At 63.3% G+C, this 56253-nt stretch carries 56 protein-coding genes, 2 tRNA genes and 1 other RNA gene (1 of these 59 only partly in view); 32 read left to right on the top strand and 27 right to left on the bottom strand.

Going from position 1 to position 56253, the window contains the following annotated elements; translation table 11 throughout:
* The 3 genes from BUB04_RS19840 to BUB04_RS09670 form a co-directional block, all read right to left on the bottom strand.
* Positions 1-2743, bottom strand: the 5' portion of a protein-coding gene (locus BUB04_RS19840; RefSeq protein ID WP_245795163.1) for an acyl-CoA dehydratase activase. 482 nt of this gene lie to the left of the window's left edge; only the first 2743 of its 3225 coding nucleotides appear in the window; the start codon lies at positions 2741-2743; its stop codon lies off the left edge, out of view.
* Between the two features lie 149 nt (positions 2744-2892).
* Positions 2893-3855, bottom strand: a complete 963-nt coding sequence (locus BUB04_RS09675) for a radical SAM protein (RefSeq protein ID WP_178371955.1) — start codon at positions 3853-3855, stop codon at positions 2893-2895.
* Positions 3852-4292 carry a MerR family transcriptional regulator gene (locus tag BUB04_RS09670; protein ID WP_073038793.1) on the bottom strand — a complete coding sequence of 147 codons (441 nt, stop codon included), beginning with the start codon at positions 4290-4292 and terminating at the stop codon, positions 3852-3854. Before BUB04_RS09670 ends, BUB04_RS09675 begins: the two co-directional genes overlap by 4 nt.
* A 259-nt stretch (positions 4293-4551) precedes the next feature.
* On the opposite strand from BUB04_RS09670, the gene ilvD reads away from it, so the two are divergent.
* The 8 genes from ilvD to BUB04_RS09630 all read left to right on the top strand — a co-directional run bounded on the left by ilvD (position 4552) and on the right by BUB04_RS09630 (position 11140).
* The gene (gene ilvD, locus BUB04_RS09665; protein WP_073038792.1) at positions 4552-6210 is read left to right on the top strand and encodes a dihydroxy-acid dehydratase; all 1659 of its coding nucleotides are present in this window, start codon (positions 4552-4554) and stop codon (positions 6208-6210) included.
* A gap of 84 nt (positions 6211-6294) precedes the next feature.
* A complete protein-coding gene (locus BUB04_RS09660) occupies positions 6295-7110 on the top strand; it encodes a class I SAM-dependent methyltransferase (RefSeq protein WP_073038791.1) in 816 nt (271 codons plus the stop codon).
* Between the two features lie 17 nt (positions 7111-7127).
* Complete coding sequence (gene amrS, locus BUB04_RS09655) at positions 7128-8141, top strand: AmmeMemoRadiSam system radical SAM enzyme (protein WP_073038790.1); 1014 nt, start codon at positions 7128-7130, stop codon at positions 8139-8141.
* Positions 8138-8797 (top strand): endonuclease III domain-containing protein, encoded by a 660-nt coding sequence (locus tag BUB04_RS09650; RefSeq protein ID WP_073038789.1) that lies wholly within the window; start codon positions 8138-8140, stop codon positions 8795-8797. Before amrS ends, BUB04_RS09650 begins: the two co-directional genes overlap by 4 nt.
* Positions 8798-8823: 26 nt before the next feature.
* Positions 8824-9300 (top strand): universal stress protein, encoded by a 477-nt coding sequence (locus BUB04_RS09645; RefSeq protein ID WP_073038788.1) that lies wholly within the window; start codon positions 8824-8826, stop codon positions 9298-9300.
* Positions 9301-9316: 16 nt separating this feature from the next.
* A complete protein-coding gene (locus BUB04_RS09640; RefSeq protein ID WP_073038787.1) occupies positions 9317-9847 on the top strand; it encodes a hypothetical protein in 531 nt (176 codons plus the stop codon).
* Entirely contained in the window at positions 9847-10560 is a 714-nt protein-coding gene (locus tag BUB04_RS09635) for a hypothetical protein (RefSeq protein ID WP_073038786.1), read from the top strand. Before BUB04_RS09640 ends, BUB04_RS09635 begins: the two co-directional genes overlap by 1 nt.
* Positions 10561-10588: 28 nt before the next feature.
* The gene (locus tag BUB04_RS09630) at positions 10589-11140 is read left to right on the top strand and encodes a shikimate kinase (protein WP_073038785.1); all 552 of its coding nucleotides are present in this window, start codon (positions 10589-10591) and stop codon (positions 11138-11140) included.
* A gap of 73 nt (positions 11141-11213) precedes the next feature.
* Here BUB04_RS09630 and rfaE2 read toward each other — a convergent pair whose 3' ends face one another.
* The 4 genes from rfaE2 to BUB04_RS09610 form a co-directional block, all read right to left on the bottom strand.
* Entirely contained in the window at positions 11214-11648 is a 435-nt protein-coding gene (gene rfaE2 / locus BUB04_RS09625; protein ID WP_245795162.1) for a D-glycero-beta-D-manno-heptose 1-phosphate adenylyltransferase, read from the bottom strand.
* A gap of 28 nt (positions 11649-11676) precedes the next feature.
* Positions 11677-12177 carry a hypothetical protein gene (locus BUB04_RS09620; RefSeq protein WP_073038784.1) on the bottom strand — a complete coding sequence of 167 codons (501 nt, stop codon included), beginning with the start codon at positions 12175-12177 and terminating at the stop codon, positions 11677-11679.
* A 363-nt stretch (positions 12178-12540) separates the two neighbouring features.
* On the bottom strand, positions 12541-13107 hold the full coding sequence (locus BUB04_RS09615) for a tRNA (cytidine(34)-2'-O)-methyltransferase (RefSeq protein ID WP_073038783.1): 567 nt from the start codon (positions 13105-13107) through the stop codon (positions 12541-12543).
* A 25-nt stretch (positions 13108-13132) separates the two neighbouring features.
* Positions 13133-13516 (bottom strand): Lcl C-terminal domain-containing protein, encoded by a 384-nt coding sequence (locus tag BUB04_RS09610; protein WP_178371954.1) that lies wholly within the window; start codon positions 13514-13516, stop codon positions 13133-13135.
* A 326-nt stretch (positions 13517-13842) separates the two neighbouring features.
* Between BUB04_RS09610 and BUB04_RS09605 the strand changes: the two genes are divergently transcribed.
* On the top strand, positions 13843-14670 hold the full coding sequence (locus BUB04_RS09605; protein WP_073038781.1) for an alpha/beta fold hydrolase: 828 nt from the start codon (positions 13843-13845) through the stop codon (positions 14668-14670).
* A 64-nt stretch (positions 14671-14734) separates the two neighbouring features.
* Here BUB04_RS09605 and BUB04_RS09600 read toward each other — a convergent pair whose 3' ends face one another.
* Both BUB04_RS09600 and BUB04_RS09595 read right to left on the bottom strand, forming a co-directional pair.
* On the bottom strand, positions 14735-15355 hold the full coding sequence (locus BUB04_RS09600; RefSeq protein ID WP_073038780.1) for an alpha/beta hydrolase: 621 nt from the start codon (positions 15353-15355) through the stop codon (positions 14735-14737).
* A gap of 17 nt (positions 15356-15372) precedes the next feature.
* Complete coding sequence (locus tag BUB04_RS09595) at positions 15373-16158, bottom strand: AMP nucleosidase (RefSeq protein ID WP_073038779.1); 786 nt, start codon at positions 16156-16158, stop codon at positions 15373-15375.
* A gap of 198 nt (positions 16159-16356) precedes the next feature.
* Between BUB04_RS09595 and BUB04_RS09590 the strand changes: the two genes are divergently transcribed.
* Entirely contained in the window at positions 16357-17295 is a 939-nt protein-coding gene (locus BUB04_RS09590; RefSeq protein WP_073038778.1) for a patatin-like phospholipase family protein, read from the top strand.
* Between the two features lie 491 nt (positions 17296-17786).
* Here the strand turns inward: BUB04_RS09590 and atpF are convergent, their stop codons facing one another.
* The 7 genes from atpF to BUB04_RS09555 all read right to left on the bottom strand — a co-directional run bounded on the left by atpF (position 17787) and on the right by BUB04_RS09555 (position 21525).
* Positions 17787-18374: a F0F1 ATP synthase subunit B gene (atpF, locus tag BUB04_RS09585; RefSeq protein WP_073038777.1), complete on the bottom strand. Its 588-nt coding sequence runs from the start codon at positions 18372-18374 to the stop codon at positions 17787-17789.
* A gap of 18 nt (positions 18375-18392) precedes the next feature.
* The gene (locus BUB04_RS09580; protein WP_073038776.1) at positions 18393-18818 is read right to left on the bottom strand and encodes a F0F1 ATP synthase subunit B; all 426 of its coding nucleotides are present in this window, start codon (positions 18816-18818) and stop codon (positions 18393-18395) included.
* A 24-nt stretch (positions 18819-18842) separates the two neighbouring features.
* On the bottom strand, positions 18843-19094 hold the full coding sequence (gene atpE, locus BUB04_RS09575; protein ID WP_073038775.1) for an ATP synthase F0 subunit C: 252 nt from the start codon (positions 19092-19094) through the stop codon (positions 18843-18845).
* A gap of 71 nt (positions 19095-19165) precedes the next feature.
* Positions 19166-20140, bottom strand: a complete 975-nt coding sequence (gene atpE, locus BUB04_RS09570; RefSeq protein WP_073038774.1) for an ATP synthase F0 subunit C — start codon at positions 20138-20140, stop codon at positions 19166-19168.
* 1 nt (position 20141) lies between these two features.
* Positions 20142-20816, bottom strand: a complete 675-nt coding sequence (gene atpB / locus BUB04_RS09565) for a F0F1 ATP synthase subunit A (RefSeq protein ID WP_073038773.1) — start codon at positions 20814-20816, stop codon at positions 20142-20144.
* Between the two features lie 62 nt (positions 20817-20878).
* A complete protein-coding gene (locus tag BUB04_RS09560) occupies positions 20879-21289 on the bottom strand; it encodes an ATP synthase subunit I (protein WP_073038772.1) in 411 nt (136 codons plus the stop codon).
* A gap of 11 nt (positions 21290-21300) precedes the next feature.
* A complete protein-coding gene (locus BUB04_RS09555; protein WP_073038771.1) occupies positions 21301-21525 on the bottom strand; it encodes an AtpZ/AtpI family protein in 225 nt (74 codons plus the stop codon).
* Between the two features lie 704 nt (positions 21526-22229).
* Here BUB04_RS09555 and BUB04_RS09550 point away from each other — a divergent pair.
* Positions 22230-23828: a L,D-transpeptidase family protein gene (locus BUB04_RS09550; RefSeq protein WP_084076363.1), complete on the top strand. Its 1599-nt coding sequence runs from the start codon at positions 22230-22232 to the stop codon at positions 23826-23828.
* Here the strand turns inward: BUB04_RS09550 and BUB04_RS09545 are convergent.
* Both BUB04_RS09545 and BUB04_RS09540 read right to left on the bottom strand, forming a co-directional pair.
* The gene (locus tag BUB04_RS09545) at positions 23791-24339 is read right to left on the bottom strand and encodes a YcbK family protein (RefSeq protein ID WP_073038770.1); all 549 of its coding nucleotides are present in this window, start codon (positions 24337-24339) and stop codon (positions 23791-23793) included. The two genes, BUB04_RS09550 and BUB04_RS09545, sit on opposite strands and share 38 nt — an antisense overlap.
* Positions 24340-24451: 112 nt before the next feature.
* Entirely contained in the window at positions 24452-25063 is a 612-nt protein-coding gene (locus BUB04_RS09540) for a DUF3786 domain-containing protein (protein ID WP_073038769.1), read from the bottom strand.
* Between the two features lie 1104 nt (positions 25064-26167).
* Here BUB04_RS09540 and BUB04_RS09535 point away from each other — a divergent pair.
* The 3 genes from BUB04_RS09535 to BUB04_RS09525 are packed head-to-tail and all read left to right on the top strand — an operon-like array spanning position 26168 to position 29575.
* Positions 26168-27274: an acyl-CoA dehydrogenase family protein gene (locus tag BUB04_RS09535; RefSeq protein ID WP_073038768.1), complete on the top strand. Its 1107-nt coding sequence runs from the start codon at positions 26168-26170 to the stop codon at positions 27272-27274.
* Between the two features lie 14 nt (positions 27275-27288).
* A complete protein-coding gene (locus tag BUB04_RS09530; protein ID WP_073038767.1) occupies positions 27289-28212 on the top strand; it encodes an AAA family ATPase in 924 nt (307 codons plus the stop codon).
* A gap of 19 nt (positions 28213-28231) precedes the next feature.
* Positions 28232-29575, top strand: a complete 1344-nt coding sequence (locus tag BUB04_RS09525; protein WP_073038766.1) for a VWA domain-containing protein — start codon at positions 28232-28234, stop codon at positions 29573-29575.
* 105 nt (positions 29576-29680) lie between these two features.
* Here the strand turns inward: BUB04_RS09525 and BUB04_RS09520 are convergent.
* Positions 29681-29756 (bottom strand) — tRNA-Ala (locus BUB04_RS09520).
* A gap of 408 nt (positions 29757-30164) precedes the next feature.
* Here BUB04_RS09520 and BUB04_RS09515 point away from each other — a divergent pair.
* From BUB04_RS09515 to BUB04_RS09495, 5 genes are all read left to right on the top strand, one after another.
* Positions 30165-30782 (top strand): hypothetical protein, encoded by a 618-nt coding sequence (locus BUB04_RS09515; RefSeq protein ID WP_073038765.1) that lies wholly within the window; start codon positions 30165-30167, stop codon positions 30780-30782.
* A 41-nt stretch (positions 30783-30823) separates the two neighbouring features.
* Positions 30824-31564: a hypothetical protein gene (locus BUB04_RS09510; RefSeq protein WP_073038764.1), complete on the top strand. Its 741-nt coding sequence runs from the start codon at positions 30824-30826 to the stop codon at positions 31562-31564.
* Positions 31565-31588: 24 nt separating this feature from the next.
* A complete protein-coding gene (locus tag BUB04_RS09505) occupies positions 31589-32266 on the top strand; it encodes a hypothetical protein (RefSeq protein WP_073038763.1) in 678 nt (225 codons plus the stop codon).
* Between the two features lie 77 nt (positions 32267-32343).
* Positions 32344-32431: transfer RNA gene (locus BUB04_RS09500), tRNA-Leu, on the top strand.
* A 63-nt stretch (positions 32432-32494) separates the two neighbouring features.
* On the top strand, positions 32495-33982 hold the full coding sequence (locus BUB04_RS09495) for an MDR family MFS transporter (RefSeq protein ID WP_073038762.1): 1488 nt from the start codon (positions 32495-32497) through the stop codon (positions 33980-33982).
* A 306-nt stretch (positions 33983-34288) separates the two neighbouring features.
* Here BUB04_RS09495 and BUB04_RS09490 read toward each other — a convergent pair whose 3' ends face one another.
* Both BUB04_RS09490 and BUB04_RS09485 read right to left on the bottom strand, forming a co-directional pair.
* The gene (locus BUB04_RS09490) at positions 34289-34528 is read right to left on the bottom strand and encodes a hypothetical protein (RefSeq protein WP_073038761.1); all 240 of its coding nucleotides are present in this window, start codon (positions 34526-34528) and stop codon (positions 34289-34291) included.
* A 460-nt stretch (positions 34529-34988) separates the two neighbouring features.
* Positions 34989-35795, bottom strand: coding sequence for an inositol monophosphatase family protein (locus tag BUB04_RS09485; protein ID WP_073038760.1), 807 nt, complete (start codon positions 35793-35795; stop codon positions 34989-34991).
* Positions 35796-35976: 181 nt separating this feature from the next.
* Here BUB04_RS09485 and BUB04_RS09480 point away from each other — a divergent pair, with 181 nt between their 5' ends.
* From BUB04_RS09480 to cysS, 11 genes are all read left to right on the top strand, one after another.
* Positions 35977-36573, top strand: coding sequence for an RlmE family RNA methyltransferase (locus tag BUB04_RS09480; protein WP_073038759.1), 597 nt, complete (start codon positions 35977-35979; stop codon positions 36571-36573).
* A gap of 14 nt (positions 36574-36587) precedes the next feature.
* Positions 36588-37337, top strand: a complete 750-nt coding sequence (locus BUB04_RS09475; protein WP_073038758.1) for a YebC/PmpR family DNA-binding transcriptional regulator — start codon at positions 36588-36590, stop codon at positions 37335-37337.
* Between the two features lie 51 nt (positions 37338-37388).
* Entirely contained in the window at positions 37389-37889 is a 501-nt protein-coding gene (gene ruvC / locus BUB04_RS09470; RefSeq protein WP_073038854.1) for a crossover junction endodeoxyribonuclease RuvC, read from the top strand.
* Positions 37886-38491, top strand: coding sequence for a Holliday junction branch migration protein RuvA (ruvA, locus tag BUB04_RS09465; protein ID WP_073038757.1), 606 nt, complete (start codon positions 37886-37888; stop codon positions 38489-38491). Before ruvC ends, ruvA begins: the two co-directional genes overlap by 4 nt.
* Positions 38492-38904: 413 nt before the next feature.
* Positions 38905-39924 carry a Holliday junction branch migration DNA helicase RuvB gene (gene ruvB / locus BUB04_RS09460; RefSeq protein ID WP_073038756.1) on the top strand — a complete coding sequence of 340 codons (1020 nt, stop codon included), beginning with the start codon at positions 38905-38907 and terminating at the stop codon, positions 39922-39924.
* 182 nt (positions 39925-40106) lie between these two features.
* Positions 40107-40319 carry a dodecin family protein gene (locus tag BUB04_RS09455; RefSeq protein ID WP_073038755.1) on the top strand — a complete coding sequence of 71 codons (213 nt, stop codon included), beginning with the start codon at positions 40107-40109 and terminating at the stop codon, positions 40317-40319.
* A 111-nt stretch (positions 40320-40430) separates the two neighbouring features.
* The gene (locus BUB04_RS09450) at positions 40431-40829 is read left to right on the top strand and encodes a cobalamin B12-binding domain-containing protein (protein ID WP_073038754.1); all 399 of its coding nucleotides are present in this window, start codon (positions 40431-40433) and stop codon (positions 40827-40829) included.
* Between the two features lie 73 nt (positions 40830-40902).
* Positions 40903-41289: RNase P RNA component class A (gene rnpB, locus BUB04_RS09445), an RNA gene on the top strand.
* A gap of 76 nt (positions 41290-41365) precedes the next feature.
* Entirely contained in the window at positions 41366-42109 is a 744-nt protein-coding gene (gene ispD, locus BUB04_RS09440) for a 2-C-methyl-D-erythritol 4-phosphate cytidylyltransferase (RefSeq protein ID WP_073038753.1), read from the top strand.
* Between the two features lie 274 nt (positions 42110-42383).
* On the top strand, positions 42384-42875 hold the full coding sequence (gene ispF / locus BUB04_RS09435) for a 2-C-methyl-D-erythritol 2,4-cyclodiphosphate synthase (protein WP_073038752.1): 492 nt from the start codon (positions 42384-42386) through the stop codon (positions 42873-42875).
* Complete coding sequence (gene cysS / locus BUB04_RS09430; protein ID WP_073038751.1) at positions 42872-44356, top strand: cysteine--tRNA ligase; 1485 nt, start codon at positions 42872-42874, stop codon at positions 44354-44356. The genes ispF and cysS overlap by 4 nt, the downstream gene beginning before the upstream one ends.
* A 453-nt stretch (positions 44357-44809) precedes the next feature.
* On the opposite strand, the gene BUB04_RS09425 is transcribed toward cysS, so the two are convergent.
* Together BUB04_RS09425 and BUB04_RS09420 are read right to left on the bottom strand one after the other, a co-directional pair.
* Positions 44810-45058, bottom strand: a complete 249-nt coding sequence (locus BUB04_RS09425; protein WP_073038750.1) for an FmdB family zinc ribbon protein — start codon at positions 45056-45058, stop codon at positions 44810-44812.
* 73 nt (positions 45059-45131) lie between these two features.
* Entirely contained in the window at positions 45132-45515 is a 384-nt protein-coding gene (locus BUB04_RS09420) for a NifB/NifX family molybdenum-iron cluster-binding protein (protein ID WP_073038749.1), read from the bottom strand.
* Positions 45516-45876: 361 nt separating this feature from the next.
* On the opposite strand from BUB04_RS09420, the gene BUB04_RS19325 reads away from it, so the two are divergent.
* Positions 45877-46332: a bifunctional nuclease family protein gene (locus tag BUB04_RS19325; RefSeq protein ID WP_073038748.1), complete on the top strand. Its 456-nt coding sequence runs from the start codon at positions 45877-45879 to the stop codon at positions 46330-46332.
* Positions 46333-46394: 62 nt separating this feature from the next.
* On the opposite strand, the gene BUB04_RS09410 is transcribed toward BUB04_RS19325, so the two are convergent.
* On the bottom strand, positions 46395-47687 hold the full coding sequence (locus BUB04_RS09410) for a CBS domain-containing protein (protein WP_073038852.1): 1293 nt from the start codon (positions 47685-47687) through the stop codon (positions 46395-46397).
* 377 nt (positions 47688-48064) lie between these two features.
* Here BUB04_RS09410 and BUB04_RS09405 point away from each other — a divergent pair, with 377 nt between their 5' ends.
* Positions 48065-50656, top strand: coding sequence for a hybrid sensor histidine kinase/response regulator (locus BUB04_RS09405; protein WP_073038747.1), 2592 nt, complete (start codon positions 48065-48067; stop codon positions 50654-50656).
* Between the two features lie 47 nt (positions 50657-50703).
* Here BUB04_RS09405 and BUB04_RS09400 read toward each other — a convergent pair whose 3' ends face one another.
* The 3 genes from BUB04_RS09400 to BUB04_RS09390 all read right to left on the bottom strand — a co-directional run bounded on the left by BUB04_RS09400 (position 50704) and on the right by BUB04_RS09390 (position 55635).
* Positions 50704-51675 carry a universal stress protein gene (locus tag BUB04_RS09400; RefSeq protein ID WP_073038746.1) on the bottom strand — a complete coding sequence of 324 codons (972 nt, stop codon included), beginning with the start codon at positions 51673-51675 and terminating at the stop codon, positions 50704-50706.
* A gap of 183 nt (positions 51676-51858) precedes the next feature.
* Positions 51859-52815: a universal stress protein gene (locus BUB04_RS09395; RefSeq protein WP_073038745.1), complete on the bottom strand. Its 957-nt coding sequence runs from the start codon at positions 52813-52815 to the stop codon at positions 51859-51861.
* 111 nt (positions 52816-52926) lie between these two features.
* Complete coding sequence (locus BUB04_RS09390) at positions 52927-55635, bottom strand: bifunctional acetate--CoA ligase family protein/GNAT family N-acetyltransferase (RefSeq protein WP_073038744.1); 2709 nt, start codon at positions 55633-55635, stop codon at positions 52927-52929.
* Positions 55636-56253 lie beyond the last annotated feature (618 nt).

The following is a 56253-nucleotide window of genomic DNA, read 5'->3' as shown; positions in this document are numbered from 1 at the left end:
CGGCCTCCAGGAGCCGCCGCCGGAAGGCCGTTTGGTGGTCCCAGGCCATGCGCACGGCCCGGGCCACCTGCTCCGGGCTTCGCCGCAAGGCGGAAGGAAGGCTCTTTCGCACGGCGGGAACCAGGGCGTCCGGGCCCTCACGCAGGTAGAGGGTGGGACGGATGATCCGGGCGTCGTCGATTCCCAGGGCCGCCCGAACCATGTATTGAGAACTTTCCACCAGCGGACAGAACATCCCCGCCTCGTCGGGCCGAGGTCCCGGCATGTCGATCACACTGGGAAGAAAGAGATAATCGCACTTGTCGGAAAGGAAGCGCACATGCCCGTGGAAGACCTTCACGGGAAAGCAGGTCTCGGCCGTCGTGGATTCCAGGCCCGCCAGGACCATGCGGTTGTCGGTCCGCGGACTCACCACCACACGCAGTCCCAGCTCGGCCAGGAGTCTGACCCAGAAAGGCGCCCATTCCAGGGAATGGAGCCCCAAGGGAACGCCCACCGTGGGCTGAGACGAGTGACGGGTAACGGGTGATGGGTGATGAGTGTCGCTCCCTTCGCCCCGTTCCAAGTCAGGGACGGAAGAGAAAGCTCGCCGGTCGCAATGCGCAGGGCCCGAAGCGCCCGGCGTGAGCCCTCTGGAGCGGCCCGCAGGGCCATCTCCCCCATTTTCCAAAGGGGAGGCGGGGGGGATTCCCAGGTCATCGGCTCGGACCGCCCAAGGCTCGATGGCCTCCCAGAAGAGGTCCCGGCGGATCAAAAAGGCGTTTTCCGCCTGGGGACCCCGATGGCGGCTCACTTCGTATCGGCCGCAGTCCCCTCCCCAGATGCTCTTTCGACCCGCAAAATCGTAGATCTTCAGCTTGCATTCGTTGTGACACGTGCGGTCCGCCCGGCACAGGGATTCTACGAAGCCCACCCGGGCTTGGGCCAGCGCCTCCAGGTCCCTCTCCCTGGCCGTCACCTCCCCCCGTTCGAAGGCTTCCTTCACCGCCAAGGCCGCCCCGTAGGCCCCCATGACCTCCCGATGCCGGGGGACGATGAGAGGCCGGTCCAGAACCCTTTCGAAGGCGGCCACCACGGCCTTGTTGAGCGACGGACCGCCCAGGAACATGATGCGCCGGCCGATGCGCCGCTTCCCCACCACCCGATTCAGATAGTTGTGCACCACGGCGTAGCACAGGCCCGCGATCAGATCGTCCCGGCGCGCCCCCTTCTGGTAGTATCCGAAAAGGTCCGACTCCATGAAGACCGTGCACCGTTCGGCCAGATGCACGGGGTTTTCCGCCCCCAGGGCGATCTCCTGGAATTCCCCCACGATGTTGATCTTCATCTTGTTGGCCAATTCGTGGAGAAAGCTGCCCGTCCCGGCGGCACACACCTTGTTCATGTCGAAATCCAGCGGGTGGGTGTTGTCGATCCGGATGTACTTGGAATCCTGGCCTCCGATCTCGAAAATGGTGTCCACCCGGGGATCAACGGCCACCGCACCCCGGGCGTGGGCCGTGATCTCGTCGATCACCAGATCCGCGTCCAGAAAGTCCCCCACCACGTTCCGGCCGGAACCCGTGGTGGCCACCGCCAGGATCTTCACCCGGGACCCCACCTGGTCCAGCAGAGTTCGAAGGAGTTTTTGGGTGACTTCGATGGGCTTGCCCTGGGTCTGCACGTAGCACTTGTGCCGGATCACGCCCTGGGATTCAACGAGGGCATACTTGGTGGTGGTGGACCCGATGTCCACCCCCAAGAAAACCGGCAGAGGATTCTTTTCCACCCGTCCCCAGGGTTCCAGATCGTTTCGGGGATCGAAGCGGGTCTGGCGCAACTCCAGCCGGGGGGCCCGGGGAAAGCCCTCGGCGGCGCCGCTTTCCGCATCGTCCCGGAGCCGATCCGGATCCACCCGGTTGGAAAGACCCGCCCGGCGGGCCTGAAGGGCCGCTCCCAGGGCTCCCAGGGACGTGTGGTGCGGCGGCACCCGGAGCGACGGATAATACTTTCGAAAGGCTTCCACCTGCAGGCGGTTGGACGCCATGCCGCCGATGAAGAGGATGGGCTCGCGCACCTCCCGATTGGCCACGATGGTGCTCACGTAATTGGCGGCGTTCCCAAAATGGAGCCCGGCGATGATATTGGGAAGCGGCTCCCCCTTGTTCTGCAGATGGATCATGTCCGATTTGGTGAAGACCGTGCACCGGCACGCCACGGGAGCCGGGCTGGAGTATTGCAACCCCAGTTCGATGAAGTCCTCCAGGGTCTTCTGGATCTTTTCCTGACTCATCTCGAACCGGGGGCCGTACAGGGAGGAAGCGAGCCGTTCGCCTTGCTGGTCGATGAAGGAGCCCGTTCCGGACGCACAGGGACCGTTCATGTTGAAGGCTTCCAGATGCCACTGGTCGCCGTCGTAGTCCAACTGGAAGAGACAGGCGTCCTGGCCGCCGATGCTGATGATGGTTCGCACGCCCGGGACCACGTGCACCGCCCCCAGCACCTGGGCCACCGTCTCCACTTCGTAGGGGGCGGAAAGCAGGCGGGCCAGGCGCTCGCCGTGCACGCCCGTAAAACTCACCGAACGAACGGCCTCCCGGCCGAACCGATCCAGAACGGTTTGAAGAAGGCGGCGGGTTTCGGGCACCACCAGCCCGAAATGCCTCAGGTAGGGAGCCTCCCAGACGATCCTTTCACCGTCTTCCACAACCACGCAGTTGATGCTGACCGAACCCACATCCACGCCCACATCCAAGGTCCTCACGGCATCCTCCTGAACGCGGCCACAGGCTCACCGCAGCTTGTGGGATTACAGGATCAGTGGATTAAGGATTAAGGATTAAGGATTAAGGGCCAAGAATCAAGGGCCAAGGACCACCACCAACCCGTCACTCATCACCCATCACTCGTCACTCATGACTCATCCCCGGTGCAGACGAATTCCCGCTCATGGAACCGGCGCCGCACCACCCGGCCCGTCTTTTCCAGACCGGCCACGGCTTCCGAAACCCGGCCGGGCGGAACCCCCAGGGACGCCGCCATCTCCTCCACGGTGCACGGACGGCGCCGAACCAGCTCCACGATGCGACCGGGCAGATCGTCGGGATCCGCCGCAGGGCCCGACGACGCAAAGGATCCGATCACTTCCGTGCAGCCGGCGGGGAACAAGGTCGCCGCCCGCTCCAGGGCGGCGGAGTCCAGCCCCCGGACCCCGGGATGGGCCGGCGGCCGCACCACCGTGTTCAGTTCCACCCGGTCCGGCCCGATGCCTTCCGCCAGGCGGGCGAGTGCTTCCAGATGCTCCCGGCTGTCGTTGACACCCCGCACCAGGACGATCTCCAGATGATATTGGCCCCGGCAGTCCTTTCGAAACGCCCTGAGGCCCTCCAGGACCCTCTCCCAACCCAGGCGTGGATGGGGACGGTTCACGGCGGCGAAGGTTTTCTCGTCCGCGGCGTCCAAGGACGGCACCACCCGATCGAAAAGGAGGAGATCCCGGCGAACGGCCGGATCCCACAAGAGCGTGCCGTTGGTGAGCATCACCAGGGGCAGGTCCGGAAAACGCTTCTTGATGGCATGGGCCAGCTCCCCCAGGGGCTCGTAGAGGGTGGGTTCGCCGGCCGCCGAAAAGGTGACGGCATCCACCGATCCGGGGCGGCGCCGCAGGAAATCCTCCAGTTCGGCCAACACCCGGTCGGGAGGGAAGAAGGCGCGCCTCTGGATCGTCAGATGGGTGGTGGGGCCCGATTCGCAATAGAGGCAGTCGAGGGAGCAAGTCTTGGCGGGAATGACGTCGATGCCCAAAGACCGGCCGAGGCGGCGGGATGGAACGGGGCCGAAAAGGAAACTCCGGGATTCAATCTCCCGCCGGCTCACGCCCGGTCCCCTTCCTGCTCTTCGCAGCACTTCTGCATCATCACATGGTTCTTCTTCTGGATGTAGACCTCGCATTCGGCGCAGACCTGGCCCTTTTCCTGGCACGCGCGAGGCACCAGATCCCAGCAGGGAACGGGAAAGTTGAGGATGGCCGGACAGTCCTTACGCACCTCTTCCCCGCAGCCTCGGATCTCCCAGCACGGGGCCACCGTGAGCAGCTTTTTCACCCCGGCGATGTTCAGCCCGTCTTCGGTGAGGAGCCGCCGAAGGCACTTGAGCCACTGGAGGTCGTTGTTGGAATAGTAGCGCTTGCCGCCCCGGCGCGCCGGCTTGATCAGACCTTCCTGCTCGTAGATGCGCAGCGTTCGGGGATGAATGTTGAGCAGCTCGGCCACGATGCCGATGGGATAGAGCGCCTTGCCGCTTTCAATGTCCATGGGATGTGCCTCCTTCGTATTGGGATACGACAAAGTCATCTGACCCAGCTATTGATATAGAAGTGGCAATGACATTGTCAAGGAAGGAATCCCCGGCGTTCCCACTTCAGTGACGCCCCCTTTTCCCTTGCCAAGACCGGAAGGGTTACAGTAACTTCACGGGAACAGGGCAAGTCCTGAAGATTGTGAAGGTTTTCGATCTCTGCTTTCGGCCCGCACGGACCGCCATCCATTGCCCGCAAGAGAGGGAGAGGTTTTCATGCGAAGCGATCTCATGAAGAAAGGACCGGAAAAGGCCCCCCATCGTTCCCTGTTCAAGGCCATGGGCTACACCCGGGAGGAACTGGAACGCCCCATCGTGGGCATCGTCAACTCCTTCAACGAAATCATTCCCGGCCACATCCATCTGGACAAGATCGCCCAGGCGGTCAAGGCAGGCGTGCGCATGGCGGGCGGGACGCCCGTGGAATTTTCCACCATCGGCGTGTGCGACGGCATCGCCATGAACCACGACGGCATGCGCTACAGCCTGGCCAGCCGGGAGCTCATCGCCGATTCCGTGGAGGTGATGGCCACGGCGCACCCCTTCGACGGCCTGGTTCTGATCCCCAACTGCGACAAGATCATCCCCGGTATGCTCATGGCCGCCTTCCGGCTGAACATCCCCACCATCCTGGTGAGCGGAGGGCCCATGCTGGCCGGGCGCGTGGGCAATCGCCCCGTGGATCTCATTTCGGTCTTCGAGGGCGTGGGAGCCTACAAGGCGGGGACCCTCACCGCGGAGGAACTGGAGGAGCTGGAAGACTGCGCCTGCCCCGGCTGCGGGTCCTGCGCGGGCATGTTCACGGCCAACTCCATGAACTGCTTGAGTGAAGCCCTGGGGCTGGCCCTACCGGGCAACGGAACCATTCCGGCGGTGTCGGCGGCCCGGTTCCGCCTGGCCAAGACGGCGGGCATGAAGATCATGGATCTGATTGCCGCGAATAAGCGCCCACGGGACCTGATCACCCTGAAATCCTTCGAAAACGCCATCGCCGTGGACATGGCCCTGGGCTGTTCCACCAACACGGTGCTCCACGTGCCGGCCATCGCCCATGAGGCGGGGATCACGCTGGATTTGGATCTCTTCAACGCCATGAGCGCCAGGACGCCGCATCTTTGCAGCCTCCGGCCCGGCGGCCCCCACTTCCTGGAAGACCTCAACGCCGCGGGCGGCGTCCAGGCCGTCATGAAGGAGCTGGCCAAGGGCGGCCTGATCCACCTGGACGTCCTGACCGTGACCGGCGACACGGTGGGGGCCAACCTGGAGCGGGTGAAGGCGGTGGACCACAACGTGATCCGGCCTCTGGACAACCCCTATCACCGGGAAGGGGGCATCGCCATCCTCTACGGCAACCTGGCTCCCCAGGGGGCGGTGGTCAAGCAGAGCGCCGTGGCGCCCGAGATGCTGCAGCGCACCGGCCGGGCGCGGGTCTTCGAAAGCGAAAACGAGGCGGCCTCCGCCATCCTGGACGGCAAGATCCGCCCGGGCGACGTGGTGGTCATCCGCTACGAAGGGCCCAAGGGCGGCCCGGGCATGCAGGAGATGCTCACCCCCACGGCGGCCATCATGGGGATGGGCCTAGGCAAGGACGTGGCCCTCATCACCGACGGGCGCTTCAGCGGAGGAACCCAGGGGGCCGCCATCGGACACATCAGCCCGGAAGCGGCGGCCGGAGGCCCCATCGGGCTGGTGGAAGAAGGCGACGAGATCGTGATCGACATCCCCAACAAAAAGCTGGAACTGAAGGTGGACGAGGCCACCCTGGAGGCGCGCCGCGCCAAATGGCAACCCAAGGAGCCCAAGATCCGCCACGGCTACCTGGCCCGCTACGCCAGGATGGTCACCAGCGGAGCCCGCGGCGCCGTTCTCGAGTGATGAGTGACGAGTGATGAGTGATGGGGGTCTCCCTATAATCCTTAATCCTTCAATCCTTAATCCTTTCCCCTGAAGGGTGGGCCCGTGGGATACGTCTTTCGACTGGAAGACGCCTTGAGGATGGAGCGCTGGGAGACAAGCGAGCCCGGCCGGACCGCTCTTCGCCTGGAGCGGCGGCTTCTGGAGCGCGTGTGGGCGCCCGTCCATGCCCAACGCGTCCTGGAGGTGGGCTGCGGCACGGGCTCCTTCCTCCGATGGCTCAGCGGCCGGGGCCATGCGGTCACGGGCGTGGAGCCGTCCTGGGAGCTGGTCCGGGAGGCACAGCGCCGGCTTCCGGAAAAGATCTCCGTCCGCCACGGGTTCGCGGAAGACCTGCCTTTCAGCGACAACGAATTCGATACAGTGGCCCTGATCACCACCCTGGAGTTTGTGGAAAAGCCCCGGGAGGCTCTGGCGGAAGCATGCCGGGTGGCCCGAAAACACGTGCTCCTGGGGGTTCTCAACAAGTGGTCCCTGAGCGCCTGTTACCGCCGGCTGGAGTTCCTTTGGAAGCCTTCCCTGTACCGGAAAGCCTCCTTCTATTCCGTGGCCCATCTCAAGAAAATGGCGGGCTCCGTTCTTCACGGACCCCCTCCCTGTGTGTGGCGCACCTGTTTTCTGCTCCCCCTGTGGACCCTCCCCCACGTGGATTTTCTGGAAAGCGCCCCCTGGCTCCAGGTCCATCCGTTCGGCCATTTCATCGCCATGCGCATCGATCTAAGGCCCCTGACCCGGCCTCTTCAGGAGCCGATCATGGAGAAGGTCATGAACCCCGGGCGCGCCCGTGCCCAGACGTCCTGCTTGCGACTTCCCAACAACCGTCCCTCGGTGGGCAAGGACGCCGGGGTCCATGCGCTGTGATGGAGGAACGCTCGCCCATGAAGGAAGCCCGCTTCTATGAAAAGCTGGAGGACGGTGCGGTCCGCTGCGCCCTGTGTTCCCATCGTTGCGTGATCAAGGCGGGACGAACGGGGATCTGCGGCGTCCGTCGAAACGAAAACGGCACCCTCTTTTCCCTGGTCTACGGCCGCCTGATCGCGGCCAACGTGGATCCCATCGAAAAGAAGCCGCTCTTCCACTTCCAGCCGGGCACCCGGAGCTATTCCATCGCCACCGTGGGGTGCAACTTCCGCTGCCTCTTTTGCCAAAACGCGGACATCTCCCAATCTCCCCGCGAACACGGGACCATCTACGGCCGCGAGACCCCTCCGGAAAAGGTGGTGGAAGAGGCGCTGAAGACCCACTGCGCGAGCATCAGCTACACCTACACGGAACCCACCATCTTCATGGAATACGCCCTGGACGTGGCTTCCCGTGCCAAATCGGCCGGCCTCACCAATGTCTTCGTCACCAACGGCTTCATGAGCCCCGAGGCCCTGGAGGCCCTGGCACCGGTGCTGGATGCCGCCAATGTGGACCTCAAGTCCTTCCGGGACCGTTTCTACCGGGACCAGTGCGGAGCCCGCCTGGAACCCGTCCTGGAAAGCCTGAGGACCCTCAAGCGGCTGGGGGTCTGGGTGGAGGTGACCACGCTTATCATCCCAGGACTGAACGACGATCCGGAAGAACTCAGGGAACTCGCCCGTTTCGTGGTCTCCCTGGGACCTGAAACCCCCTGGCACGTGACCCGGTTCCATCCCACGTACAAGCTCACCGACCGGCGCGCCACCCCCGTGGAGACCCTGCAGAAGGCCCGCCGGATCGGGCTGGACGCCGGACTGCATTACGTTTACACCGGCAACATTCCGGGCGACGAAGGGGAAAATACCCTGTGCCCCGGCTGCAAAGCCCCCGTCCTGCAACGCTTCGGATTTTCCATGCGAAACGTGGGACTTAGGGACGGCCATTGCACGGCCTGCGGGCGGAAGATCGCGGGGGTGGATCTGCCGTGACACCGACCGATCGAAGCCGGCTCATTTATCAAGTCTACACCGCCCTTTTCGACGCTTACGGGCCGCAGGGATGGTGGCCCGCCGACACCCCCTTTGAGGTCATCGTGGGCGCCATCCTGACCCAGAACACGGCCTGGAAGAACGTGAGACGGGCCATCGACAACCTGAAGGCCGAGGGGCTCCTCCAGCCCGAAGCGATCCTTCGGACGGACGAGGACCATCTGCGCCGGTGCATCCGACCGTCCGGCTACTACAACCAGAAAACCAAACGACTTCTCACGTTCTGCCGGTACGTGGCGGAACAATGGCACGGCGACCTGGAAGCCTTTCTGGGCCAGGAGATGGGCGCCCTGCGCCGGGAGCTCCTTTCCCTCAACGGCATCGGGCCGGAAACCGCCGACAGCATCGTCCTCTACGCCGCCCACCGGCCGTCGTTCGTGGTGGACGCCTACACCCACCGGGTCTTTTCCCGTCACGGCTGGGTGGCCGAAGAGGTGAGCTACGAGGAGCTGCGGAACTATTTTATGGACTGTCTGGAACCCGATGTGTATCTTTTCCAGGAACTTCATGCGCTCATCGTTCGGGTGGGCCACGAGCACTGCCGCCGCAAGGCGTCCTGCCCCGGATGCCCGCTCGAACCTTTTCTGGTTGAATGACGACACACACCATAGGAGCTGGAGATATGATTCGTCTGGAAAAGATTTTGGTGCCGGTGGATTTTTCCGAGTATTCCCAGAAGGCCGTCCGATACGGCGTGGAGATCGCCAAGGACAGGAAGGCCTCCCTGACCCTTCTCCACGTGATCAACCAGCGGATCATCGACGCCGTTCATGAACTGAGCGTCAAGGGCTACAAGGGCGATTTCGTGGAGGTCATGCGCAAGATGATGGCCGAACGCGAAGCGGAACTTCAGCAGATGGTTCCCCAGGACTGGAGGGAGGGACTGACGGAACTCAATTTCGAGATCCGCAAGGGCCGCCCGTCGGAGGAAGTGATCAAGTACGCCAAGGAACACGGCATGGATCTCATCGTGGTGGGGACCCACGGAAGGTCCGCCCTTGCCAGCGCGCTCCTGGGCAGCGTGGCCAACACGGTGGTGCTCCGCGCCCCCTGCCCCGTGCTGGTGGTCCGCGAACTTCAGCACGACTTCGTGGAGTAATCTTCCCCTTCGCCCCATGATTGCCGAAGAAACCAGCCTGTTCCGCCACCCCATGCCCGATGGACGGTGGCGGAATTTTTTTGACACGGCGGCCCGGATCCTGCCCCGGGACGTGCGGTCAGCCCTTCGGCCTCACGCCTCGGCCGTCCGACGGGCCGTGGAGGAACTGGACCCGTGGATGGATGCCGCCTGCGCCGACACCTGCCCCGCATGCCAGGACCCGTGCTGTACCGCCGGCGGCATCTTCTACAACTTGGCGGACATGCTTTACCTTTTCAGCCTGGAGGAGGCCCTCCCCTTGGGGCAGACCCGGACACGGTCGGGACAATCGTGCCGTTACCTGGGGCCTCGAGGATGCCGGCTCCCCAGGATTTACCGCCCCTACGTGTGTGTCTGGTTCTTATGCGAACCGCAGGCCCGGCGACTCAGCGGGGAATCCGCCCGTTTCCAAAGACGGGTGGCGGAACTTTACCGCCGGATTCGCCACCACCGACTGGCCCTGCTGGATACGGCAAGCCCCTTCCTGCCGCTCCTGGAGGATGTCTGATGGTTTTTTCCTTTCTAAGAGACCGGCGCCAGGATGCCCAGCTCAAGCTGGAACTGGAATACGAACTCCAGCAGCTGAGAAAACCTCCCAAAAAGGGCAAGACCGTGGACGCCTACTTTCGGGAGATGGTGGCCTTCGTCCAGCGCTTCTGCGACCGGAAGATCGCCTTCCTCCCCAAGTTCGAACGCAGCCACGGAGTCATCTTCAGCCCGGGCTACCGCCGACGCTACCTGGCCAAGTGCTTCGACTCCCTGGCGGAGGACCTTCAAAAGATCCTTCTGGAATACCTGGAGATCGACTTCGTCTTCTTCGTGCAGCGGGCCGCCGAGTCCCACCGGACCGGTAAAGAGACGCCATCCCTGGATGCTTTCTGGAGGGAGCTGGAAGAAGGACTTGTCAAGAAAACCCGGCGACTTCTCTTGCAATGGTACGACGAACCCCTGCGCGCCTATCTGGAGGTGATCGTCCAGGAAGGAGAAATGGACGCCAAGCGCCGAAAAGAGCTTCGCCGCCTCCACGAAAAGAACGCCCGGGGACTGCAGGAGAGAAGCGAGCGCATCATCCGCCGGTTCTGCCGTCACAAGGATCCGGAAACGGCCCGGGCCCGATTCGACAGCATTCTGGAGGATCGCCGGGAACGGCTGCCGGCCTTCCGTCAGCGGTTGAGGGAACAGGGTTTCGTGATTCCGGGATCCGTGATCAGTGATGAGTGATGAGTGATGAGTGAGGGAGAGAAGGTTTATGGAGAAGAAGACGGACAAGCGGCTGACGAAGGCCGACTCCAACCTGGTGCTCATCGGAATGCCGGGGGTGGGCAAGAGCACTCTGGGCGTTCTCATCGCCAAGGCCCTGAGCGCTCCCTTTCTGGACACCGACCTTCACATCCAGGCCGAACACGGCAAGAGGCTGCACGAAATCATCACCGAGGCGGGTCTGGACCACTTCAAGCGCGTGGAAGAAGCGGCCGTCTGCGGGCTGAACGTGACCGGCACCGTCATCGCCACCGGAGGCAGCGTGGTCTACAGCCAACGGGCCATGGCGCACCTGAAGACGCGCGGGATCGTCCTGTGGCTCGATCTTTCGTGCAGCCTCCTGGAACAGAGGCTGGGAGACCTGGACGCACGGGGAGTGGTGCGCGCCCCCGGCCAGACCCTCCAGGGCCTCTACGACGAACGGAAACCTCTCTACCAACGCTACGCCGACGCCCGGATCCCCCTGGACGGCCTGAACCACGAAAAGGCCGCGGAGGCGGTCATCGCCGCCTGGCAATCCCTATTCAGGACTAAGGATTAGAGGATTGAAGGATTAGAAGGACGGGATGACCCCATGGGCCTCCACGCCCCCACCCCGCTTAATCCTTAATCCTTTAATCCTTCTTTATTCGTTCGATGATGGATGTGGTGGAATAGCCCGCCACCACGGCGATCCGCTCCACCCGCCCCCCATGGGAGCGCACCCAGTCGGCTCCCACGATCTTGTCTTCGGGCCAGTCGGCCCCCTTGACGAGCACATGGGGGGTGAGCCGTTGGATGACAGGCAGCGGATCCGGCGTGTCGAAGACGACCACGCAATCCACACAGTGCAGGCCCGCCACCAGTTCCGAGCGGGCCGATTCCGGCAGGATGGGCCTCGTCGGGCCCTTGATGGTTCGAACGGACCGGTCCGAGTTGACCCCCACCACCAGGAAATCCCCCAGATCCCTGGCGGCCTCCAGATAGCGCAGATGCCCCACATGGAGAAGGTCGAAGCAGCCGTTGGTGAAGACGATGCACCGGCCCCTCTGCCGCAGCTCCCGGCACAAGGCCTCCGCCTCCTCAAGAGAGCGTATCTTACTTGCCGCTTTCATGGGATGCATGGGCGGGGGTACGGTCCGAACGCCTTTTTTCCAGTTCATGGAAGAGCTGGAGGGCCTTGTCCCGCGGCAAGTCCCTGGGGATCTTCAGACCTTCGCTGTCCAAAGCGTCGATCACGCCCTCGGCATACATCTTCACCCAGAAGGGCAGGCTCGTTTCGTCCGCATTGGTCACGCGGATGATCCGCCCCGGGTCCTCCACGAACACGTCCCCCTTGAAGATGGCCTTGAGGCACTGGAGCGCCGCGCGGCCCCGTCCCCGGCGCCGGGGCCCCTCCACTTCCAGATGGTAGATGGTGATTTCCTTGGTACCATCCGGCGTCAGGGAGACGCTCATCTCACCCCAGAAGGCCCCCGGCTTGCGGAACTTCAGGATCTCCATGGGACCGTAGCCCTTGAGGATGGTCAGCAGCTCTTTGATGGACAGTTCACCATAGGCAGCTTTCCAGGTGATGCCTTTCCACTCTATTTCCGCCACTCGTGCTCGCTCCAGCCATTCGATGATGGTCCGACTTCTTCGACCGCTTCCGCTTTCTCGCCATTCCTGTGAGTTTTCTTTCCGCTTCGCGCACGGCGTTTTGCAAGTCCCGCTCCCACTGGTTCCCATTGGGTGGGCCGGAGGCTCTGATAACGAAAGAACTCAGCGGTGGATCCTTCTTCGAGCAGTCCCTGCTCTCAAAGAAGACCACTCAGTACCGGTTCCCTTTGCCCATGACCACGCAGTAAAGGCCCATCTCCCGGACCTCCGGGCACAGCTCCAGGATCTTGAACTGCAAGCTTTCCTTGCTCAACGTTTCCATGGGAACCCTTTGCACGTTCGTTGTTCTCTGCGCACGAGACTTCACCGGCTCCGCACCTCCAGGCATTCCCCTCCGAGCGCTTCCGGCCGGGCGGCAAAACTTCCCGCGGGCTCTCCAAGCCGTCGGGCGGTCGACTCGCGCAACTGCCGGCGGGCTTCGAAGAGGGCCACGCCCACCGCCGTGGCCAGATTGAGGCTGCGCACCTGTTCGCAATCCATGGGAATACATAAGACTCGGTCCGGATCGCTTTCCAACAGCTCCTGCGGCAGACCGCGCGTTTCCGATCCGAAGACGAGGCAATCTCCCGGTCGGAAGAGAAAATCGTAATAAGCGCGCGTACCTTTCTTGGAAAAGAAGACCAGGCGACGTTGCCTCACGGCCCGGCGGAAGGCATCCAGGCTTGGGTGCACCTGCACCCGCACATGGGGCCAATAGTCCAGACCCGCCCTCTTCAGATGCCGGTCCGTGATGCGAAATCCCAGGGGTTCCACCAGATGCAGGGGCGTGCGCGTGGCGGCGCAGGTGCGGGCCACGTTGCCGGTGTTGGGAGGAATCTCCGGTTCCACCAAAGCCACTTCCAAAAGCGGTTCCATCGGCCGCCGTTGCATCCGAACCCCTTCGCCTTCCGGCCGCCTAAACGTTGCGTACGGCCCGAACAAAGAAGTTGGCATACTTCTGTTCCACCACGTAGAGATCGCCGTAATAGAAATCGGCGTAGACCGCCCTGTGGTGCTCCGCCTCCGTGGAGCTCCAACAGCAGCGCTGGTCCCCGAAAACCGGGTCAATGTAGAGGCCCGTCTCCCGATTCTCCTCTTCCGTCAAGAGCGTGGCCAGCTCTTCCCGGGTGGGATAGCGCCAGTCGTCGAAACCGCCCCACCTTTCCCGATTGAGCTGCTCAATGTAGGCGAAGCCTTCCGGCCACATCAAACGATCCGAGGAGGCCCCCCGCTGCCACATCAGACCCGTTTCCTTGTCCACCACCAGGATGTCCTTTCGCACGGTAAAGCGAGCGTTCATGGTCCCCTCCTTGCCTGCGGGAAGAGCCGTTGCGGGAAAAAACTTCGGCGGGGAAAAGAGCTGCATCTCCATGGTTCGGCACCTCTCTGGCATCGCGTATCCGCCCGTTGTCGGGCGCTCGGGGCACATCATGGCCGCTTCATAGCACAAGTTCCCACAGGCACAAAATGCCAACTGATCCGACGTGAGATAACAGCACCTTAGGCGTGCATGCACAGCCCACCGGGGCTCCTCATGCCGATTCTCACAATCAAAAAGCCCGCTTACACGCTTGACCCGATGCCCTGGAGGGCCCTATACAGGTGGCAACGGAAAGGAGGGGAACCATGGCGTATTGCCCAACGGATTCCGTGGAAATTTATTACGAGGTGCATGGAAGCGGCCCGCCGCTCCTCCTGGTGAGCGGGCTGGGCGGTGGCACCTGGTCCTGGTACGGCCAGATTCCCTACTTCAGCCGCCGGTACACCACCATCGTCTTCGACAACCGCGGCGCCGGGCGCTCGTCCATGCCTCCCGGCCCCTACACCATGAGCGATTTCGCTTCGGACACGCTGGCCCTGATGGATCACCTGGGCATTGAGCGCTGCTTCCTGGCCGGACTTTCCATGGGCGGCATGATCGCCCAGGAGACGGTGCTGCGGGCCCCCGGGCGCTTCCAGGCCCTAGCCCTGGGCTGCACCCATTGCGGCGGCGACGTCAGGATCTCCCCGGATCCGGAGGTCATCGCCCGGTTTACGGAAAATGAAGGGTTGAGCCAGGAAGAGATCATCGGCAAGAACCTGCCGTTCTTCTTCAGCCGTCGGGCCATGGAGGAAGATCCGGAGGCGGTGGAGGCCTACAGGAAGGCCCAGATGAGCGTCCCGCTCCAGCCTCCGGAGGCCTTTCATGCCCAACTGGCCGCCATCCAGACCTTCGACTGCTGCGACCGCCTGGGGTCCCTTTCCGTCCCGACCCTGGTGGTCACGGGCACCGAAGACGTCCTGGTGCCCCCGGGAAATGCGCACATCCTGGCCCGGCGCATCCCGGGTGCCGTCCTGGTGGAGCTGGAAGGCGCCGGCCATGCCCTCCATGCCGAATGCCGGGACGAGCTGAACCGGCTGCTGGACGATTTCTTTTCGGGCCGCCCGATCCATATGGGGGAAAACCGCGAATGAACCCAAATGGACGCCAATGGGCTTGGTTCCATGACGACCTGCAGGGGCGAAGGATCATTCGCCCCTACAGGCAGTCCGCGAGAAAGGCCTGCACCCGGGAAGCGACCTCCGCTTCCCTGCCCCAGTAGAAGTGATCGCATCCCTGGATCACCTCCAGCCGGCGAACGGCGGTTCCCGCCCGACAGCCCTCATACCAGGACCGCACCTGGTCCAGGACGGCGAAGTCGTCCCGGTCCCCCACAACCACCAAGGCCGGACGTTCGGGAAGACTCAGGCCGATGAAGTCGAGAAAGGTGACCGCGGGGGAGATGAGCACGACGCTTGCCGGATCCAGTCCCGCCGCACAGGCCTTCAGGGCCACCCAGGCGCCGAAGGAGTAGCCCGCCAGGTGCACGGGCGAACGCCCCCGGTCGACCAGGTAGCGGCAGACGGCCAGAACGTCTTCCGACTCGCCGGCCCCTTCCCCGTATGTCCCGCCGCTCCGGCCCACACCTCGAAAGTTGAAGCGGAGCGTTCCCAGGCCCACCTCCCGGTAAACGCGCTCCAGGGCCAGGATAAGCGGCACATCCATGGTGCCTCCGTAGAGTGGATGGGGATGGCACAGGACCGCCGTCTCCTTGTTGCTGCCCGTCTGCAGAACCGCTTCCAGCCGGTGGGTCCCCGCCTCGATCATGACTCTTTCCATACAATCCTCCCGCCTCTTTACCATTCGCTGGCGAGCTTTCGCGCCACCTCGTCCCAGTGGGTATCCAAGGTCTTGACCGCCTCCAGTCCCAAATCGATATGGGTCTCCATGAAGTCCTCGTAGATCTTCTCATGGAGCTCCTTGCTCTTGATGCCGCGGCGCTGCAACGGCATGTCGGAGACCAGCATGATGGATCCGATGGGCACCTCGTAGCGGTAGGACACGGCAAAAAGCGTCGCCAGCTCCATGTCGATGGCCAGAATCCGCTGGGTCCGAAGGTAGTCCACAAAGGCCTCGTCGAATTCCCACAGCCGGCGGTCCGTGGTGTAGATGATTCCGCACTTGGGTACCAGATGCGCCCGCTTGACGGCCCCGATGCAAAAGAGGTTCACGGACGAGGCGGGGATGGCCGGGAACTCCCGGGGCAGGTAGTGTCGACTGGTCCCCTCGCCGCGGATGGCCGCCGACGGCACCACGAAATCCCCCACTTCCAGGGTGTCGTCGATCCCGCCGCACATGCCCAGCATGATCACCGACTTGAGGTGATCCAGGTACGCCAGGCAGTGGATCACCAGGGCGGCCTGGGGGGAACCGATGCCGAAATCGACGAGCGTGCAATTCAAGTCCGGCACCGTCACCGCCCGGAAATTCCCCTCACTGAATTCCCCGCCGGTCTTTTCCAGAAAGCATTGGGTATAGCGCCGAAAGTTGGTGATGATCACGTGTTCGCAGAAGCGATCCAGGGAAAGATTCGTGTAGCGCTCCAGCGTCTGCCGCACATATTCATGTTCCTTCAATCTCATGACTGCCCCCTCTCTCCTCCCATCGCCGTTCAAGTCCGCTCCGTCACCGATTTCGCAGCCCAGGCTTTAGCCGTTTTTCTCTTTATGCTACGATGCCGGTCACTTCCAAACAATGATCAGCGGTGCCAACATACGACAGGCCGAACCGAAGCGCCAACCACAATCCCGCAGGCAACTTGCGCAAAGGAAGTGGGTTCCATGAAGACAGCACTGGTTCTGAGCGGAGGAGCGGCCCGCGCCCTGGCCCACCTGGGCGCCCTGCAAGCCATGGAGGAACGAAGGATCGCCATCGACGCCCTCGTGGGCACCAGCATGGGGGCCATCATCGGTGCCCTCTACGCCCACTACGGCTCGGCCCAGGTCGTGCAGGAAAAGATCCGCGGGTTCGTGGAAAGCGAACGGTTCCGGGACACCCTTTCCTTCGCGGTGGATGAATCCAGGGACGCCTCCACCCAATCCCTCTTCGATCGCTTCGGTCAGCAGATCCGCAAAGGATATTTCTACACCCGGCTCGTCACCCAACCCAGCCTGGTTCCGGAAGACGACTACTGGGAGCTGCTCCGGGAACTGGTGCCGGACGTTCGGATCGAGGAACTTCCGGTGCCCTTCGGAGCCGTGGCGCTGGACATCCTCACCGGGGACGAGGTGGTCTTCGTCAAGGGCCCTCTGCTTCGCGCCTTGGGCGCCAGCGCGTCCATTCCCGGAATGGGGCCGCCCGTTCGTCACCGCGGCCGCCTTCTGGTGGACGGCGGCTGGATCGACAACGTCCCGTGCCTCCCGGCCCGGCGCCTGGGTGCCCACTTCGTGGTGGCGGTTGAAACCTCTTCCGACGTTTCCGACATCCAGCCCCTTCCCGATTCGGCCCTGGAATACGCCCTTCGAAGCAGCGAGGCGTCCCGCATCGCCCTGAACAAGCTGCGCCTCCTGGAAGCCGATTTCGTGGTCCGCCCCGCGGTCTCCCACATCCGCTGGTCCGACTTCCATCTTTTCGACGAGCTGGTGGACGAAGGCCATCGCGCCTGGCGGGAAGCCGCCCCCGCGATCGCGCGCCGGCAGCGCCTGCGGGCCCTCAACCCCCTGACGCGCCTGAGCCGGTCCAAGACCCACGAAAACGGACTCCGCCTTGTGTTCCTCTAGGAGCCTGTCCGACAATGGCTCCTCGGCTCAAGATGCCGGAGATTTGGGTTATCTTCGTAGCCGCGGGGCTTCAGCCCCGCGGAAAGGGATCATCGTACCCCATGGAGTCATAGGGAATACCCGGAGGTCCGCCCGAAGTTCGCGGATTCCTTCGCAGCCCTAAAGGGCTGCGCTACGAAAAAAGCGGACATCCCCGGAGTTCTCGGACAGCCTCCTGGGAGCTTGCCCAACAACAGGCCTCCTTCATCCGCCTGCCCGGGCCCCACCTTCTTTTGTAGCCGCGGGGATTCAGACCCACGGCGAAGAGCCATGGTAAGCCCATGACACGACAAGCAGCACGTCAGATGGCCCGTCCAACGTCCGGGGATTCCTCGGCAGCCCTGAAGGGCTTGACTACCAGAAACGTGGTCATCCCTTGCATTTCGCAAAACAAAAGCCCTCCCGATTATCCGAGAGGGCTCTTTGGGAATCCGCCGGAAGGTGACCAACCTTCAGCTCGCCTTGGCCTTGATCCGCCCCAGTTGTCCCAGGTAGGCCTGCAGCAATTGGGTCTGATCCTTCTTGGTGATCTTCTTTTTGAGCCGTTGCTCCGCCAGGGCCACCGCCATGTCCACCACTTCCGCTCGGAACCTCTTCTTGGCCTCTTCAAACTCGCGCTCCGCGGCGATCTTGGCGTCCTCCAGGATCTGTCTGCGCGTGAGCTCCGCCTGAGCCAGGATCTTCTCCTTCTCCTCCTGCCCGATCTCGTGGTAGTAGGCGCGAATACTTTCGATCTTCTCGTCCAGCTGAGCCAGAAGAGCTTCCTGCTCTTCCTGCTGGCGTTTGAGGGCCTCTTCCTTCTCCTTGAGCCCCTCGAAGACTTGGGCGATCTGCTCGCGCCGTCCCTTGAGGAAGTTGACCAAGGGATCCTTGAGGTACTTCACCAGAAAGAACATGAGGATACCGAAGTTGATCCATCTCCAGGCCAAGTCCCACACGGCCCGCTCGATCCCGAAAACGGTCGAGGAAGCGTTCGCAGGATCGGCCACCATGAAGGCCGCTCCCAGAGCAGCCACGGCACCAACGGCAATTCTCCACATCGTCCGACTCCAGACCTCTCAAACCCTTCGGCCAACCACCTTGGTGGTGATGTCGAAAGAAAGAGCCTCCGCCTGTTTCTTCAGGTCTTTGCGGGCCCTGTTCAGCTCTGCAAGGACCTCGGCCCGCACCTTCTGCCGGAGTTCTGTGACCTCCTGCTGGGTCGTGACCAAGGTCTCGTGGGCTTCCCGACTTGCCCGCTCCCGCATGGCGACCCGCGCCGCCTGCGCGTCCGCTTCCGCCGCCTTCAGTCGGGCTTCGTAGGCTTTGGCCATCTTCTGGAGCTCTTCGCTCACGGCATCCAGAGCCCGCTCCCGCTCCCGGACGGCTTCATCCCTTTGCAGGATGAGCTTGTGAACGGGCTGGATCATCAGCCGGTTGAGAATGAAGAGCAGCACCAGAAAGCAGGTGACCTGAACAAAGATCGTGGCATTCAGGCTGATCATGGCTCACACGCCTTTTTTCGAGTCTTACTGCACGACAAACATGAGCAGGAGCGCCACCACCAGCGAGTAGATACCGGTGGACTCGGAGACCGCCTGACCCACCAGCATGGTTCGCGTGAGCAGGCCGGCCTCTTCCGGACGGCGGCCGATGGCCTCACAGGCCTTGCCCGCCGCGTAGCCTTCGCCCACGCCGGGACCGATGGCACCCAGGCCCATGGCCAGTCCGGCTCCCAACAACGCCGCAGCACGAATCAGATCAGCACCCGAAAATTCCATGGATCCTTACCTCCCCTTTTGGTCTATTCCATTGGTTCCACAAAAGACTCTTAAAGACTCTCAAGTCACGTTTATGCGTTCAGCACCAGCAGCAGCGCCACCACCAGCGAGTAGATACCCGTGGACTCGGACACGGCCTGGCCCACCAGCATGGTCCGTGTCAACAGCGTCGCCTTTTCGGGTATCCGCCCCACCTGGTCCAGGGCATAACCGCCGGTGATGCCTTCACCGATGCCCGGGCCGATCCCACCGAAGCCCATGGCGAAGCCGGCACCCAACAGGGCAAAGGACGGTACGTAACTGGTACTGGCCGGAAAGCTCTTGAAGAGCAGGATCAAGCTGATGAGAAACCCGTAAATGGCCGTGGACTGGGTGGTACCGATACCCACCAGCATGGCCGTGGTCACAGGACGCTGGGCTTCGGGATGGCGCGCCACGCTCTTACAAGCGCTGGCCCCCACCAGGCCGCCTCCGGCCCCCGGGCCGATGGCCGCCAGCCCCGTGGAAAGCCCAGCTCCCAGCAGCGCCGCCCAATAGGGGTAGTAGGGCTTGGCACTGAAATCCACGAACATCAGGAGAAAGGCGATGACCAGGCCGAAGATGCACGGCGTCTGGGTGATGGCCGAGCCGATGAGCATAATCAGGGTCACCTGTCCGCTGGCTTTGGGCTGACGCCCGATCCCCTCGCAGGCCGCCGCCGCGGGAAAACCGGAACCCACGCCCGATCCGACCGCCGAAAGCCCCGCCGCCAGGCCTGCGCCCAAGTAGGCCCAGGCCGACAGTGGCGTCGGTCCGCCCAACCCACCGAAGACCAACAGCATGGAGATCACCAGGGCGAAGATCGCCGCCGATTCGGCCACGGCCTGGCCCACCAGCATGGTCTTCAGGATGTCGCCGGACATGCGGGGCCTATAGGCCAGCACTTGGTTGGCTTTGCCCGCAGTGTAACCTTCACCGAGAGCCGCTCCGATGGCACCGAAGCCTACCGCCAATCCCGAACCCAGGTACGATGCCGCCTTGATCCAAGTCACGTGATCGAAAGCCATACTATTTTACCTGCACTGAGATGTAGACGAGCGTTAACATCGTGAACACAAACGCCTGTACGGTACCCACGAACAACCCAAAGAAGGCATACAAGAAAGGTGGTATGAGCAGTCCGTACACCAAGTGGGAAACCACCAGGATGATAATGGAACCGCCCATGATGTTGCCGTAGAGACGGAAGGAGATGGAAATGACCTTGGCCAGCTCACCGATCACATTGAGGGGCATCATGAAAAAGACCGGCTGGAAATATTCCTTGGCGTACGCGGCGAACCCCTTGGTCTTGATCCCCGCGTAGTGGGCGATGAAAAACCCCATGAGGCCCAGCCCCAACGTGGTGTTCAAGTCCTTGGTGGGCTCTTCCATGTAGGGAAAGATGCCGATCCAGTTGCAGAGCAGCAAAAACATGAAAAGGGAGCAGATGAGAGGGAAGTAGGTCTTGGCCATGTCTTCGTCGAGAGCGTCCTTGGTCAGGTTCCAGAAGGTCTCCACGAAGAGCTCGGCCACCACCTGGAAGGGATTGGGGACCAAACCCGTCTGCCGGGTTGCGAACCAGCCGAACGCAATGAGAAGTCCCATGATGGTGAGGGTCATCACGATGGTCGTCGCGTTGAACACCAAGTGGAACCCCGCGACATCCAGCGACCATGTCCATACTTTCGTCAACTCTTCCATCGTCTACCTCAAATTCCCCGACCCGTAACTGGAAAAGAAGTACGCACCCGTTAAAGATAGACTCAATGCTCCTGTATCCGGAAGCGGCTGAACCGCTGCAGGAACGCGTGATCCACGAAGATCGCCACGGGAATGGTGAAAAGCCCCGCAGCAGCCGCCCAGAAATTGAAACGGTCGGAACGCGCGGCCACGATCAAGGGCACGGCCATGAGAGCCAGACGCACCCCCAAAGACCCCAAGGCGATCCCGGTGGCCCTCGTCCGGTTGGCCCCCACGCCCAGCTGGTAGGGAAGGATCTGGGCCATGAGAACGAAATTGAGGACGCTGAAGAGGGATCCCAAAACCAGGCCCTTGGCCGCGGCGCCGTAGCCCGCCACGTAGGCCAAGAGCCCTGTCATGACAGACACCGTGAAGGCACCCCGCGCCAACCGCCGCTGGTATCCGTGGTAGCCGGAAAGATCCGCCCTCTCCAATGGGTCCCCCTTCATTCCTTGGGTAACTGGGTGATCTGCCGATAGACGGTCACGGCCCCTCCCACAACCCCCAGCACGATGAAGATCACCAGAAAAAGGCCCTTGGTGTGGAGCCACTTGTCCAGAAAGTAGCCGATGACGAAGCAGAAGAGGATGCTGCCCGCCATGGTCAGCCCCAGCTGGGTGACCAGAGCCAGATATTCCAGGGTATCCCGTTTCTTCTTGAAATCCTTCATCGGCCTCTGATCCCGCCACCCGTGGGCCGGACTCCTTCTAGCACAGGCGGCGAACATTGTGAAACATTTTTTTTAGTGTTGCACATTTCCCGTCCAGACCACCGGAATGTCTGGCAAACTCCCCACAACCCCGGGACGTTGAGCCGGAGATTCCGCCGATTCATGTGACGAAGGGCACATGCTCCGCCTCGCTCTTGTGCCGAACCGGGTGAAGGAAAAGTTTCCGCCACCCCTTGCGTTACCTTCCATTCAAAGCCCAAAATAGGAGGCGCGTCAACCGGAATCCCATGCCCCCAGAATACGCCACCGGACCACGTCAAGGAGCCGAAAACATGACCCCGCTGTCTGCCTGTTCCGGCACGAACTCCCGCCACTCCGCACCCGTCCGCTCGGAAACGGATCCGGGAGTAGGTTTGAGCTCCAAGCCGAAAAGATATCCCTTCTTTTTGCGTAAGCGCGGGGCTTCAGCCCCGGGGGGGACACCGGTTCGAAAGCCGAACCCGTGGCAAAAAAACCCGGACAGACCCCCATCCCAACGAGAACCTCTTGTCCCGTCCCCAAAGAGCAGCCCTTTCTCCGGCGGCCGGACAGGTACAGGAAGGATCCTGGCAGACTCCGCCCGCCGGCTTGCCGTCGTCCTTCTTCTGCTGTTCCTCGCCGCCCCGGCCGGAGCGCAAACGCTCCCGGAAACCGTCAGGGCCCTGTTGGGCGACGGCACGCCGCCCCGAACCCTCTTCGTGGCGTGCCAGAAAATCCACGCCGATCGGGATCTCATCGACTTCTACGCCGGACGGGACTACAGACCCGCCTGGATCACCGAAGACGGGTCGGGCCCCCTGGTGCCCGCCCTGGTACAGGTCCTGGCCGATGCCCGCGACCACGGTTTGAACCCGGAGGACTACCATTGGTCCTGCATCCGGGCGTTGCTGGAAACCGTGGAAGACGCCCGCCGGCGCGAGCGTGCCTTGAACCCCCGCCTACCTGCGAGCCTGGACGTGGTCCTCACCGACGCCTTCATGATTTTGTGCTCCCATTTGGCCACGGGCCGGGTGGACCCCGAGCAGCTCTATCCCCAGTGGCTTTCGGCCCGGCACAAGGCGGACATCGTCCAGGGCTTGAACGATCTGCTGGTGCACGGGGACGTGGCGCGGACCGTGCGGCATTTCGCGCCGCCCCATGAGGATTATTGGCGCCTCCTGGCGGCCGTCCCTTCGCAGCGCGCCCTGGTCGCCCGGGGCGGCTGGCCCTCCGTGCCGCCCGGCCCCACCCTGCACCCCGGGGACCGGGACGAGCGGGTAGCCGCCCTTCGCCGCAGGCTGGCGGCAAGCGGCGACCTGCCCCATCCGCCTTCTTCGGACCCGGCGTTTTTCGATGGGAAAGTGGAAGAAGCCGTTCGAAGGTTCCAGGGCCGTCACGGCCTGGAAGTGGACGGCGTGGTGGGGCCCCGCACCCTGGAGGCCCTCAACGTGAGCGCCGGGGAGCGCCTTCGGCAGATGCTGGCCAATCTGGAGCGCTGGCGCTGGTTGCCCCGCCGATGGGGGGACCGTTCCATTCTGGTGAACACGGCGGACTTTTCCCTCACCGCCTACGACCAGGGCCGGGTCGTCCTTTCCATGCGCGTCATCGTGGGGGAAAGCGCCACCAAAACGCCCGTTTTCAGCAAGGAAATGCGCTACCTGGAGATCAACCCCTACTGGAACGTGCCTCGGAGCATCGCCGTCAAGGAACTTCTGCCCAAGATCCGGAAGGATCCCGACTACCTCCGGCAAAATCACTTCGAACTGGTGGCGGGATGGAGCGAAGACAGCCCGGTATTGGACCCCGCGACCATCGACTGGTCCCGGGTCACCCCGTCCAATTTTCCGGGGAGACTCCGCCAGAAGCCGGGCCCGTGGAATGCCTTGGGACGCATCAAGTTCATGTTTCCCAACCGTTTCAACGTCTATCTTCACGACACGCCGAGTCGGCATCTTTTCCGGAAGCCCCACCGGGCGCTGAGCCACGGGTGCATCCGCGTGGAAAAGCCGCTGGAGCTGGCCCTTTTCGTGCTTCAGGACGACCCGTCCTGGACGAGGGAACGCATGGAAGAGCTGATCGCATCGGAGCAAAGGCACGTGGTGCCCCTTCCCCGTTCTTGCAAGGTGCACCTGGTGTATTTCACCGCCTGGGTGGATGAAGCCGGAACGCTTCACTTCCGGAAGGACATTTACGATCGGGATCGAGTACTGGAAAGGGCCCTGGGGCTGGAGGGCGCAACTGCCAATCTTACCAGTAGCGGACCGGGCCCACGTCCAGGTGGATGAAATCGGGGTAGGAGCCGATGCCGCCAGCGCGAAATCCCGCCGCGGTCTTTCGGAGGACGCCCAGCGGAACGCCGTCCATGCGAATGTCGGCGGCCATGCCTCTCAGGTGGTAGCTCTTCTTGGCCACCCCGTGCCCGCTTTTGCGCAGCAGGGCGTTGTAGGTAGGGGAGCGGTAGCCGGACACGAGCAGGAAGGGTTTGTCCCCAACGCCCAGCCGGTTGCGAACGGCGTCCAGGAGCATGTAGAGGCGCCGGTCGATGGTGCGGACCTGCCCCGTATAATGGCAGCGGAACAGGTGGTCCAGCCGGCGCAGGGCCGCCGGGTCCAGCCGCCCGGCAGAGCCCATGTAGCGCACCGAAAGGGATTCTTTGGTATGGAGATTATAGAAGCTGATCCGACCGCTGCACGCCCCCCGAAAGGGGGCGGCATCGGCGTCCTGGTCCATCAGGAGGGTCAGGGCCGCGGCGCATCCGCCCGTCAGGATCCTTTGGAAGAACTGGCGTCTCGTCATCGGTGGCCGTCGTCCGGTCTCCACGTTCTCAGCGTCTGATTTCGATCTTCATCTTAGCCGTTCCGCTTTCTCAAACGCCCCACTAACAAACTCATCCTTCCATGTCAATCACTTAGGCTGTCCGGAGCATTTCCAGGAGGCTGCGGCCCGTGTATTCGGCCACGTCCGCCAAGGCGTCCAGCGGCATGAAGGCGTGGGAGCCGCCGCCGAAGAGGCACGTCACCGCCGCCGGGAATTCCTCGTCGGGCAGATGAAAGATGTAGTAGATGGGGATCTTGGGAAGTGGGTAGAGGGTGAAGGAAAAATCGCCGGCGGGGGCGTCCGGGTTAGTGTGCCCGGAAAACGCCGCCAGCAAGGTCTCCTGCTTTTCATGGATTTTATCCACGTGGGGCACCAGGAGGTTTTCCGCGTTGGCCGCAAAGGCCGCCTGGTAGGGACCGCTGTTGGGGATTTCCTTGAAGGCCACAAGGGGCTCCAGGGGAGATTCTTCCTTGGGTGCGAAGGCGCAGTAGATGGCCGTGAGCACGCCCTTCACCCCCGTTTCGGGACGGCCGTCCAGGGTGATACGATCCGGATGCACGATGCAGTCCACCCCGAAAGCCCGAAAGCGCAACCCCCCATCGGATGGAAGCTCGGCGGGCAGTGCCCGAACCAGCTCCTCCACACCCCGCGCCCACGCCTTTTCCAGATATCCCCTGAGAATCCCTTCGTAGCCCGATTCCATGGCCCTTCCTTTCCTCACCGCCCATGAGCTTCGGTTGCCGTCTTCGCCTTTCCGATCGCCATGATCGTTAGCGGAAAGCCATGGGAAAAACAAGGCCCGCCTCATCGGCCGAAACGGCAGGGCGGTTCTCGAACCACCCGTACGGACATCGAGCGTGACCTGGCCCCTGGCTCCTCGGCGCCGACTCGTGGTAAAGGAATCAGGGCGGACCATGACAACCAAGTCCGCGACGCACACCGCGCGTCTGAGAACCGTAAGGGCCCTAGGAGCCTGTCCGAGAATGGTTTTCAGGCTCAAGAGGCCGGGAATTTCCAATCGCTTCGTAGCCGCGGGGCTTCAGCCCCGCGGAAAAGGTCATCGTAGCCCCTTGAAGTCGCAGGCCGTATGTGAGGCCTATTCGACAACCGGGGATTCTTCCGCAGCCCTAAAGGGCTGCGCTACGAGAAAAACAGTGATTTCTGGCGTTTTCAGACAGCCTCCTAGGAGCCTGTCCGACAATGGCAAATTTGCCTCGTTCAACGCCCGTTCGTCATCCCCGCGAAAGCGGGGATCCAGAATTTCCGGCAGCTTATGGACTCCCGCTTGTGCGGGAGTGACGGTTTGTGGAGTTCTCGGACAGCCTCCTAGATTGACGTTATTTCTCGTGGACAGGTCCTGAAAGGGCGGGCGTAAAGCCCGCCCCTGCAAAAAGGCACGGACCCCTTGGGTAGGGGTGGGTTTATCCCCGCCCGCTATTCACACGGTGCAAGAGACACTCGAAGGAAAAATCGCACGGTCTTATATGAAACGCGACCTCGTTCCGTTCGTGCGCTCGGCCTGTAGGGGCGAATAATCATTCGCCCCTACAGGGGTCTGCTTCCCAAAGGTGCGCTTCATCCTTCGTTGTCACGGGCCGCCCGTGATGGGGGTTAATGTGTAGGACAACCGAGAATGAACGCGAATAGACGCGAATCTTTTTGATTGTAGGAGCGGCCTTGGCCGCGATCCGGATCGCCGGCAAGCCGGATCCTACAGAAGATGTTTCCTGCTTCGCTCTTTCATCCATGCGGGGTGGCGAGCCTCGCCATGGCTGTTAGGATGGACACTCCGGGAGGAAACCTCGCCATGCCACACGTTATAGCGCCCGAAGAGCTCCTGAGCCCATTCCGGGAAATCCCCGGGGACGTCTTCTCTTCGGCCTTGTGGGATACCCTGGGTCGGTGGGGACTGCTGGGCTGGACTCTGCCCCGGGCCGCTGGAGGCCAGGGAAGGGACACGCCGTCCTTCCTCCATTACCTCGCCCGGTGCGTGGCCCTGGGGATGCCCGCTGGCATGGGGCTCGGTTGGTGCATCCACCTGGTGATTTCCCGGCACCTCCTCCTGCCTCTCGCTCCCCATCTGGGCGAGGCACTCCTTCCCCGCGCGGCTTCGGGAGAAGTCTCCGTGGCGCTGGCCGTGAGCGAGCCCGGCGTGGGGGCCCATCCGGCACGGCTCCAAAGCAGAGCCTGGGAGAAGGACGGGACCTGGACATTGGAAGGTACCAAGACACCGGTATCCAACGGCACCTTCGCCTCCCACTTTCTGGTGGTGGCCCAAACGGGCCGGGACGGTTCGAAAAAAGCCTTCACGGCCTTCCTTGTTCCACGGGATGCCCCCCGGCTCGAGGTGGAATCCGGTCCGAACTTTCCCTTCCTCAGAAGCTGCCCCCATGCCACGATGCACCTGCGGGGGACTCCTGTGCCCGCATCCTCCTTGGTGGGAACCCCCGGCCGGGCCTACGAGGAGGTGATCCGCCCTTTTCGGGATCTGGAGGACGTGGGCCTCAGTGCCGTGCTGGTGGGGTGCCTCCGGCGCTGCCTGAACCGGCTGGGGGCGGATGCCGATCCCGGCGACCGGGACGCGGACCGGATGACCCGGGCGGGCCGGATCCTTTGCTGCCTGGAATCCATGGAGGTGCTCATGGAAAGGGCGGGCTCCGCCGTGGACAAAGAAGAACCCGTCCGGAAGATCCGCCTCTTCCTGGGCGGCTTGCGCCACCTGGGCGCCGCGGCCCTGGCGGAACTGGAAAGCTGGGCCGGAGCCGGACCTTCAACCGCCGCGCATCCGGAAAGCTCCCTGGCCGACGCCCGGGCGATCCTCCGCCTCGCCTCCCATGTCAACGAACTGAAGAAGAAAAAGCTGGGAGAGGAGTGGTTCCGGCGGCTTGAAGAAGAGAACCCTTTCCAATCCTAATCCGAGGAGATCCCATGCCCGCGACCGGCGTTTTCAGCAGTCCCCGGCAGATCATGGAAGCCTATGCCCAAAAGGGGTACGTCCTGGACGAAGCGTCCGCTTCCATCGTCTACGTGGCCACCCGGCTGGAGAAACCGCTTCTCATCGAAGGCCCCGCGGGGGTGGGCAAGACGGAGCTGGCCAAAGCCACGGCCGCCGTGCTGGACCTCCCCCTCATCCGCCTCCAGTGCTACGAAGGACTGGACGAATCCAAGGCCCTCTACGAATGGAAGTACGGAAAACAGCTCCTCTACACGCAAATCCTTCGGGAAAAGCTGGACCAGATCCTCCAGGGTGCCGACACGCTGGACCAGGCCCTTCGGCGCATCCAGGACCAGGGGGATCTCTTCTTTTCCGAAGGGTTCCTGGAACCGCGCCCCATCCTCCAGGCGCTCCAGGCCCCGGACGGAGCGGTTCTCCTTGTGGACGAAGTGGACAAGGCCGACGAGGAATTCGAGGCCTTCCTGCTGGAGGTTCTCTCCGACTTCCAGGTGTCCATTCCCGAACTGGGGACCCTGAAGGCACGACGGCGCCCCTTCGTCTTCCTGACCAGCAACGCCACCCGGGAGATCGGCGAAGCGCTGCGCCGCCGCTGCCTCTACCTGCATCTGCCCTTCCCCGACCCCGAAAGGGAAATGGAGATCCTCAGGCTGCACGTTCCCGACGTCAGCGAAGCGCTGGGCCGTCAGGTGGTGGCCTTCGTCAAAAAGCTTCGCGGGGACGACCTGCGCAAGGTGCCGTCGGTGAGCGAAACCATCGACTGGGCCCGGGCCCTGGTGCTTCTGAACGCTTCCCATTTGGATCGGGAAATCGTCCGGCAGACCCTGTCCATCCTGCTCAAGCACCACGAGGATCTGGACCGGGCTCGGGAAGATCTGCGCTACGGCTCCCCCGTGTAGGCGAGGAGAAAGCCCCCACGTGTCCACCTTCCTCATTCCCTTCGTGCATCTGTGTCGGACCGCCGGGCTTTCGGTGTCCGTGGCCGAAGCCCTGGACGCCCACCGTACGGCGGTCGTTCTGGGCGTCGAAGACCGCGCGGGTCTGAAGGCGGCGCTGGGCGCATGCCTGGCCAAGTCGCCCCGGGAAGCCGAGCTTTTCGAAAAGCTCTTCGAGGCCTTCGTGGGGATGTACGAGGCCCTGCTGCCGCAGGCGGAAGAAGGGGACCAATGGAATCCTTTGACCATTCCCGAAGACATTACCCCCCTTTCCGCCGCCCTGTTGAAAGGCGATCGGGCCGCCGTCCTGGCCCTCGTGATGGACGCGTTCCAAGAGTTGGCCGTGGCTCCCCCGCCCGCCTTCACCCAACGGGGTGCGGTGGTGTTTCAGGCCCTTCAGCGAATGGGGGCGCAGGCCGTGGCCGGGGACGTGAATTCCCTCATGACCCTGGGGGCGGGAGGGGCCCGAGCGGCCCAAATGCTGGAAAGGCGCGCGGCAAGCCTCGTTCGGGAAGTCAAGACATTTGCCGAGACCTTCACCCGGCTCTACGCCCGGGCCCGGTGGAACCAGCCCGACCCGTCGGATCTCGCCGATCAGCCTCTCACCGCCCTGCCCGAAGCGGACATCCCCCGCTACCTGGCGGCGGTCCGGAGGATCGTCCGACGCCTGAGGACCCGGTTCGGAAGGCGGATGAAGAAGACCCGCCGGGGCCGGCTGGATCTGAAGGCCACTCTGAGGCGGAGCGCCGCCTTCGACGGAGTCCCCGTGGAACCCGTCTTCCGCCGCAAAAAGATTCGAAAGCCCCAACTGGTGGTGGTCTGCGACGTGAGCCGGTCCGTGCAGAATGTGGCCGCCTTTTTCCTTCTGGTGCTCCACAGCCTTCACGAATACGTGAAAAGGCTCCGAACCTTCGCGTTCTGCTCCAACCTGGTGGAAATCACCTCGCTTTTCGACGGGAGCGATCCCGAAGCGATCTTCCGAAGGCTGCTCCGGGGCGAGGGGATCCCGCTCCAGATCGGTCTCACCGACTACGGAGCCGCCTTCCGGGAATTGGATGCCCGCTACGCCGGAGTCGTGCAGCACTCCACCACGCTCGTCATCCTGGGCGACGCGCGAAACAACCGGGGCGATCCCGCCGTGGACGCCTTTCGGCGCCTTTCCCAAAGGGCCTCTCGAGTGATCTGGCTCAACCCGGAGCCCCGAACCCTGTGGGGAACGGGCGATTCGGAAATGGAGAGCTACGCGCCCTTCTGCAGCCTCTCACGGGTGTGCAACAGCCTGAAGCACCTGGAAGAGCTGGTGGAGGAACTGGTGGTGGATGGGTGATGAGTGATGAGTGATGAGTGAGGGATTACGGGGGATTAGGAGAAATATTAAGGATCCAAAAAGAACGGCCGGTGGGAAACCCACCGGCCGTTTTCTTGTCTCCGCTGGTGGAGCTGAGGGGAGTCGAACCCCTGACCTCTTGAATGCCATTCAAGCGCTCTCCCAACTGAGCTACAGCCCCAGCCGCAAGTGAGCGTTTCTATAGCAGGGCCCCCGACCGGTGTCAACACTTTTCCCATGGGCTGGGCTGTCGCCAGGGGCTTGGCTGAAAACGCCGGGGATGACCGCTTTTTTTGTAGCGCAGCCCTTTAGGGCTGCGGAGGAATCCCCGGACGTCGGTTGGCCATCAGGTATTACCTGCCACTTCTAGCAGTTATGATGGTTTCTTTTCCGCGGGGCTGAAGCCCCGCGGCTACGAAAGAAGAGCGGGCCCTTTTCGGTTGACGAAGCAAACCTGTTCTCGCACAGCTTTCCAAGGGGCGATCCCTTGGGCGGGCGGGCGCAAGGCGCGATTTGCTTTTCACGAAAAACTCTCGGTTTGACAGGGAGATGGCCCGGGGGTTAGGCTCGCTGAAAGAGGAGGCCTCCCATGCCCACTGAACTTTCCACCCTCCTGGCCACCGTGGGCACTTCCGTGGCACTGGTCAAAGACGCCCTGCCTCTCATCGAAACGATCCGGTCGGGGTGGCGAGCCAAAAACGACGCCGTCAAGCAGCAGCTCACGGCCAAGGTGGAACAGCTGGGCCGGGCGATCCACGACACGGGCGCCTTGGCCCACGTCATCGAAAACTACCTGCAGAACCTGGAAAACATCAAGGAGCTCCTCTTTCTTTGCAAGCGCATGGAGCACCTGGTGGACCAGAACATCAAGGCCCTTCGCAACCGGATGGATCCTCACTACGAAAGCACTTGGCGGACCCTGGACCTGCTCATGGAAAACCTGGACCGGGAGCGCTCCACATCCCGGAAGGCCTTTCTGGATCGGATCCCCTGGTACGATGACCAGGACCGGCATCAGATGGATCTGTTGCTGGGCCAGTTTTCTCAGGCCTTCGAGCGCGCCTCGGCGCACCGGGAGACACGGGCGGTGGACAACCTCCTTCACCGGATCCGGGCCCTCGCCTCCACCCTTCAGGATGCGGAGGCGCTGTTGAAGCACACCATTTACGAAAAGGGCCTGAAGACCCTGCAGAGCCTCCAGACTTAGGCCTTTTTCCACCTGCGAGGAAGGGGATCGGGAGAAAAGACATGACGCAGGACGTAAACGCACGCCAGGTGACTCACTCCCCGGCTTCCCTTGGACAAGGACCTTCGGAGCCCCTGGTCCCCATCCGCCTTTCCCTGCTCACCCGACTGCGGGAGTACCAGGGCGCGCTGGAAAAACACATCTTCGCCTACATGAACGTGTACCAGGTCCAACGGGTCTGCGACCGGGCCCGCACCCGCATCGAAAAGGGACTCCGGGAACTCCACCGACTGGGGGACGCCTACTATTGGGAATCACTTCGCGAGCTCCTGCAGGATGCGGAAAGGAACATCCCCTATCCGGCCCCCCGGGAGCTTCCCCAAAGCCTTCTTTCCCAAACCCTGGAGGCCCTGTTGGAGCATCATCAAAAGGCCGCCGAGGCCGCCAACGACGCTCTGAGCGCGCCCGCCGGAACGAGCATGGAGGATGCCCTTCGCCTTGTAAAACGCCATGTGGAGCAGATGCTCGTGGCTGCCGAATCCGCCCTGAAGCAGACCCGGTCGGGAGCCGAAGAGGCCCTGGCCGGCATCAAGATGTGCAGCGAGAGGATCCTGGAGCGGGCCGTGGACCAGACCCAGATCCCCCGACAGAGCACGACGGCGCGCATCGACGCCGTGGAAACCCGATTCCGCCCGTCCCTCTTGCTGCCCCGGCAACGGACGGATCGAAACCGCGCACGCCCCTTGCCGGATCCCCCGGCACGGCGAATCGACGCCCCTTCCGATTCCAATCCCAACCCATGACGCCACGACAGGAAAGGAGAGCCCATGTCCCAATGGCTCAAACTCTTGACCGACGATCTGACGGACGAGGAGACCCGGGACTTGCTGAGCCGGGCCAGCACGGACCTGCAAAAGTTCCTGGAAGCGCATCCGGAGGCGGAATTCCGCATTCTGGAGATCCTGGACCGTCGCCTTTCGGGAAGCCTGAACAATGAAAGCTGGGATGAGTTCAGCCAGCTCATGGGGACCTACCTGGGCCGGGACCTCACCCATTTCCTTTCCTGGCTGGCCCTGGGGGAACAGGACAAGCGTCTGGCCATGGTGGAGCAGGTGGCTTCCGAGGAAGTGCTCTCGTTTCTGCGGCTCCTTCTGGCCTACCACGGTCCGGAGCTGGAGGAAGCCTTCGTCTTGTGGAAGCAGCACCCCAACGACTGGCGCACCTTCGTTCGCCACGTCCACTACGATCAGATCGCCCAGCAGTATCACGTGAAAGTGGAAATCGAAAAGTACGGGGGCGAGAAGGTCGTCCTGGAAGGACCGCCCGACTCCCTTCTGGGATTGGCCCACGCCTTGCTCGTGACCGTGCGCATGGTGGGAAGTCCGGAGCATTTCAATCCCAAGGCCGCAAAGGTGTTCCTGGAGGAACTGGAGAGCAACCGGGCCTTCTTCGCCGACGAAACGGAGGAAAAGGACGAGGCGCCGGATCCCAAGGACGTCCATTGAGGTTGAATGTTCCCCGCGGACGTCCGGGACTTTTGCTTGACACGCCGGAAAAGCGCCTCCTATAATTCGGCCGCCTTGCCGGAGTGGTGAAACTGGTAGACGCGCTGGACTCAAAATCCAGTGGGCCTTGCGCCCGTGGGAGTTCGATTCTCCCCTCCGGCACCAGGAAAATTCGAGGGGTGGGCGGTCAACGCCGACCCCTTTCTTTTGTGCCGCCACAGGGGCTCCATGACCAACTCATCGCGCCTTCCCGCATCCCACTACTGGATCATCGCCTCCGCCCTGACGGCGCTCTTTCTCGGCGCGCTGGATGCGCTCATCGTGGGGGCCGCCATGCCCACCGTGGTGGCGGAGCTGGGAGGTCTGTCGCTTTACAGCTGGGTCTTTTCCGCCTATCTGCTCACCCGGGCCATGGCCTTGCCCATCTTCGGAAAACTCTGCGATCTTTTCAGCGCACGGTGGCTGTTCACCCTGGCCATCCTGATCTTTCTGGCCGGTTCCCTGGCCGCCGGCCTGGCCGGTTCCATGGTGCAGCTCATCGGAGCCCGAGCCGTCCAGGGCGTGGGGGCGGGCGCCAACTTCGCTCTCTGCTATTACGTCATCTCGGACATCTCGGCTCCGGAACGGCGCGGCAAGATGATGGGGCTGGTGAGCTTCGTCTGGGGAGTGTCCAGCCTGCTGGGGCCCGCCCTGGGGGGCGTTATGGTGGAAGTCCTGAACTGGCGATGGATCTTTTTCATCAATCTGCCGTTGGGCCTGGCGGCCTTGGTCGGGGTGCGGATGCACATGCAGGAAAAGACCGGGGCCGACGGCAGGCCGGACGTGGACTTTCTGGGGGCCTTTACGCTTTCGGTGTGCGTCTTGAGCCTTCTTGCGGTCTTCTTGCTGGCGGGGGAAACCCATCCTTGGTCCTCTCCCCCCATCCTGGCCCTGGCGGCCTGCGCCCTCCTTTCCGGATTCGCCTTCCTTCATGCGGAAAGGCGAGCCAGGGAACCCATCCTCCCCCTGTCCTCCTTCCGGTCCCCGGGCTTCACCCTGGGAAATGCGGCCGCCTTCAGCTGCAGCTTCGCCGTCTTTTCCCTTTCGGCCTTCTTTCCCCTTTTCATCCAGGGGGTTTTGTCCCAAAGCCCGTCGCGGTTGGGAATGGCCATGATCCCGCTCAGCCTGGGCTGGTCCGTGGGAGCCTGGGCCTACGGCCAGATGTCCCAGCGCATCGCCAAGAAGAAGGCCGCCGTGGCCGGATCCTGGTTTCTCACTGCAGCCTGCACGGCCTCCCTCTTTCTGGACGCCGCCACGCCGCTGGGCGTCTGTTCCGTCGTGCTCCTCCTGGCCGGGCTGGGCATGGGCTTCGTTTCCATCTCCACGCTTCTCATCGTCCAGGACAGCCTGGCTCCCAAGGATCTGGGCGTGGCCACCTCCTCCCATCAATTCGCCAGGACGCTCGGAGGGACCATCGGAATCGGAGCCACCGGGAGTCTTCTCACCCACGCCGTCTCGCGGTCCCTCCAGCAGGCGGAAGGTCTCGCCTCCCCGCGGAACCTGCAGAACCTCAGCGCCCTCCGCGAACTGCTCAAGCCGGAGATGCAGGAAACATTGGCCGAACCCCTGCGAACCCAACTCCAGGTGGTCATCGCAGGGGGGCTCCAGGAAGTCTTCTGGGCATGCCTGGCGGCGGCGGTGCTGGCCGCCGTCTTGAGCCAGGCCCTCAAGAGGTAGCTCCGGCGGACCCACCCGGGCCCGGCAGGTAAGATCGGGCCATGATTCCTGCAGACAAGGCGGGGAAGTGAAATCGGAAAAGGCCGGTGCGGGCGCCTGTTCGAGAGCGCCGGGAACCATCGCCTTTCTCGTAGCGCAGCCCTCTAGGGCTGCGGGGGATCCACCGAGCGTCGGATAGCCTGTCGTCTTCGGCCCGTAACTTCATTGGGTTGCGATGACCCTTTCCCGCGGGGCTGAAGCCCCGCGGCTACGATAGAACGGAGATTCCCTGGGCTCTTGCGTCGGAAACCCGTACCAGACAGCCTGCTAGTGGACTTCTCCGTCCTCCTTGCGTCCGGGAAAGTCCAGGTGATCCGAGGCACCGGAAGACTCCTCCGCCCCGTGGCGGGTCAGCACCTCGTGGAGCCGCCGGCCCATCCGGTCGGCCAATTCCTCGGTGGGGATGAACTGGTCGCACGGCCGGTAAAGGTCGTCGGGTTCACAAAGCGGGTACCACCCGCATTCCAGGCAGGTGATCACGGGCTTACCGCCCGAACGATCCGCCACGTCTCCGTCCCCTTTCCATGGAATTGCTCGACCTTCAAGCTCTCGGCCTTTCCATCGGCAGGAACCGGCCGTCGCTTGAAGGAAAAGGGAAAAAGGGCGGGGCTTATCCCCGCCCGCCGATCGCGCGGCGACAATGGGACACTAAGAAAACTCGATCAGCTCATATGAAACGTGACTTCGTTCCGTTCGTGCGCGCGACCTGTAGGGACGAATAATCCTTCGCCCCTACAGGGGCCTGCTTCCCAAACGCGCGTTTCTTCCTTCTTTGTCACGGGATCCCCGCGATGGGGGGGTTGATGGGAAGGACAACCGCGAATAGACGCGAGTCTTTTCAATTGCAGGAGCGGCCCTGGTCGCGATTCGGATCGTCGGCAAGCCGGATCCCACATAAAATGCTTCTTGGCTCGCTCCGTCATCCATGCGGGGTGGCGCAAAGCGAGCCATGATCGTTAGGCAGGCGTCAGACCGTGGCGGTGCGGGTCAGGTAGCCGCGGACCGCTTCGTGGGCCCCCTTGGGCGCGGCCAGCAAGGGCACCTCGATACGCCGGCTCTCGAAGTGCTCATTGAGGTGGAAGGGCCCCGCCTCCTCCACCTTCTCGATGGCGCCCCCCGCCGCCTTGAGGATCACCTGGGCAGCGGCCAGGTCCTGATAGGAGACGCTGTTCAGCAGAGCGCCTTCCGCTCGGCCCATGGCCACATAGCAGATGTGGGCCGCCGTGCAGCCCAGGTTGCGGATCTTGCCGGGGAAGTTGGAACGGTAATGGGTGTGGAACCGGGAATAGGTGAAAAGCAGGCTTTCGTTGTTGATATCGCCGGAATAGGCGATTTGGATGGGGTTTCCGTTGAGTGTGGCGCCGGTATCCGGTTCGGCGTAGAAGAGGTCGCCGGTGGCGGGCATGTAGAAAAGCCCCAGAACGGGCCAGAAGTTCTCCAGCAGGGCCAGAGACATGCCCCAAAGCGGGATGCCGGCCTGGAAGTTGGCCACTCCGTCCAGGGCGTCGTAAACCCACAAGTGCCCTTCCTGGCCGTGCACGTACTCTTTTCTCGGCGGGGCGTCGCCGAAGACCTCATGGCCGGGAAACTTTTCCTGGAGCCGATGGTGGAAGGACTCGATGAGACGAAGTTCCGCTTCGGTGACCAGATCCTCGTCGAACTTGATGTCGCCTCGCCCCTTGCCGTAGTAGCCCAACGCCTCCTCGCCCGCCCTTCGGATGGCCGACACGGCAAAATCCCTCAGTTCCTCGATACCGGCACCCTTCTGCGTCATGAGACACCTCCGTTGTGTGGGATGCTATGTGGGGAATCCGCCCATCTATTGGTCACCATAAAGCGACGGGCGGGCCGTGTCAAAACCCGCCGGCAGCTGTTCGTCCCCGATTGCAACGCCCCGGTCTTTGTGCTAAGAGATGAACTTCGGAAAAATAAGACAATTTCTAGGCGGTTATTAAATGCCACATCCATACCAGGACCATTACTTTCACCGGGCCAAGAAAGAACGCTATCTTGCTCGCGCCATCTACAAACTGGAACAGATCCAAAAGAAGCACCGGATCCTCAAACCCGGTCAGCGGGTTTTGGACCTGGGTGCGGCGCCCGGGTCGTGGATCCAGTTCACCGAGCGGGTGGTCGGCCCAAAAGGACTGGTGGTGGGCGTTGATCTTCAGCCCATTGCCCACCGGTTTCCTTCCCACGTGATCACCTACCAGCGGGACATCTTCGACGAGGAGACGGAGGCCCTGTTGCGCGGCCACGGCCCGTTCGACGTGGTCTTGAGCGACATGGCTCCCAAGACCTCCGGGATCAAGGCGGCCGACGCGGCCCGTTCCGAACTGCTCTACGAGAGGGCCCTGGATCTGGCCTGCCGGCTGCTTCGCCCCGGCGGGCATTTCTGCTCCAAGATCTTCCAGGGGAGCGACTTCCACGCCTTGGTGGCCGAGACCAAGAGACGGTTCCGGCGGGTGAAGGTGGTCAAGCCCGACGCATCCAGAAAGCAGAGCAAGGAAATCTACATTCTCGCCATGGACTACAAGGCGATGCCGACATAAGGGAGGACCGACAGATGTCAGGACATTCCAAGTGGAGCACCATTCGTCACAAGAAGGCCGCCCAGGACGCCAAGCGCGGCAAGATCTTCACCAAGCTCATCAAGGAAATCACCGTGGCGGCCCGCATGGGCGGCGGCGATCCCGAAGCCAATCCCCGCCTGCGGGCGGCCATCGCCGCGGCCAAGGCGGAAAACATGCCCAAAGAAAACATCGAACGGGCCATCAAGAAGGGCACGGGCGAACTGGAAGGAACGGCCTACGAAGAGGTCATCTACGAAGGCTACGGCCCGGGCGGGGTGGCCATCCTGGTGGAGGCCATGACCGACAACCGGAACCGGGCGGCCAGCGAGGTGCGCCACATCTTTTCCAAGAACGGGGGCAGCCTGGGGGAGGCCGGCTGCGTGGCCTGGATGTTCGACAAGCACGGCCTGATCGTCTTCAGCAAGGAGAAGGTGAGCGAAGAGGAAGTCATGGAGGTGGCCCTGGAGGCGGGCGCCGAAGACGTGCGGGATCAGGAGGACCAGTTCGAGGTGGTCACCACGGTGGCCGATTTCGAAAAGGTGAAGGCCGCCTTCGACCAGCGGGGCCTGGTCTATGAGATGGCGGAAGTGACCATGGTGCCCCAGACCACCGTGCGGGTGGAAGACGAAAAGACCGCCCAGCAGCTCCTGCGGCTCATGGACATGCTGGAAGACAACGACGACGTGCAGCACGCCTACGCCAACTTCGACATTCCGGACGAGATCCTGAATGCCGTGGCGTAAAGACGAACAGAGCCGCGAATGAACGCCCATGAACGCGGACGCCCCGCCATGATTCGAGTGTTGGGCATCGACCCGGGGTCCCGCCACACCGGTTACGGCGTGGTGGACGGCCACGGAAATCGGCTGGTGCACGTGGCCAGCGGCACCATCGCCGTTCCCGGGTCCCTTCCCTTCCCCGAGAGGCTCGGGCTCATCTTCGGAAAGATCGATGCACTCATCCGGGAGACGGCCCCGGACGAATGCGCCGTGGAGGACGTCTTCATGTCCCGAAACGCCAAGAGCGCCCTCATTCTGGGCCAGGCGCGCGGCGCGGCGGTGGTGGCGGGCGTCCATGCCGGGCTTCCCGTGTTCGAATACAGCGCCCTGCAGATCAAACAGGCGGTGGTGGGCTACGGCAAGGCGGACAAGGACCAGGTGATGCAGATGGTTCGCACCCTTTTGGGCGTCACCGGCCGGTTGAGCTCCCATGCCGCCGACGCGCTGGCGGTGGCCGTCTGCCACATCCACTCGCGCAGCTCGCGGCTCTGCCGGCAGGTGTGGGAACAGCGATGATCGCCCATCTGGAAGGCATCCTTCGCCACAAGGCGCCGGACCATGTGATCGTGGACGTGCACGGCGTGGGCTATTGCGTCCACGTGCCCTTGAGCACCTTCTACCATCTTCCGGAAACGGGAGCCGCGGCCTCCCTTTACGTCCACACCCACGTTCGGGAGGACGCCCTGCAGCTCTTCGGCTTCCATACCGCGGAAGAAAAGGAGATGTTCGGACTCCTCATCGCCATCTCCGGCGTCGGACCCAAGATGGCTCTCACCATCCTTTCCGGCATCCAGCCGGACGAACTGCGCCGCGTGGTGCAGTTCCAGGACCGGCAGCGGCTGCAAAAGATTCCGGGCATCGGCAAGAAGACGGCGGAACGCATCCTGCTGGAACTCAAAGACCGCCTGAAACTGCAGGTGCCCGAACGGGAGGCGCCTCTCATCGAATCTCCGCCGGGAGACGACGGTTTTGCCGACGCCTTTTCGGCCCTGGTGAACCTGGGGTATCGGCCCTCGGAGGCCACCAAGGCCCTGAAGAAGGCCCGAAGCGCTCTGGGCGAGGAGGCCGCCCCCTCGCTGGAAGCGCTGCTGCGCGAGGCCCTTCGCATGCTGGGGTGACGGTGACGGGCGGGGATAAACCCCGCCCCTACCCAAGGAACCAATGCGTTTCCGTAGGGGCGGGTTTTACGCCCGCCCTTCGGGACCCCGGCATGAGAGAGAATCGTCCTCTCTGGTTTCAAGGGGATGCCGGCTCTTCTCGTAGCGCAGCCCTTTAGGGCTGCGCAGGAATCTCCGGACGTCGGATGGGCCATCGGGTACGGCCCAACACGTCATGGGACCACGCTGGCTCCTTCCCGCGAGGCTGAAGCCCCGCGGCTACGGAGAGAACGGAAATTCCTCTGTGCCTTCAGTTGCAGAGCCGTTCCCAACGATCATGGCGAGGATTTCCACCCCGCCGGGATGAAAGAGCGAACCAAGAAACATTTTCTGTAGGAGCCGGCCGCAAGCTCCAAAGGAAGAAGGCTTTCCACATGACGGACCGATTGGTGGAACCGCATCCCCGGGAGGAGGACCTGGGGCTGGAAAACAGCCTCCGCCCTCGGTCTTTCCAGGAATACCTGGGCCAGCACACGCTCAAGGAAAACCTGAAGATTTTCGTGGAAGCCGCGCTCCAGCGCGGGGAACCTCTGGATCACGTGCTGCTGCACGGCCATCCGGGCCTGGGGAAAACCTCCCTGGCGGCCATCATCAGCCATGAGATGGGCGTGCCCTTCCGGGCCACGTCCGGCCCCGTGATCGAACGCCCCGGAGACCTGGCCGCCATCCTCACCAACCTGGAGCCCCGTTCGGTTCTCTTCATCGACGAGATCCACCGGCTCAACCACGTGGTGGAAGAGATCCTGTACCCGGCCATGGAAGACTTCCAGCTGGACATCATCATCGGTCAGGGACCGTCCGCGCGAACCATCAAGCTGGACCTCCCGCCCTTCACCCTGGTGGGCGCCACCACCCGGGCCGGGCTCCTGTCGCCGCCCCTTCGGGACCGCTTCGGGGTGGTGCTTCGCCTGGAGTTCTACCCCGTGAAGGATCTCAAGGAGATCGTGGTGCGCGCCGCCCGGATCTTGAACATCGCCATCGACGACCACGGAGCCCTGGAGATCGCCAAACGGTCCCGGGGAACCCCGCGGATCGCCAACCGGCTGCTTCGCCGAGTCCGCGACTATGCGGAGGTCCGGGCGGAAGGTGTGATCACCCGGGAAGTGGCCGATGCGGCCCTCAAGATGCTCGATGTGGACGAGCGGGGCTTCGACCGCATGGACCGGCGCATCCTTTCCACCATCATCGAAAAATACGACGGCGGTCCCGTGGGCATCGACACCCTGGCGGCGGCCGTGTCCGAGGAGAAGGACACCCTGGAGGAGGTCTACGAACCCTATCTGATCCAGGAGGGGTTTTTGAAAAAGACCCCCCGGGGTCGCGTGGCCACCCGCCTGGCCTTCGAACATCTGGGGCTGCCCTACCGCACCACCCAGCAGCTGCGCCTTTTCTGAAGGGAATCGGGTTTTTTCTACGCTTCCGCCTTCGGCCCGGTTATATGTTCGTTATCCGTGATCCGTAACCCGTGATCCGCCTCCCTTCTTTCCCAAAGGGGGGCGGGGGAGATGGGCGTGGAGCGGCGGGCGCGGCGGGTGCCGCGGACCTGCACGGCACGCAGGTCGGAAAGGGGGCACCCATGGCGGAAAGCGTCTACAAGATCATTGAACTGGTGGGTACCAGCACCGTTTCCTGGGAAGAGGCGGCCAAGAACGCCGTGGAGACGGCGGCCAAATCGCTCCGGGACCTGAGAATCGCCGAAATCACCAAGCTGGACATGAAGCTGGAAGAGGGGAAGGTGGTCGCCTATCGGGCGCGGGTCGCCATTTCGTTCAAGTATCAGGGAAGTTGACACGAGGCTCCGTAAAGGAGCCCGAACCGGGCGGGCACGCGCCGCAGCGCCGCTCCACCCGTCCCGAGCCGCCGGGACGGCCACGCCGACTCTGGAATGGGAGGAGAACCTATGAGCAAGCGAAAGGTGCGGATTCTCATGGCCAAGTTCGGAGAGGGCCACGAAGCGGCCCTGATGCGGCTCGCGGGAGCCTTCAGCGAGGCGGGCTTCGAGGTGATCTACACCGAATCGGAAGATCCCCGGGCCATCGTCAACGCCGCCCTGCAGGAATCGGTGGACCACATCGGCATCACAACGCTGCCCGGAGCGACCCTGGATCAGTTCCGGCACCTGTTCGAGCGGCTCCAGGAAAACGGCGCCCATGCCATCGGCGTCACGGCCGGCGGATACTTCGATGAGACGGCCGTGAACGAGCTCAAGGCGCTGGGTGTCGCGGAGTTTTTCCCCAAAGGGACCACCTACGAGGAGCTCATCGGCTGGGCCCGCCGAAACATCCGGCCCGTGGACTGAACTTCGCTTCAACCCACCGGAACCTGCGTCCCTTGCACTTGTCTCCATTTATTGCTAATTTTCAAGGGGATTTGGAGGAGCGTACCCGATCGCCGGTCGCGCCCCCGGGCGTGACGGGAGGAAAGTCCGGGCTCCACAGGGCAGGGTGCTGGGTAACGCCCAGTCTCGGCGACGAGCAGGAAAGTGCCACAGAAAACAGACCGCCGAGTCTTCAGCCGGCCCGGCTGAGGGCTCGGTAAGGGTGAAACGGTGAGGTAAGAGCTCACCAGTCCCGGTGGTGACACCGGGAGCTAGGTAAACCCCACCCGGAGCAAGGCCAAGTAGGGGAGCGTTTGAGGGTTGCCCGCCTGAAGCTCCCGGGTCGGCCGCTCGAGCCCGGCGGTAACGTCGGGCCTAGAGGAATGATCGGGGCCCGCCCTTCCCGGCGGGAACAGAACCCGGCTTACGCGCTCCTCCAATCCCCCTTTTTTTCTGATGACGAATGAACGGCCAGGAGCGAATCGGCGCGGCCGGATGCGGAAGCGTACGGAGGCGGAATGGAAAACGGCACCAGGGGGCCCGGGACCGCCGAAGAGGTGTGGATGATCGTCCCCGCCGCGGGAAGCGGCGTGCGCATGGGCCTTCCCCACCCCAAGCAGTTCCACCACCTGGAGGGAAAGCCCTTGTTGGCCTGGACCCTGGACGTCCTTCACGGCCTGGACTTCTTGAACGGCGTGGTGGTGGTGGTTCCACCGCCGTTTCTGGAATGGGCGGAGGGCCTTCTGGACGACGTGAAGCCGCCCTGTCCCGCCCGGGTGACGGCGGGAGGCCGGGAGCGCCAGGACAGCGTGCGAAACGGCCTGGACGTTTTGCCTTCTTCGTGCCGCTGGGTCTGCATCCACGACGGGGTGAGGCCCTTCGCCTCCCCGGATCTCTTCCGGCGCACCCTGGAAGCCGCCCGGGAGACGGGCGCCGCCGTCTGCGCCTGCCCCGCCGTGGACACGGTCAAGCTGGTCCGAAACGGCCGCGTGGAAAAGACCCTGGACCGCCGTCGTGTGTGGCTCGCGCAGACCCCGCAGGTCTTCCGACGGGACATCCTTCTCACGGCCTACGAAAGAGCGGCAAAGGAGGGCCTTCAGGCCACCGACGACGCCGCCCTGGTGGAAGAGCTGGGAATGGCGGTGGCCGTGGTGGAGGGGGAGCGCACCAACGTAAAGATCACCACCCCGGAGGACCTCCGCTGGGCCTGGCAACACCTGAAGGACACCGCCCGCGACGGATCACGGTCGGGGAGTCTATAGGAAACATGACCGGATACCATCCGCACACGGAACTATAGGGGAGAATGATCATTCGCCCCTACAGCGGTCAGCTTCCGAAAGGTGCATTTCATCCTTCGCTGTCACGCACCTCCGTGAGGGGGTTTGAGGCAAAAGGAAACGGTCTGTGTATGCGAATGGGCGGTAATGCGGCGCTCCCACAGGACGAGTTGCAGCCCGGTACGGGCCCTTCACCCACGCGGGGTGGCTCGAGGGCGGCCATGATCGCAAAAAATTAGGGGGAGGGAGGAAACCCATGAGGGTGGGAATGGGCTACGATGTGCATCGGTTCGCCGAAGGCCGGCCGCTCGTCCTGGGCGGCGTGGAGATTTCCCACCACCGGGGGCTCCTGGGCCATTCGGATGCGGACGTCCTGGTGCATGCCGTCTGCGACGCCCTGCTGGGGGCGGCGGCCCTGGGAGACATCGGCCGCCACTTCCCGGACTCGGAAGAAAGGTATCGCGGGATTTCCAGCCTTCTCCTGCTGGAGGAGTGCACGCGGCTCGTCGGCCGCGCCGGCTACCGGCCGGTCAATGCAGACGCCGTGGTCTTGGCCGAACGGCCCAAGCTGGCACCCCACATCCCTCGGATGTGCGAACGGATCGCCCACGCCATGGGGCTGGAACCCGAAGCGGTCAACGTCAAGGCCACCACCACCGAAGGGCTTGGATTCGTCGGCAGAAGGGAGGGTATCGCCGCCTATGCCGTGGTCCTGATCGAAAAGAGAGAGGAAGGAGCGGTTTCATGACCCTGACCGTCTACAACACGCTCACCAAGAAGAAGGAAGCCTTCCAGCCCCTGGAACCCGGCAAGGTCCGGCTCTACGTGTGCGGCGTCACCGTCTACGACCTGTGCCATGTGGGCCACGCCCGATCGGCCATCGTCTTCGACGTGATCTATCGATACCTGAAGTACCGGGGCTACGACGTCACCTACGTCCGCAACTTCACGGACATCGACGACAAGATCATCAAGCGGGCCAACGAGGAAGGAACGGACTACCGCACCATCGCCGACCGGTACATCGCCGCCTTCTACGAGGACATGGACGCCCTGGACGTGCTCCGGCCCGACCTGGAACCCCTGGCCACGGAAAACATCTCCCAGATGATCGAAATCATTCGACGACTGGAAGAAAAGGGCATCGCCTACCAGGCGGGATCGGACGTCTACTTTTCCGTGGAGAAGTTTCCCGAGTACGGCAAACTGTCCGGGCGCAGCCTGGACGACATGATGGCGGGAGCGCGCGTGGAGGTGGATCCCAACAAGAAAAACCCGCTGGACTTCGTCCTGTGGAAGGGCAGCAAACCCGGCGAACCCGCCTGGGACAGCCCCTGGGGACCGGGCCGCCCGGGCTGGCACATCGAGTGCTCGGCCATGGGCAGTCGATTCCTGGGCCCCACCTTCGATTTGCACGGCGGGGGCAAGGACCTCATCTTTCCCCACCACGAAAACGAGATCGCCCAGAGCGAGGCCGCCTTCGGCGTGCCCTTCGTGCGCTACTGGATCCACAACGGCTTCGTCAACATCAACAACGAAAAGATGTCCAAGTCCCTGGGCAACTTCTTCACCATTCGGGACATCCTGAAGTCGGTCCACCCCGAGACCTTGAGGCTTTTTGTGATCAGCAAGCACTACCGGAGCCCCGTGGACTTTTCCGACGAAGCCTTGGCCGAGGCTGAACGGGCGTTAGAACGCCTCTACGCCACCCTGGAAGAGGTGGAGAAACGAGTCCCCGATGCGCCGGAGGAGGGCTCGGTCCACGAAAAGGCTCTCATGGCCCAGGACAAGGAGCTTTTCGAGAAAATCCAATCCCTTCCGGACCAGTTCCGGGAAGCCATGGACAACGACTTCAACACGGCCCAGGCCATCGGCCACCTGTTCGAAGTGCAGCGGGCGCTCCAGCGGTTTCTCGATTCCTTCGGCCGCAAGAAGCTGAAAGGCCCCGCCGCCGCCCTGGCCCGCATGGGGGCCGAGACTGTCAAGGGACACGCCGGCGTCCTGGGACTGCTCACCCGTCCGCCGGAGGCCTTCTTCCGGGAGCTGCGCCGGCTCAAGGTGCGGGAAAAGGGCCTTTCGGAAGCCCAGGTGGAGGAGCTGATCGAAAAGCGCAACCAGGCGCGCAAGGCCAAGGATTTCGAAGAGGCCGACCGCATCCGGGATCAGCTGACGGACATGGGCGTGCAACTGGAAGACACCCCGGAAGGCACCCGCTGGAAAATCCGGTAGCGGAACCCCTGCACCGCGGCGCCCGAAAGCCCCTGCAGGGCGGAAGCACTCCGGATCGCCGGCCGAACCGGGATCTACGAAAGCCGGCCGCCAGGGCTTCGGTCCGCCGGGAACTCATATGAAACGCGACCCCGCACCGTTCGTGCCCGCGGCCTGTAGGGGCGAAGAATCATTCGCCCCTACAGGAGCCGGCTTCCAAAAGGTGCGTTTCATCCTTCGTTGTCTTGCCCCGCTCGGTGGGACTTTATCCGAGAATGTCACCCCGGCTCAGGAAGCCGGAGGATTCCCGTTCTTTTCGTAGCCGCGGGGCTTTAGCCCCACGGGAAAGGGCCGACGCACCCCCTGGAATTGACACGCAATACCCGAATGCCCACCCGACGCCGGGGGCTCTTCCGCAGCCCTAAAGGGCTGCGGTGCGAGAAGAACGGTCGTCCGTACCGTTTTCGAAGGGCTCTAGGCCTTTCCGCAGCAGGACCCGGGAACACATCCCCGGGTGCCCGGGCTGGAACCGCAGCACCCCGTGTCGCCGGCACTCGCCACCCGATGGGCCGGACGACTCCCCGAGGCCGGAGACGGAGCCGACAAGAGCCTGTGGAGGGCCCCGCTTCCACAATGGGTGCACACCGTCGGTTCGGAACCCCCGAAGACCAGGTGTTCCGAAACCCGGCCGCACCGACCGCATACGTATTCGTAAATCGGCATTGCTATCCTTCCCGTATCCCGCCGGAAACGCCGGCGGGAAACCACCCCCGCGCAGCAATGTGTCCGCAGGGCGCTAGCGATGGGCGCAACCTCCCGCATGGCCATGGCCGGCGCAGGTCCAATCCGACGAGAAGACGGGCAGCTTCCCTTCCTTGAGCATGGCCAGGTTGTCCTTTACGGTCCCTTCCACGGCCCGATAGACCGTGATTCCCTGGGCCTGGAGCTTCATGAGGGCGCCCATGCCGATGCCTCCCACCGCCACACCGTCCACCTGTCGGCCTCCCAGGGCCTTCAGGGGCTGGCACATGCCATGGGCGTGATGAAGATCCCCGTTTGTCACCTCCTCCAGTTGCCCGCTGTCCGTATCCACGATCACAAAGGCCGGCGCCGACCCGAAATGACCGAAGACGGGGCTTTCCCACCCCTTTTCTTGAGATACCGGGAAACAGATGCGCATGATGATCCACCTCCTCCGATTCGCTTCACTTGATAGGTTGATATTCCTGTGACAGGACCATTTCGTTTACGGCTTCTAAAACCACTCGTCGGTAATGTCAATGGCCCTTTTCCCATACTCATCCATGGGGACCGATCTCCCCCCGGCCCCCCCTTTGGAAAAAGGGGGAGGGATCTTCCGCACCCCCGACCACCGACTCCCCACGCCCCACGCCCCACTCACCACTCACCACTCACCACTCACCACTCACCACTCACCACTCACGATTTACGATTTACGATTCCCGCCCCTTGTCCTTATAATTCCAGGAAACGCGAAAAGCGGCATCGGCAACCAACGGGACCCCGAAGGAGGTGGCTCGATGGAAAACAGTGATTTCATAGTGGCCAACGAGGTCTACATCAAGACGGACCGGCAGCAGGGCAACATGGTGATCCTGAAGGAATCGGAGGACGCCGGCCAGTACTTCCTCATGTTCGTGGGGGACAGCGAGATCACGGCCATCGCCAAGGAAAAGGGGTTCGTGGAACCCAAGCGTCCCCTGACCCACGACACCTATCTCACGATCCTGGAGCGGGCCGGGGTGCGGTTCCTTCGGGTGGAGATCTACACCATGAAGGAGAACACCTACTATGCACGGATCGTGGCCGAGATCAACGGGGAGGAGGTGGTCTTCGACAGCCGGCCCAGCGATGCCGTGGCTCTGGCCCTGCACGAAAAATGTCCCATCCTGGTGAACAGGAAACTCCTCCGGCGCGAACTCACTCCGGAGGAGGTCCAGGAATACGAGTCGATCATCAAGACCGTGAAGTTCTGAGACCGCTGCCTTTGTCCGCCATGGATCCCGCTTTGGCGGGGATGACCAACAAAGCCCGCTTTCTAGATCAGGTTGTAATAGTAGAGCATCAGATCGGATCGGGTGACGATGCCCACCAGTCGGCCGTCTTCCAGGACCGGAAGGCGGCCGATGTCGTGTTTGACCATGAGGCGCAGCGCCTCCGTGATGGTGCACTGGGGGCTGATGGTGCGAACGTCCCTTTTCATGTAGGCCTTCACCGGAGCGCTCCGCTGGGTGGGTCGGGTGAGCTTGACCAGGTCCCGGATGGAAATGACGCCCACCAGGCGCCCGTCCTCCACCACGGGCGCCCCGGTGTGGCCCCGCCGGCGGAGTTCCTCGTGCACTGCTTCCGCCGTCTCCTCGGGTCCAACCGTGAAGACCGGAAAGGACATGAGATCAAAGATCTTGACCGAGCCGTTTCCGTTCTGGTTGAGGATCTCCCGGAGCCACGTCTCCACCCCGTCGGGCCTGGCGGCCTTGACCACGGCGGATGCGGCCTCGGGCCGGCCGCCGCCGCCCATGGTTCGGAGCACCTGGGCAAGATCCAGGGTGTCCGCGCCGCTTCGGCCGATGACGATGGTCTGGTTGCGCCGCTCGTCCCAGAAGAGGCCGAAGACGGCGTCACAGCTGAGCACGTCCCGGAGCATGGTGACCACGGACGCCAGGTCCGGCACGTAGCCGTTCACGTCCGCCCGCGCAAAGCAGATCACATGGCCGGAGATCTTGTCGCGCACCACCGTTTCCAGCAAGCGGGTCAGGATGGCTTTGTGCTGGGGGCCGTAGCCGGGCCTCAGCGCCGTCTGGATCACGTGGAGATCGGCGTTTTTTTCCAGCAGGAAGGCCGCCGCACGGGCGTCCCGCGGCCGGGTGCAGGGAAAGGTGAGGTGGCCCGTGTCCTCGTGGATGCCCGCCAGAAAGAGCGTGGCCTGCACCGGGTCCAGGGGGGTCCCCCGTTCCGCCAGTTCCTCCACCAGCAGGGTCACCGCCGCCCCCGTATCGCTCCAGCGAAACTCACGGGCCTCGATGTCGCCCACTCCCGGATGGTGGTCCCACACGTGCACCTCCAGGTCCGGGCGGCGGCGAAGGGGGTCCAGACAGTCCAGACGGTCCCAGCGCTTGGCGTCCACCACGATGAGCCGCTTCACTTCGTCGTGGGGCACTTCCAAAGGCGACAGGACCTGGAAAAGGTCCTTGTGGATGGAAAGGAAGGCTTTCACGTTGGCGTTGATGGATCGGGGGAGCACGATGCGGGCCTGGGGATAGAGCTTCTGGGCCGCCACCACCGATGCCAGGGCGTCGAAGTCCACGTTCTTGTGCGTCGTGATGATCTCCATGGGCACTCCCGCTTTCAATTTCATGGAACAGGTTCACGTATTTCCTATCGGCTTGCCGACAACGCGACTTGAAATCTTTCACAATCCGGGACCTCTCCGGTGGATCGCCGACGCCCGTCCGGCACTCCGGGGCCAGGGTGGACCGGGGCTGGCTGGAATCCCGGCAGCGCGGCTGCCCACGGCCTAACTCTCCGGAATCCAGCCCTATTATCCACAATATCTGTTGACATTTGAAACTCTAGGAAATAAGTCAGGATGGTATTCTTTTGATCTGGCAGGAAAGGCAGCCGGTACCAACTCCACCTCTCACCCCAAGCCTCTGGTGATCCTGGGGAATGGGGAAACGCTCTGAAATCAATCCCGGAGGTCGGGTGTCCATGCACAACTCCAAACAGTCTCGCCTCCACACCGGAAACATTCCGGATGCCGCATGGTTCAAAAACATGGTCGAAAAGGTCCCGGCCATCATTTACCAGGAACGAGGAGGTGAAAGTCAACGGCTCATCTACGTCAGTCCGCAGGCGGAATCTTACCTGTCTTGCGGCTTCCGTGAGATGCCCCCCGCCCGGGATTTCCTGGAAGGGTGCATCCACCCGGACGACCTGGACCGTGTCCTGGAGGTCCGCCGCCGAGCCCGCAGCGAAGGCCGTCCCATCCGGTGCGAATACCGGCTCGTGGGGGTCGACGGGAAGAGCCGCTGGTTCTGGGACGAGGCCTCCGTATCCCGAGAGCCGGACGGCTCCACCAGCTTCCACGGCGTCCTGTTTGACATAACGGAGCGGAAGGCCGCCGAAGAGGCCCTTCTGAAACGGGACGCCATCCTGGAGGCCGTGGCCTTCGCGGCGCAACATTTCCTGCGGGAATCCCCTTCGGGGGCTTCCATGGAGGCCATCCTTCAACGGCTGGGGGAGGCCGCCGCCGTGAGCCGCGTTTACATTTTCCAGAACCACCTGGACGAAGACGGGACCTTCTGCACCAGCCAGCGCCACGAATGGGCGGCTCCGGGCATCGAGCCCCAGATCCACAACCCGGCCCTTCAAAATTTCCCCTGGCATGAGGGCGGCTTTTCCCGGTGGGTGCATCTGATGGAAAGGGGAGAGCCCGTTTACGGACGGGTCCGCGATTTCCCGGCTTCCGAACAGCACATCCTCCAGTCCCAAGGGATCCTTTCTCTCGTGGTGACTCCCATCTTCGTCAGCGGAGACTGGTGGGGGTTCATGGGATTCGACGACTGCCTTCAGGACCGGACCTGGAATCGCGCCGAGATCGAGGCCCTCAAGATCGCCGCCGACATGATGGGGGCCATGATCGCCCGCCACGACCTGGACCGGCAGATCTTCGAGGCCCGTCAGGTTTTGGAGCAGCGGGTTCAACAGCAGACGGTGGAGCTTTCCGAAGCCAACCGCAGGCTCCTGTCGGAACTCCAGGAACGCAAGCGGGCCGAAGCCCGCCTGAGAACTTCGGAACGGCACTACCGGGAACTGTATGAAAGGAGCCTGGACGGCTACGCCCGGCTGGACCTCCGGCAAACGATCATCGAATGCAACACTCCTTTCGCCAAGATGCTGGGCTACGACCGCCCTGAAGAGGTGGTGGGCCTTTCCTGCCGGGACGTCACCCCCAAACGCTGGCACGATTCGATGGAGCGCACCATTCGGGAGCAGGTCCTGGAGCGCGGTTTTTCGGATCTTTTCGAAAAGCGGCTCCGCCGAAAGGACGGAACGCTTCTGGACGTGGAGGTGCGCCTCTATCTCCACCGGGACGAGGAGGGGCTTCCGGATTCCATGTGGAGCGTGGTGCGCGACATCTCGGAGCGCAAGGCGGCGGAAGCCGAGCGGTTGAGGGCGCAGAAGCTGGAGTCCCTCGGCGTGCTGGCCGGCGGAATCGCTCACGACTTCAACAACATCCTCACGGGAATCCTGGGCCATGTTTCCCTGATCAAGCAATCGTTGGCCGTGGGAGCCCCCGTCGAGAACCGGCTGGAGGAGCTGGAGCGCGGCTGCGCCAGGGCCCAGGAGCTGACCCGGCAGCTTCTCACCTTTTCCAAGGGCGGCAGCCCGGTGAAGAAGACCGGACGTATTCAGGACGTGGTCAGGGATTCCGCCCGCTTCACCCTCAGGGGCACGGCCACCCGGTGCGAACTCGTGGTGGACGAGGACCTTTGGACGGCCGAATTCGATGCGGGACAAATCAGCCAGGTGGTGCAGAATCTGGTCCTGAACGCCCACCAGGCCATGGACGAAGGCGGCTCGGTCCGCATCCGCCTGACCAACCGCAACCTGGACCATCCGGGCTCGCTCCCTCTCCCGCCCGGCCGTTACGTGACCCTTTCGGTGAGCGACACGGGATGCGGCATCCCCGAAGAGCATCTGGGATCCATCTTCGACCCCTACTTCACCACCAAGGCCCAGGGCAGCGGGTTGGGCCTCGCCACGGCCTATTCCATCGTAAAGAAGCACGGCGGTCACATCGCCGTCCGATCCGTGCCGGGCGAGGGAACCACGTTCACGGTCTATCTTCCGGCCAGAGACGCCCGGGAAATCGAGGAGACCCCGTCGGCTCAGAAGCCCATGACCTCCGGGTCGGGCCGCATCCTCATCATGGACGACGATTCCGTGGTCCTGGAGGTCCTTTCGGAGATGCTGCAGCATCTGGGGTTCGAATGCGTCGCATCCCGCCACGGCCAGGAGGCGGTGGACCTGTACCGGGAAGCCATGGCCTCGGGCTATCCCTTCGATGCCGTCATCCTGGATCTTACCATCCCCGGGGGCATGGGCGGGCGCCGCACCCTGCAGAGACTCCGCGAGCTGGACCCCGGGGTGCGGGCCATCGTCTCCAGCGGCTATTCCAGCGATCCGATCATGGCCAAGCCCCACGAGTTCGGCTTCTGCGGCGTGGTGGCCAAGCCCTACCGCATCGAGGACCTGGCCCAGGAGCTGCAACGGGTGCTTTCCGCCCGCGCCGTCTGAAGGGCCGGAGCGGCCCGCCCAATGCCCCGCGGGAAAGATTCCCCTTCTCAGCCCTCTTCCGGCATGTGGCCCACCAGGCACAGGGCCGCACCTCCGGCATGGTGCAGGATCTTGTTGGCATGACTGCCCATGAGAAACGGCTTGCCCTTGCCCAGGCTCTTCTTTCCCAGGACCGCCACATCCACCTGTTTTTCCCGTATCCAACGGACGATGTCCCGCGCGATCCCTTCCCGGATGGGGCGGGCCAGGGTCTTGACGTGGTCGTCCGGAACGCCCTTTTCCTTCAGCAGCGCCCGGGCTTTTTCGAAATATCCGTCCACGGCCCGGCGGCACTCTGCGATCCAGCGCTCGACCTTGAGAAGTCGCTCCTCCCGTTCGTGGGAACTGAGAATCCGGCCGTCGTCCCAGAGTGCGGGAGGGATCTGGGGGATGAGATGCAGGAAGGTGTATCTCAATCCCGGGACCGGGGCCAGGAACCGGGCCGTGTAGTCGATGATCGCTTCCGATTCCTCCCGGTAGTCCACGGCCACCAGGACCTCCCGGGGTTCCTCCAGCGGGGCGTCCACCACCCAGACCGTTCGCCCCACGGCGTATTGGGCCACCTTGTCGGACGTGCTGCCCAACAGCAGGCGTCTCATGGGAGAAAGCCCGCGCCGGCCCAGGAAGAGACTGTGGCAACCCAGGGTCTCGGCCATTCGAACCAGGGTGCGGGCCGGACTTTCTCCGTCTTTCTGAACGGACAGCTCCACCCGGTCCCGGTCCACCCCCAGGTCCTCGAAGAACTTTTGGGCCTTCTCCAGAAGTTCTTCCGCCATCCGGATCTGGCGCTTTTCGATTTCCTGCCATTCGATGACCCCGCTGCCCACCGCCTTCTGCATGGCGGAAAGCAGCTCCTGGGACAGGCAGTGGACGAGCACGACCCGCTGGTCCCGTTGACGGCTCATGAGCCGGGCCGCCAAGGCGGCGGCGTTCAGACTCTGCTTGGACGCATCCACGGCAACAAGAACGGTTCCACTCATGGCATCCACCTCCCTACCCCCACCACGGACGGGCCGTGAAAACGAAGGATGAACCGCGCCTTTGGAGAACGGGTCCCTGTAGGGGCGAATGATTATTCGCCCCTACAGGCCGCACGCACGAACAGGACAAGGTTGCGTTTCCTATAAACTGTCACCCGTTGTGCAGGGACACACCAGCCGCCGTCAGTTCACCACCCAAACGGTGCGGTCCTTGGCCAGCTGGACCACCTTGTTGCTCACCCGGCCCATGAAGAATTCCTCCACGCGACTCAAGCCCCGCCGGCCCACCACCACGGTCCCGTAGTTGCCTGCCCGGGCCTCCTGTACGATGGCGCCCGCCCGGCTGGTGGCGCCCGTGATCACTTTCGTCTCGATCAGGTGCCGGGGCACTCCTTCCGCTTCCAGCACCGTGAAGGCCCTCTCGAACACGGCGTCCATATGGGCCACCACTCGTTCCAGTTCCTCTTCCGACTTCTTCAACCAGTCCCGTTGTTCTTCGGGGGCGAAGAACCGCAGAACACTCTGAGCCCCAGGATCCATGCCGCGGATGACGTGGAGCAGCAGGACCCGCCTGGGTTTCCGACCCACCATGGACGCCGTGAAACCCACCGCCTTGAGGGCCTCGTCGGAGGCGTCCATGGCCACCAGGACCCCGTCGGGACTCACGGTCTCTCCCACGATCCAGAGGGGCACGTCCACCACCCGGCCCAGCAGCTTGGTGGCCACGCTTCCCAGGATCAGGTCTTTGACATCGCTCACGCCCCGGCGTCCCACCACCACGGCGTCGTAGCCCTTGTGGGCCTCGAAGGCGATGTCGCGGGCGATGCCCACTTCCCGCTGCTTGATCACGACCCGAACGGCCTCTTCCGGCACCCCCGCCCGTTTCAGGGAGGCCGTGGCCGCTTCCATGAAGTCCTCCACCGCCTTTTTCTGGGCCATTTCCCAAGCGGCCACCGGCGCCAGGCGGCTCCGGAACGCCGGGTTCCTCTCCAGATCCCAGAAACTCTCCGGAATGGGCGAACTCACGTGAAAGAGAACGATTTCCAGGATCCCGGTATCGACCATCTGGGCCACGTACTGAACCACCAGGTGCGACCACGGAGACCCGTCCACCGCCGCCAAGATCCTCTTCTTTTCCATCTCTGCCCCTCCTTGCCGGAGCGGGTTCCCCGCTTGGGGCCCGCTGCGCCGGCTCCCGACGTCCTTTCCGTGTGCGGGAAGAACCGCCTCTTCCCGCAGGTGCTGCGCTCCTCAGGTTCTCCCGGATTCGTGATTCCCGAAGTCCACCTTGGTCAAATCGATGGTCAACTCGCATTCGTTGGTTTCCGGCACGCTGCAAACGGCGAAACCCAGTTTGCGCCCCAGCGCCAGCATCTGCGTGTTTTCTCGAAGTACCGTCCCGTAAACCGTTTGGATGCCCCTTTCCTTGGCGATGCGCAGGCACCGTTCCAGCAGGAGCGCGCCCACGCCCTTGCCGTGCCAGGGATCGCCCACCAGAACCGCAAACTCCGCCCGCTTTCCGTCGGGATCGGAGATGACTCGCGCCACCCCCAGCATCCTCTCGCCGTCCCCGGCCCCCTCCTCCAGGGCCACCAGGGCGATCTCGCGGTCGTAGTCGATCTGGGTGAACCGCGCCAGCATGTCTTCCGAAAGCTCCTTGAGGGGGCTGAAAAAGCGGTAATAGATGCTGGTGGGAGACAGAACGTGGAACAGATCCACCAGGAGCGGGGCGTCTTCCGGACGGATGGGACGGGTGAAGACGGAAAGCCCTCCCGAGGTCATGGTGTGCAGCTCATAGGCGGCCGGGTAGGGGCTGATGATGAGGTGCATGGGGGCCGGGACGCGGCTTTCCCGGACCAGGACCCGGGCGTCCACCGCCCAGGGCTTTGCCTGGAAAAGGACCACCGGGTTCATGTCCAATTCCATGATTTCCGGAAAATCGGTCACGAGCTGGCTCAAGCGAATCAGGAGCTCCTCCATGGCCTCCATGTCCGCAGGGGGCATCCTTCGGTAACCCTGCAGCACGCGGTGGACCTTGGTGTTTTCCATGAGCTGTCGGGCCAGGGCCCGGTTCAGGGGCGGCAGGCCCACGGCCCGGTCCTTCAGGATCTCGGCCAGGATTCCCCCCATGCCGAAGAGAAGGGCGGGCCCGAACTGGTCATCCTTCTTGGCGCCCACGATGATCTCCACCTGGCCGCCGGGCACCATGGGTTGCACGGCCACGCCGTGGATGTCCGCCGAGGGCATGTAGACCCGTGCGCTCTGCAGGAGTGCCCGGAAGGCGCTCCGCACATCGGCCTCGTTGTGGAGATTGAGGCGCACGCCGCCCGCTTCCGTCTTGTGGAGGATGTCGGGCGAACAGATCTTCATGGCCACCGGAAAGCCCAGCTCCAGCGCCAGGGAAACGGCATGGTCCTCGTCGGAAGCCAGCCGGGTGGCCACCACGGGGATGCCATAGGCTTCCAGGAGCTGTTTGGACTCCACCTCGGTGAGCACCCCGTTGGAGCGCGCCAGTCCCTTGCGGATGATCTGCCGCGCCCGATCCGTATCGAAGGTGAGATCCTGGCGGAAGCGCTTGGGAATTTCCCGAAGCATTTTCAGGTTGGCTTCGTATTCGTGCAGGTAGAGGAACGCCCGGATGGCCGCCTCGGGCGTGGGGTAGGTGGGCAGGCCCGCCTGGTTGAGAACGTTCCGCCCCTCCTCCACGTCCACGCCGCCCATCCAGGACGCCAGGACGGGACAGGGCCTCCGGATCGCCGTTCGGGCCACTTCCCGGGCCACGGCGGTGGGGTCCGTCATGGCCTGCGGGGTCAAAATGAGGAGCACTCCATGCACTTCCGGGGCCTGGATGCACACCTGCAGGGCCCGGGCGTAGCGTTCCGGAGAGGCATCCCCCAAGATGTCCACCGGGTTGTTGCGGCTCCAAAAGGGTGGCAGAAAGGCGTCCAACTTGGTGAGCGTTTCCTCCGACAAGGCCACGGGTTCCAACCCGTAGTCCGCCAGGGCGTCCGCGGCCATGACGCCGGGACCTCCGGCATTGGTGATGATCGCCAACCCGGGTCCCTCCGGCCGCGGCTGCTTGGCCAGAAGCTCCGCGCAGTCGAACAACTCGCCGATGGTCTGCACCCGAACCACCCCCGCCCTCTTGAAGGCCGCGTCGTACAGGACGTCTTCACCCGCCATGGCCCCCGTGTGCGAGGACGCCGCGCGGGCTCCGGCGGGGCTCCGGCCCGACTTGAGCACCACGATGGGCTTGATGCGGGAAACCGCCCGCGCTGCGCTCATGAAGCGGCGCATGTGGGGAATGCTTTCCACGTAGAGCAGGATGCTGGTGACGCGGGGCTCGTTGCCCAAGAAATCGATGAGGTCCGCGAAATCCACGTCCAGCATGGACCCGATGCTCACGAAATGGCTGAACCCGATGCCCTCCTTGAGGGACAGGTCCAGGATGGCCGTGCACAAGGCCCCGCTTTGGGAGATGAAGGCCAGCCGCCCCGGTTTGGGCATGTGCGCGGCAAAGCTGGCGTTCAGGTGTTCTCCGGGGCAGATGATTCCCAGGCAGTTGGGACCGATGATGCGCACCCCGGCCTGCGCCGCCTCGAGGCGGATGGCCTCTTCGATGCGACGCCCTTCTTCCCCCGTCTCCTTTCCGCCGGCGGAAAGGACCACCGCACCGCCCACTCCCTTGGCCGCGCATTCGCGGATAATGGCGGGAACGGTGTTGATGGGGGTGGCCACCACGGCCAGATCCACCGGGCCGGGCACCCGGCCGAGGGTGGGCCATGCCTCCAGGCCCCGGATCGTTTTCCGTTTGGGGTTGACGGGATGGATCGCCCCGGCGTATCCCCCCTCCACCAGATTGCGCATCACCGCTCCACCGACGCTGTCTCCCCGTTCACTGGCTCCCACCACCGCCACCGATTTGGGCTTGAAAATCCGATCGAGGTTCCGCAATCCCATGAAGCGCCTCCTTGGATCCGCATTCCGTCTTCGCTCGGGTTTCCAGCTGCCTTCACAAGAGACCCAACGATGATGGATTCCCTTTTGCCACCCCGCCCGGCCGAAAGAGCGGCCAGGCAAGGACCTTTTGTGGGAGCGCCGCAAGGTGCGATTTTTTTGCGTGACGCACGGTTGTTGGATTGCCGGGCGCCCTCATCGCGGCTTTCGCCGCTCCCACAAGCGCTCCTTCGAACTTTGGCAGATCCTGCAAGATACTGAAAGTACAGTTCTTTCATATTAACGGTCATGGTCCCCCTTGCGCCACCCCGCACAGATGAAAGAACCGGCCGGGCAAGGAGTCTTTGTGGGAGCGCCGCAAGGCGCGATGGGGTGGTGGCCGCAACGCCACGGAACGGCCGGCTGCAACGCCACGGAACGGCTGGCCATCCCTTTCGCGGCTTTCGCCGCTCCCACAGGTGATGGTGCTCCCACAGGTGATGCCGCACCTGTTAGGTGTTGATTGGAGCTCCCGATGCTCCTGCAAGATACCGAAAGTACAGTTCTTTCATATTAACGGTCATGGTCCCCCTTGCGCCACCCCGCACAGATGAAAGAACCGGCCGGGCAAGGAGTCTTTGT

This window comes from Desulfacinum infernum DSM 9756, assembly GCF_900129305.1.
Taxonomy (GTDB): domain Bacteria; phylum Desulfobacterota; class Syntrophobacteria; order Syntrophobacterales; family DSM-9756; genus Desulfacinum; species Desulfacinum infernum.
This window is presented reverse-complemented; position numbering and strand designations above follow the sequence as displayed.

Bases quoted from the DNA above. Each gene is read 5' to 3' on its own strand.
- BUB04_RS09670 (WP_073038793.1), bottom strand. From the start codon at position 4,292: ATGGACATTGAAAGCGGCAAGGCGCTCTATCCCATCGGCATCGTGGCC.
- ilvD (WP_073038792.1), top strand. From the start codon at position 4,552: ATGCGAAGCGATCTCATGAAGAAAGGACCGGAAAAGGCCCCCCATCGT.
- amrS (WP_073038790.1), top strand. From the start codon at position 7,128: ATGAAGGAAGCCCGCTTCTATGAAAAGCTGGAGGACGGTGCGGTCCGC.
- BUB04_RS09645 (WP_073038788.1), top strand. From the start codon at position 8,824: ATGATTCGTCTGGAAAAGATTTTGGTGCCGGTGGATTTTTCCGAGTAT.
- BUB04_RS09640 (WP_073038787.1), top strand. From the start codon at position 9,317: ATGATTGCCGAAGAAACCAGCCTGTTCCGCCACCCCATGCCCGATGGA.
- BUB04_RS09635 (WP_073038786.1), top strand. From the start codon at position 9,847: ATGGTTTTTTCCTTTCTAAGAGACCGGCGCCAGGATGCCCAGCTCAAG.
- BUB04_RS09630 (WP_073038785.1), top strand. From the start codon at position 10,589: ATGGAGAAGAAGACGGACAAGCGGCTGACGAAGGCCGACTCCAACCTG.
- BUB04_RS09615 (WP_073038783.1), bottom strand. From the start codon at position 13,107: ATGCAACGGCGGCCGATGGAACCGCTTTTGGAAGTGGCTTTGGTGGAA.
- BUB04_RS09610 (WP_178371954.1), bottom strand. From the start codon at position 13,516: ATGAACGCTCGCTTTACCGTGCGAAAGGACATCCTGGTGGTGGACAAG.
- BUB04_RS09605 (WP_073038781.1), top strand. From the start codon at position 13,843: ATGGCGTATTGCCCAACGGATTCCGTGGAAATTTATTACGAGGTGCAT.
- BUB04_RS09600 (WP_073038780.1), bottom strand. From the start codon at position 15,355: ATGGAAAGAGTCATGATCGAGGCGGGGACCCACCGGCTGGAAGCGGTT.
- BUB04_RS09595 (WP_073038779.1), bottom strand. From the start codon at position 16,158: ATGAGATTGAAGGAACATGAATATGTGCGGCAGACGCTGGAGCGCTAC.
- BUB04_RS09590 (WP_073038778.1), top strand. From the start codon at position 16,357: ATGAAGACAGCACTGGTTCTGAGCGGAGGAGCGGCCCGCGCCCTGGCC.
- atpF (WP_073038777.1), bottom strand. From the start codon at position 18,374: ATGTGGAGAATTGCCGTTGGTGCCGTGGCTGCTCTGGGAGCGGCCTTC.
- BUB04_RS09580 (WP_073038776.1), bottom strand. From the start codon at position 18,818: ATGATCAGCCTGAATGCCACGATCTTTGTTCAGGTCACCTGCTTTCTG.
- atpE (WP_073038775.1), bottom strand. From the start codon at position 19,094: ATGGAATTTTCGGGTGCTGATCTGATTCGTGCTGCGGCGTTGTTGGGA.
- atpE (WP_073038774.1), bottom strand. From the start codon at position 20,140: ATGGCTTTCGATCACGTGACTTGGATCAAGGCGGCATCGTACCTGGGT.
- atpB (WP_073038773.1), bottom strand. From the start codon at position 20,816: ATGGAAGAGTTGACGAAAGTATGGACATGGTCGCTGGATGTCGCGGGG.
- BUB04_RS09555 (WP_073038771.1), bottom strand. From the start codon at position 21,525: ATGAAGGATTTCAAGAAGAAACGGGATACCCTGGAATATCTGGCTCTG.
- BUB04_RS09545 (WP_073038770.1), bottom strand. From the start codon at position 24,339: ATGACGAGACGCCAGTTCTTCCAAAGGATCCTGACGGGCGGATGCGCC.
- BUB04_RS09540 (WP_073038769.1), bottom strand. From the start codon at position 25,063: ATGGAATCGGGCTACGAAGGGATTCTCAGGGGATATCTGGAAAAGGCG.
- BUB04_RS09535 (WP_073038768.1), top strand. From the start codon at position 26,168: ATGCCACACGTTATAGCGCCCGAAGAGCTCCTGAGCCCATTCCGGGAA.
- BUB04_RS09530 (WP_073038767.1), top strand. From the start codon at position 27,289: ATGCCCGCGACCGGCGTTTTCAGCAGTCCCCGGCAGATCATGGAAGCC.
- BUB04_RS09515 (WP_073038765.1), top strand. From the start codon at position 30,165: ATGCCCACTGAACTTTCCACCCTCCTGGCCACCGTGGGCACTTCCGTG.
- BUB04_RS09510 (WP_073038764.1), top strand. From the start codon at position 30,824: ATGACGCAGGACGTAAACGCACGCCAGGTGACTCACTCCCCGGCTTCC.
- BUB04_RS09505 (WP_073038763.1), top strand. From the start codon at position 31,589: ATGTCCCAATGGCTCAAACTCTTGACCGACGATCTGACGGACGAGGAG.
- BUB04_RS09495 (WP_073038762.1), top strand. From the start codon at position 32,495: ATGACCAACTCATCGCGCCTTCCCGCATCCCACTACTGGATCATCGCC.
- BUB04_RS09485 (WP_073038760.1), bottom strand. From the start codon at position 35,795: ATGACGCAGAAGGGTGCCGGTATCGAGGAACTGAGGGATTTTGCCGTG.
- BUB04_RS09480 (WP_073038759.1), top strand. From the start codon at position 35,977: ATGCCACATCCATACCAGGACCATTACTTTCACCGGGCCAAGAAAGAA.
- BUB04_RS09475 (WP_073038758.1), top strand. From the start codon at position 36,588: ATGTCAGGACATTCCAAGTGGAGCACCATTCGTCACAAGAAGGCCGCC.
- ruvA (WP_073038757.1), top strand. From the start codon at position 37,886: ATGATCGCCCATCTGGAAGGCATCCTTCGCCACAAGGCGCCGGACCAT.
- ruvB (WP_073038756.1), top strand. From the start codon at position 38,905: ATGACGGACCGATTGGTGGAACCGCATCCCCGGGAGGAGGACCTGGGG.
- BUB04_RS09455 (WP_073038755.1), top strand. From the start codon at position 40,107: ATGGCGGAAAGCGTCTACAAGATCATTGAACTGGTGGGTACCAGCACC.
- BUB04_RS09450 (WP_073038754.1), top strand. From the start codon at position 40,431: ATGAGCAAGCGAAAGGTGCGGATTCTCATGGCCAAGTTCGGAGAGGGC.
- ispD (WP_073038753.1), top strand. From the start codon at position 41,366: ATGGAAAACGGCACCAGGGGGCCCGGGACCGCCGAAGAGGTGTGGATG.
- ispF (WP_073038752.1), top strand. From the start codon at position 42,384: ATGAGGGTGGGAATGGGCTACGATGTGCATCGGTTCGCCGAAGGCCGG.
- cysS (WP_073038751.1), top strand. From the start codon at position 42,872: ATGACCCTGACCGTCTACAACACGCTCACCAAGAAGAAGGAAGCCTTC.
- BUB04_RS09425 (WP_073038750.1), bottom strand. From the start codon at position 45,058: ATGCCGATTTACGAATACGTATGCGGTCGGTGCGGCCGGGTTTCGGAA.
- BUB04_RS09420 (WP_073038749.1), bottom strand. From the start codon at position 45,515: ATGCGCATCTGTTTCCCGGTATCTCAAGAAAAGGGGTGGGAAAGCCCC.
- BUB04_RS19325 (WP_073038748.1), top strand. From the start codon at position 45,877: ATGGAAAACAGTGATTTCATAGTGGCCAACGAGGTCTACATCAAGACG.
- BUB04_RS09410 (WP_073038852.1), bottom strand. From the start codon at position 47,687: ATGGAGATCATCACGACGCACAAGAACGTGGACTTCGACGCCCTGGCA.
- BUB04_RS09405 (WP_073038747.1), top strand. From the start codon at position 48,065: ATGCACAACTCCAAACAGTCTCGCCTCCACACCGGAAACATTCCGGAT.
- BUB04_RS09400 (WP_073038746.1), bottom strand. From the start codon at position 51,675: ATGAGTGGAACCGTTCTTGTTGCCGTGGATGCGTCCAAGCAGAGTCTG.
- BUB04_RS09395 (WP_073038745.1), bottom strand. From the start codon at position 52,815: ATGGAAAAGAAGAGGATCTTGGCGGCGGTGGACGGGTCTCCGTGGTCG.
- BUB04_RS09390 (WP_073038744.1), bottom strand. From the start codon at position 55,635: ATGGGATTGCGGAACCTCGATCGGATTTTCAAGCCCAAATCGGTGGCG.